This window comes from Streptomyces sp. NPDC036984 (assembly GCF_055607665.1).
On the sequence record NZ_JBVJRL010000018.1, the window covers coordinates 112838 to 170508 of the forward strand.

A 57671-nucleotide genomic window follows, 5' to 3' on the forward strand; every position below is an offset into this window, starting at 1 on the left:
CCTCGATGAGCCCCTCCACGACACCCTCGACGGTCGGCCGGGACAGTCCGGTGACCCGGGTGATCTCGGTGAGCGTCGCGCAGTCCGTGGCACGCAGCGCGTGCAGCACCACCGCGGAATTGATCCTTCGCAGCAGCGAGGGATCGCCGCCGGTCAGCTGGCCCACCGTCCGTCCTCCCAGCTCGCAGGCGTGTTGGCCGGATGGTACTCGGCCAGGCGCGACCCCGGCGAGTGCCGGGTCCGGCGCTGCCGTGCCGCCCGGTCGGCCGCCGTCGGTCAGCCCGGCGCCACGAACCCCGACTCGTAGGCCGCGATCACCGCCTGCGTACGATCGCGCGCGCCGAGCTTGGCCAGCACGGCGCTCACATGCGACTTCACCGTCTCGGCGCCCACGACCAGCCGGGCGGCGATCTCGGCGTTCGACAGCCCTCGCGCCATGAGCCGCAGCACCTCCGCCTCCCGCTCGGTCAGCCGGGCCCGCTCCAGCGCGACCCGCGCCGGCCGGCCGCCGTCGCCGTACCGGGCGGCGAGACGCCGTACGGAGGCCGGGAACAGCAGCGACTCGCCCTCCGCGACCAGCCGTACCGCGTGCACGATCTCGGCGGGACGGGCCCGCTTCAGCAGAAACCCGTCGGCGCCCGCGCGCAGTGCCTCGTACACGTACTCGTCGTCCTCGAAGGTGGTCACCACGAGGATCTTCGGCGGCTCGGCCACCGTGCGCAGCACCGCGCGCGTGGCCTCGATGCCGTCCATCAGGGGCATCCGTACGTCCATGGCGACCACGTCCGGCCGCAGTTGCCGGACGAGCGGGATCACCGCCGCGCCGTCGGCCGCCTCACCCGCCACCTCGATGTCGGGCTGCGCCTCCAGCACCGCCCGCAGGCCCGCGCGGACCAGGGGTTCGTCGTCGACGAGAAGTACGGTGACCGGCATCCGGCCAGCCTAGATCAACCGATCGGCAGCTCCGCGCGCACCTGCCAGTCGCCCTCGTCCGGGCCGCTCCACGCGGTGCCGCCGAGCAGCGCGGCCCGCTCGCGTATGCCCCGCAGGCCGCTGCCCCGGCCGGACCCGGACATCGCCCCGGGCAGCGCATTGCGGACCTCCAGGACGAGCATGCCGTCGGCGACCGCGATCCGGACCGTCACGGGCACGGCCCCCGCGTGCCGCAGCACATTGGTGAGCGCTTCCTGGAGGATGCGATACCCCTCGCGGGACACCGGGCCCGGCACGGCCTCGACCGGTCCCGTCACCTCGGCGTCGACCTTCGCCCCGGAGGCGCGCGCCGACTCCAGCAGCCGGTCGGCGTCGGCCAGCGTGGGCCGGGCGCTCACCGGCCGCTCGGTCTCCCGCAGGACGCCCAGCACCCGCTCCAGGTCCGCCAGGGCGGCCCGGCCGGTCTCCTCGATGGCGTCCAGCGCCCGGTCGGTGAACCCCGGGTCGCCCGCCGCTCGCGCGGCACCGGCCTGCACCACCGCCACCGTCAGGGCGTGCCCGATCGAGTCGTGCAACTCCCGCGCGATCCGCGTCCGTTCCAGCAGCTGCTCGGTGCGCTCCTCCAAGGCGGCCAGCCGCTCCGCCGCGGACGGCCCGAGGAGCCGGCGCGCACCGGCCGTGACCAGCACGCCGAGCCCGACGACCACCCCGTACAGCGCGAGCAGCGGCAGCGGCGCCAGCAGCGCCCAGGCGCGGTGCGGCGGCAGCCGGTCCAGCAGCGGGACCCCGGCGGGCGCCGCTCCCCCCGCGCAACGCGCCAGTTCGAAGCAGAGGATGGGCAGCCACACCGAGGCGAACGCGGCCGCGCCGCCGAGCAGCATGCGCAGCTCCAGCCACAGCACCGTGCGCAGCCGGTCCCGCCAGCTCGCCGCCGGCGCCTCGGAGATGCCCGGCTCCGGTTCGCCGGGGGTGAGCAGCAGCCGCGCCTGCACACCCTCGCCGCGCCGCACCACGGGCACGAGCCCGAGCGGGACGAGCAGCAGCGCCGGCACCCATGGAGTCGACGCGTCGATCAGGAGCCAGACGCTGACGATCAGCATCGGCACCCACAGGTGCAGCAGGCGGGTGTACGTCGTCCCGCGCAGCAGCGGGCGCAGAAGGCGGGCCATGACCTCATCGTCGCAGGCGGCACCGACAACGGACCTCCCCCGCACGGGGGAGACGGTCTCCACCGGCGGGGGAGGAACCAACGCCCCTGGGCGGCCAGGCTGTTGCCATGACCAGCATCGACGTACGGAACCTCACCAAGGAGTACGGCGGCCGGCGGGCCGTGGACCACCTCACCTTCCGGGTGAGCCCCGGCCGGGTCACCGGCTTCCTCGGCCCCAACGGCGCCGGCAAGTCCACCACCATGCGCCTCGTCCTCGGCCTCGACCGGCCCACCGCCGGCACCGCCACGATCGGCGGCCAGGCCTACGCCCGGCTCCGGGAACCCCTGCGCCGCGTCGGAGCCCTGCTCGACGCAGGCGCCGCGCACGGCTCCCGCACCGCCCGTGACCATCTGCTGGCCCTCGCCGCGAGCAACCGCATCCCGGCCGGCCGGGTCGACACCGTCCTTCAGGAGACCGGCCTCGCTCCCGTGGCGCGCCGCCGGGTGCGGACGTACTCCCTCGGCATGCGTCAGCGCCTCGGCATCGCCGCCGCCCTGCTCGGCGACCCCGAGGTCGTCCTGCTGGACGAGCCCGCCAACGGCCTCGACCCCGAGGGCATCGTGTGGATCCGCACCCTGCTGCGCCGGCTCGCGGCGGAGGGCCGTACGGTCCTGGTCTCCAGCCATCTCATGGGCGAGACCGCCGCCTTCGCCGACCACCTGCTGATCCTCGGCCGGGGCCGCCTGCTCGCCGACACACCGGTCCAGGAGTTCATCCACGCGCGCGTACGGCCCCACGTCCGCATCCGCACCACCGACCCCGCCGCCCTCGGCGACCTCCTCGCCCGGCACGGTCACGAGGCAGCCCGGGAAGCGGACGGCACCTGGACGGTGCGGCACGCACGCGTGGACGACCTCGGCCGCCTGATGTCCGAGGCGGGCGTCCCCGTCCTGGAACTCGCGGCCCGCGAAGCCACGCTGGAGGAGGCGTACCTCGATCTGACGGCGGCCGAGGCCGAGTTCACCGCACAGCCCCAGGAGGTCTGACCATGTCCTTCACACCCGTGTTCCGCGCCGAGTGGATCAAGATCCGTACCCTGCGCTCCCTGCTGGGCGCCCTCGCCGCGATCCTCGTCGCCACCACCGCGTTCTCGGTGCTCGCCGCGGCCGACGCCGACGACTCCGACCCGCTGTTCTCGGTGTTCTTCGGCATCAGCTTCGGGCAGGTCGCCGCGATCGCCTTCGGCACGACGGCCGTGTCGTCCGAGTTCCGGGGCGGTGCGCTGCGGCTGACCCTGTCCGCGGTGCCCGACCGGGGCCGCTGGTTCGCCGCGAAGGCCACGGCGATCGCCCTGCCGGCACTGGCCGTCGGGCTGCTCACCGGGCTCGTCACGCTCCTGGTGGGCCGGGCGGCTCTCGGCGCGTCCGCTCCCGGCTGGGCCGAGGGGCTGCGCGGCGCCCTCGGCTGCGGCCTGCACCTGACCCTGATGGCGTTGTTCGCGGCCGGAGTCGCGACCGTGCTGCGCAGCGGGGTCGCCACCCTCTCGGTCCTGATCCCGTTCCTGCTGATCGTGTCGTTCGTCATCGGCGACCTGTCCGGCGGGGTCGCCGACTTCCTCCCCGACCGGGCCGGCCAAGTGGCCCTGCACAGCAGCTGGGACGGCGCCCTCGGCCCGTGGAGCGGGCTCGCGGTGACCGCCCTGTGGGCGGCGGCGGCCCTGCTCGCGGGCGCGTGGAGCCTGCGGCGCAGGGACGCCTGACGGTGGCGAGGGCCGCCTGGCCGTGGCGAGGGGCCGCCTGACGGTGCGAGGGGCCGCCTGACGCACCGCCAATTGTCAGTGGGGCCCGCTTTACTGAATCGCATGGACATCGCGAAGTGCCTGACGCTCATCGACCTGCTGTGCGTCCGGGAGTTCCCGGCGGCGCACGGCAGGACGGAGCACGGCGAGAGCGGGCCCGGCTATCACATAGCCGCTTTACGGACCAGCGCGGAGTTCTGGGACGGCGACGGCAGCGAGCGGGACGAGACGGAGGCGCAGTACGAGGCCGACCGGGACGGTCTGGCGCAGCGGCTCGGCGAGCGCTGGGGGCAGCCGCAGCACATCAGTCTGTACAGCGTGTTCGACCGGACCATGGAGGGCGCGGACATCCCGGAGCCGTGGGCCGGGCTCAGCGGTCACGTCCCGGACGTCCAGCTGTGGCGGGTGCCGCGGGCGGGCCGCTGGGTCGCTCTCGGTGTGTCCCAGTGGGACAAGGAGCTGCCGTTTCAGCTGCTCGGGATAGTGACGGAGACCGACCCGCCGTGACCGTCGGCGCCTGCCGCCTCCCGCAGCCGGGCGAACTCCTCCGCCATCGTCGCCGTCGTCCAGTGCGCGTTCAGGCCGCTGGGGTTGGGCAGCACCCATACCCGGCTGTCCCCGATGACCCGTTCCTGTGGGCCGACCCGGGCCGTGCGGTCGCCGAACGCGGCGCGGTACGCGGTCACCCCGACCACGGCCAGCCACCTCGGCTTCAGCCGCGTCACCTTCGCGGTCAGCAGCCGACCGCCCTCGACGTACTCCTCGGCGGTCAGCTCGTCCGCCCGGGCGGACGCCCGCGCCACCACGTTGGTGATGCCGAGCCCGTAGGACAGCAGCTCATGCTGCTCGGACGGCTTCAGGAGGCGCGGGGTGAAGCCGGACAGGTGCAGCACCGGCCAGAAGCGGTTGCCGGGACGGGCGAAGTGGTGGCCGGTCGCCGCCGTCATGAGTCCGGGGTTGATGCCGCAGAACAGCACATGGAGGCCGTCCGCGACCACGTCCGGGACGAGACGGTCGCGGGCGGCCTCCAGTTCCGCCTTGGTGAAGCGCGGGGTGCGGGTCAGAGGATCGCTCCGGGGGTGTAGCCGGCGGCCTCCGGATGCTGCTTGACGATCTCCTCGATCCGGGCGACGACCACGCCGACCTGGTCGGCCGCGGCACCGGTGAAGGACAGCTTGTCGGCCATCAGCGCGGCCAGCTGCTCGCGGTCGAGCGGCAGCCGCTCGTCGGCGGCGAGCTTGTCGAGCAGGTCGTTGCGCTCGGCGCCCTGCTCGCGCATCGCGAGCGCGGTGGCCACGGCGTTCTCCTTGATCGCCTCGTGCGCGACCTCGCGGCCGACGCCGGCCCGCACGGCGCCCATGAGCACCTTTGTGGTGGCCAGGAACGGCAGGTAGCGGTCCAGCTCACGGGCGACGACGGCCGGGAAGGCGCCGAACTCGTCGAGGACGGTCAGGAAGGTCTCCAGCAGGCCGTCCAGGGCGAAGAAGGCGTCCGGCAGCGCGACCCGGCGCACCACCGAGCAGGACACGTCGCCCTCGTTCCACTGGTCGCCCGCCAGCTCGCCGGTCATCGAGGCGTAGCCGCGCAGGATGACCATGAGGCCGTTGACGCGCTCGCAGGAGCGGGTGTTCATCTTGTGCGGCATCGCCGAGGAGCCCACCTGGCCCGGCTTGAAGCCCTCGGTGACCAGCTCGTGCCCGGCCATCAGCCGGATCGTCTTCGCGAGCGAGGACGGCGCCGCGGCCAGCTGCACCAGCGCGGTCACCACCTCGTAGTCCAGCGAGCGCGGATAGACCTGGCCGACCGAGGTGAACGCCTGCGAGAAGCCCAGGTGCCCGGCGATGCGGTTCTCCAGCTCGGCGAGCTTGGCCGCGTCGCCGCCGAGCAGGTCCAGCATGTCCTGCGCGGTGCCGACCGGGCCCTTGATGCCGCGCAGCGGGTAGCGGCCCAGCAGCTCCTCGACCCGGCCGTGGGCCACGAGCAGCTCGTCGGCGGCGGTCGCGAAGCGCTTGCCCAGCGTGGTGGCCTGCGCGGCCACGTTGTGCGAGCGGCCGGCCATGACCAGCTCGGCGTACTCGCCGGCGAGCTTGCCGAGGCGCGCCAGCACGGCCACCGTACGGTCGCGCATCAGCTCCAGCGAGAGCCGGATCTGGAGCTGCTCGACGTTCTCCGTGAGGTCACGGGAGGTCATGCCCTTGTGCACGTGCTCGTGCCCGGCGAGGTCGTTGAACTCCTCGATCCGGGCCTTCACGTCGTGCCGGGTGACCTTCTCGCGCTCGGCGATCGAGGCCAGGTCGACGGTGTCGAGGACACGTTCGTAGTCGGCGAGCGCCTCGTCCGGCACCTCGATGCCGAGGTCCTTCTGGGCCCGCAGCACGGCGAGCCAGAGCTGCCGCTCCAGCTTCACCTTCTGCTCGGGGGACCAGAGCGTGGCGAGCTCGGCGGAGGCGTAGCGTCCGGCGAGGACGTTCGGAATGCGGGGCTTGGCGGGCGCAGAAGTCACGTGTCCAGATTCTACTGGCGGTTCGTGCAGGCCAACGCCATGGGTGGCTTCGGCCGAAGCTACGAGAGCTCCGTCACGTCGGCGCGCCGTGCGCGGCGGGCGGCTCGGCCGCTGCGCGGCGCGAAGCGGAGGATGCGCCGGCGAGCGTCGGCACCGCTCGGCGAGCGGCCGGGGCGGCGACGGCGCTCAGGGACCCGTCCCGCCCGGCGGGCGCCTTGTCGCACGGTGAGCAGTGCCGCGACTCCGCTGAAGAAGCCTCCGGTGCCCGAGACGCCGGCGATCACGAGCGTCAGCACGCTGGTGGCGGAGGTCGGGGTGGTGGTGCTCTGCTCGGTGGGGCCAGGGAGGGTGACACCGGCGTCGCCGCCGACGCCGCGCGCACCTCCGTCGCCGCCGGCATCCCCTTCCGAGCCGGTGCCCTCCACCACGGCCGGTGCGCCGGTGGAGGAGCCGAAACCGGTGGACCACGGCCCGGCCGACGCGTCCAGGGTGCGCCATCCCGCAACCAGCAGTGCGGCGACACAGATCGCGAACCCCGCCAGGGCGATGACGATCTGCCGGCGCAGCGCGGCCCGCGCCGGTGGCCGCTTCACAGGATTCGGTATCCGACTCACTCCCACACCTCCATGGCTGCCGAGGTCCGGTTCGGACCCGTGCCTCCATTGCGCCCCGGCCGCGCGCGGGCGTCACGGCACTGGAAGTCGGGACTTGACAGGCGAGGAGGCGGGGGAGGAGTCAGCGCGGGCGCGTTACGCCGGCCCCTCGTACGGCAGCAGTTCCGGGCGTTTTGGCGGGCGGCCGTCGCCGGACGAGCGTCCGGTCAGGCGGCGGCCTATCCAGGGCAGCAGGTGCTGCCGGGCGAACCGTGCGTCCGCGGCCCGGCGTGTCGCCCAGCCCGGCGGGAGTGTCGCCGGCATCGGCACATGCCACTCGGTGTCCTCCGGCTCGTACCCGAGCGTCTGCCACACCGCCTCGGCGACCCGGCGGTGCCCCTCCGCCGTCAGATGCAGCCGGTCCACGTCCCACAGCCGCGGGTCGGCCAGCGCGGGCGCCCCGTACAGGTCGACCACCACGGCGCCGTGCCGCGCGGCCAGCTCGTCCACGCAGGCGAACAGCTCCTCCATGCGCGGCCGGAACCGCTCCAGCACCGGGCCCTGGCGGCCGGGGCTGCGCATCAGCACCAACTGCCTGCAGGAGGGCGCGAGCCGCTCCACGGCCTCGGTGAGCAGGCCCCGGACCCGGCCCATGTCGCACTTGGGGCGCAGGGCGTCGTTGAGCCCGCCGACCAGGGTGACGACGTCGGCGTTCATGGCCGCCGCCACCTCCACCTGCTCGTCGACGATCTGCCCGATCAGCTTCCCGCGCACGGCGAGGTTGGCGTACCGGAACCCGGGCGTACGGGCCGCCATCCGGGCGGCGAGCAGGTCGGCCCAGCCCCGGTAGGAGCCGTCGGGCAGCAGGTCCGACATGCCCTCGGTGAAGGAGTCGCCGACCGCGACCAGGCTGCTGTACGGGGGAGATGAGGGGTTCGTCTGCATGGCGCCAGCGATGGTATCCCGGCGCCATACCCACCGGTCGGTCGGCCCCCGGGATCAGCCCGGTACGCCCCCCGGAGCGTCACCCCGGCGCCGGCTGCCCGAACAGCTGCCGCAGCACGTCCTCCATGGTCACCAGGCCCGCCAGCCGCCCGTCGTCGCCGAGCACGGCCGCGAGGTGCGTCCGGCTGCCCCGCATCGCGGTGAGCACGTCGTCCAGCGGGGTCCCCTCCCGCACGCGCGCGATGGGCCGCATGTCCCGCAACCGGAACGGCACGTCCCGCGGCGATGCGTCGAGCGCGTCCTTGACGTGCAGATACCCCACGATCCGGCGGCCCGCGTCGACCACCGGGAAGCGGGAGAAGCCCGACTCGGCCGACAGCCGCTCCAGCTGCTCCGGGGTGACGCCCACGCGCGCGTACACGACCCGCTGGAGCGGTACGACCACGTCCCGGACCGGCCGGCTGCCCAGCTCCAGGGCGTCGTGCAGCCGTTCCTGGGCCCGGTTGTCGATCAGGCCCGCCTCGCTGGCGTCCTTGACGATCTCGGCCAGCTCGGTGTCCGTGAAGGTCGCCGCGACCTCGCTCTTCGCCTCCACCCGGAGCACCTTCAGCAGCCCGTTCGCGAAGGCGTTGACGGCGAAGATCACCGGGCGCAGCCCCCGGGACAGCGCCACCAGTGGCGGACCGAGCAGCAGCGCGCTGCGCACCGGCTCCGCGAGCGCGATGTTCTTGGGCACCATCTCGCCGAGCAGCATGTGCAGATAGGTCGCGAGGGTCAGCGCGATCACGAAGGACACGGCGTGACCTGCGCTCACGGGCACGCCCAGGGCGTGGAAGACCGGCTCCAGCAGATGCGCGATCGCCGGCTCGGCGACCACACCCAGCACCAGCGTGCACAGCGTGATGCCGAGCTGGGCGGCGGCCAGCAGCGCGGACACGTGCTCCAGACCCCACAGCACGCTCCGGGCGCGCCGGTCGCCCTCCTGGGCGAGCGGCTCGACCTGCGAGCGGCGTACGGAGATCAGCGCGAACTCGGCGCCGACGAAGAAGGCGTTGACGACGAGGGTCGCCAGACCGATCAGCAGCTGTACGGCGGTCATCGCGTCCCCTCCCGTGTTCCGTGGATCCGGCCGGACCCGTCACCGCGCTCGTCGTCCAGCGGTGCGTGCAGCAGCACCCGGGCGGCCCGGCGGCCCGAGGCGTCGACCACGTCCAGCCGCCAGCCGGCGACGCCGGCACTGTCCCCCGTCGCGGGTATCCGGCCCAGCTCGGTGGCGACCAGGCCGGCCAGCGTCTCGTACGGCCCCTCCGGCACGCGCAGTCCCACGCGCGCGAGCTGGTCGGTGCGGGTGGCGCCGTCGGCCAGGTACAGCGCCCGGCCCTCCTCGTCGGCGCCCGCCGGGGCGAGGTCGGGCAGCTCGTGCGGGTCGTGCTCGTCCCGCACCTCGCCGACGACCTCCTCCACGATGTCCTCCAGGGTGGCCACGCCGGCCGTGCCGCCGTACTCGTCGATGACGACGGCCATGGTGCGCCTGCCGCCGAGGCGGTCCAGCAGCCGGTCCACGGTGAGGGACTCGGGCACCAGCAGCGGCTCCCGCATCACCTGGGCGACCGTGCGGTGGCGCCGCTCGTCCGCGGGGACGGCCAGCACGTCCTTGATGTGGGCGGTGCCGACGACGGAGTCCAGGCTGCCCCGGTAGACCGGGAACCGGGACAGGCCGGTGGCCCGGGTCGCGTTCGCCACGTCCTCGCAGGTCGCCTGGGTCTCCAGGGCGACGACCTGCACGCGCGGGGTCATCACGTTCTCCGCCGTGAGGTCGGCCAGGTTCAGCGTGCGGACGAACAGCTCGGCGGTGTCCGGCTCCAGGGCGCCCTCCTTGGCGGAGTGCCGGGCGAGGGCGGCCAGCTCCTGCGGCCCGCGCGCGGAGGCCAGCTCCTCGGCGGGCTCGATGCCCAGCCGGCGGACGAAGTGGTTGGCGGTGTTGTTCAGGTGGGTGATGAAGGGGCGGAAAGCCGCGCTGAACCAGCGCTGCGCGTTGCCCACGCGCTTGGCCACGGCCAGCGGTGAGGAGATCGCCCAGTTCTTCGGCACCAGCTCGCCGACGACCATCAGGAACACCGTGGACAGGGCGGTGCCCAGCACCAGCGCCACGGAACTCGCCGTGCCGCCGGACAGGCCCATCGCGCGGAACGGGCCGGCCAGCAGCTTGGCGATCGACGGCTCGGCGAGCATGCCGACCACCAGGTTGGTGACCGTGATGCCGAGCTGGGCGCCGGAGAGCTGGAAGGTCAGGTTCCGTGCGGCCTTCAGGGCGCCCGCGGCGCCGCGCTCGCCGCGCTCGGCCGCCCGCTCCAGCTCGCCGCGCTCGACGGTGGTCAGCGAGAACTCCGCCGCCACGAAGGCGCCGCAGGCGAGCGACAGCAGGATCGCCACCAGGAGGAGGAGCACTTCGGTCATCGGGTCACCCCCGTCCCATGATCGGACAGGGCAAGGGAGAACGCGCGGTGTCGCGGACTGGGAGGCTCGCCCATGGGCGGACGCTCACAACCTTTCATAGAGGACCGAGTGCTCCCTCAAGAGTAAAGGATGAGCAAAGAAGCCCTGCGCGACCCGATTCCGGGCTCGACGGCTCAGCCGGTGAGCGGCTTCACCCAGCGCCGCCAGTGCTCCTCCGGCCCGTAACCGGCCGCACCCCAGGCATGGTGCGCGGTCTCGTTGCGGACCAGCACCATCGCGTCCGCGCGCCGGCCGCCCAGCCGCAGGAACCGCTCCTCGGCGGCGGCCAGCAGCGCCGAGCCGATGCCCTGCCGCCGCCGCTCCGGGTGCACCGCGAGCCGGTACAGATGGCATCGCCAGCCGTCGAAGCCGGCGATCACCGTGCCCACCAGCTCACCGCCTCGCTCCGCCAGGATCAGCGCCTCGGGGTCGCGGTCGACCAGCCGCGCCACGCCGGCGCGGTCGTCGCTGATGCTCGTCCCCTCGGCGGCCGTCTTCCAGAAGGCGAGGACGCTGTCGAGGTCGTCCGGAACGGCGGCACGTACATGCAGGTCGGTCATGCACTCATCATGATCGCGAACGGCGTGGCAGCGCAGCGGTTTTCCTCACGCGGACTCCTCGCGCAGCCGTTCCATCACCGGCGCGAACGCCTCCATGAAGGGCTCCAGGACGGTCAGGTACGAAAAGCCGTACCGCTCACGCTGCGCCCGCACCTTCGCCACGACGTCCTCCAGCGGACCGGCCAGCACGATGGGCAGGGCCAGCGCCTGGTCCAGGGTGAGCCTGGGCTGCCGCTCCAGCAGCGGCTTCAGCACCGGCTCGGGGTCGTCGGTGACGGCCACGAGCTGGATCAGCAGGTTCATCTCGGCGGGCTGCGTCCGGTCCGCCGCCAGCGCGCGGTACCGCTCCACGCGCTCGTCCAGCTCCTCGGCGCCGAGCGGATCCAGCGTCCCGGGCGTCTTCCCCGGCCGGGCGCCGGTGAAGGCCGCGATGTCCGCGTGCGCGGCGGTCAGCCGCAGCATCCGGTCGCCGTTGGCGCCGATCAGCACCGGCACCCGGGACTGGGCGGGCCGCGGTTGGTGGTCTGCGGAGCCGAGCAGCCGCTCCAGCTCCGCGACGGTACGCTCCAGATGGTCCACCCGCTCGCGCGGCGAGCCGTACGGCAGCCCGGCCGCCTCGTGCTCCGCCTGCACATACCCGGTGCCGAGGCCGAGTTCGAGCCGGCCGCCGGTCAGCGCGTCCGTGGTCGCCACCTCGCGGGCCAGCAGCGCCGGGTTCCAGAACCCCGCGTTGAGCACGAACGTGCCGAGCCGCGGCCGTTCGGTCGCCTCCGCCGCCGCGACCAGCGCCGGGAACGGCGCGGCCATGCCGAGGTGGTCCGGGACGAGGATCACGTCGTACCCCAGCTCCTCCGCGCGACGGCACGTGGCGCGCCACTCGTCGGCGGGCGCCGGCGTGAGCAGATTGACTCCGAAGCGGAACGGACGCGGCATGAACTCTCCCCGATCACTGACGACTTGGATCCGGTCCGATTCCATCATGTCCGGGCCGCCATGATCACTCGTGGGCGATCGCAGCCAGCACGTTCATCCGCGACGCCCGCAGCGCCGGCAACAGCGCCGCCACCACGCCCACCACCGCGGAGCCGATCACCACCGCGACGATCGTGCCCCAGGGGATCGCGAGCGCCGTCAGCCCGCGCAGGGCCAGCACCTGCTGCATGCACACGCCCCACACCAACCCCAGCCCCAGCCCCAGGACCGCCCCGAACACCGCGATCACCACCGACTCCAGCCGGATCATCCGGCGCAGCTGCCGCCGCCCGAGCCCGATCGCCCGCAGCAGCCCTGTCTCCCGGGTCCGCTCCACCACCGACAGGGCCAGCGTGTTGACCACGCCGAGCACGGCGATGACGATCGCCAGTCCGAGCAACGCGTACACCAGATACAGCAGTACGGCGATCTGGTCGTGCACCAGATCCTTGTAGTCGGCCTGGTCACGCACCTGCACCTGGGGGAACGGTGCGAGCGCTCGCTCCAGGCGGGGCCGCAGGTCCGCCGGTTTCGTGCCGGACGCCGCGTTGACGTAGAGCACGGAGTCCTGGGCGTCCGGCACGTACTTCGCGAGCGTCGCGAGGCCGAAGCAGATGCCGCCCTGGGCGCCGAAACCCTGCGCGACGTCCTGGTCGGTGAGCGCTGCGACCGTCAGTTCGGCGTGCCGTCCGCCCGGGAACTCGACCGGGAGCGCGCTGCCGACACGCACGCCGTGGGTCTTCGCGAAGGCGGCGTCCAGGGCAAGGTGCCCGTCCGCCAGCGCGGCCGGCGAACCGCCCTGCACGTACGTGAGGTGCACGACGTCGTCGAGCCCGGGGCCGTACGCGGCGGCGGTCGTGCGGACCCGGTCGCCGTCCGGCAGCCGTACGGCGACCGGGGTGAGGCGCTGCGGCACGACGAGCCCTACACCGCGCGTACGGGCCACGCCGTCGTGCACCTCGGTGGTGAACGGGACGAAGTTGCTGTTCTGGACGATGAAGTCCGTACCGAGGGTCCTGTCGATCTGCCGGTCGAACGACGCGGACATCGAGGCGCTCGCCACGGACATCCCGACGACCAGCGCCAGGCCCACCATCAGCGCGGCGGCCGTCGCGCCGGTCCGGCGCGGATTGCGCAGGGCGTTGCGCTGGCTCATCCGGCCGACCGGGCCGAACAGCGCCGGGAAGGCCCCGCCCAGCACCCGGATCACCGGTCGCACCAGCAGCGGCCCGGCGGCCACGGTCGCGATCAGGGTCAGTACGACGCCCAGACCCAGCAGAGAGGCGGCCTGCCCGGCCCTCGTCGCCGCCGCGCACCCGGCGAGCGCCGCCGCTCCGGCCGCCCCGACCACGGCTCCGGCGATCGCCCGCACCTTCAACGGCTGGCCCACACCGGACACTTCGGCATCCGCGAGTGCGGCCATCGGCGAGACGGCCGCCGCCCGCCGCGCGGGCAGGTAGGCGGCCACGAAGGTGACGCCGAGGCCGACGACGTAGGCTGCGACCGGCGTCTCCCAGCCGATCACCATCTCCGTGGCCTTCAGGTTCATCCCGAACGCGCTCATCAGCCGGATCAGCGCGAACGCCAGCCCTATCCCGGCCGCCAGACCGAGCGTCGAGCCGACCAGCCCGAGCAGCAGCGCCTCCAGGAGCACCGAGCGCCGCACCTGCCGGCGGTCCGCGCCCAGTGCCCGCAGCAGGCCCAGCTCGCGGGTGCGCTGCGCGATCAGCATGGAGAACGTGTTGACGATCAGGAACACGCCCACCAGGAGGGCCACGCCGGCGAAACCGAGCATCACGTACTTGATCACGTCGAGGAACGTGCCGAGGTCGGCCGCGGCCGACTTGGCCTGTTCCCCGGCGGTCTCCAGGTCGTAGGCGCGGGTGCCGAGCGCCGCGCCGATCCGGCGCTTGAGTTCGGCGTCCGACACGCCCCGGGCCGCGTCCACCGAGATGCTGGTCGCCTTCGCGGACGAGCCGAGCAGTTCCCGGCCGGCCACATCCGGGTCCAGGTAGACCAGGGCCGAGCCCGGATTGGTCGTGGTGAAGGTGGCGATGCCGACGACCTGCACCCGAAAGGCACCCGGCTGCGCCTGCACGGTCAGCGTGTCGCCGATCCGCACATGCCTCTTGCCCGCCGTGTCGGCGTCCAGCAGCGCCTGCCCGGGGCCGTGCGGAGCGTGCCCGGAGGTGAGCTTCACCGGGCTGCGGTGGGTGGCGTACCAGGATCTCGCGAGGGTGGGGGCGCCGGTGGTCGGGCCGACGGACCTGTTGCGGCTGTCGACCACGACGGCGTTCTGCACCGACACCTCGGCGCGGGCCGCCGCGACCCCGTCGACCCCCGCCACCCGGTCCCGCAGCGCGGCCGGCACGGTCTGCACCGCGCCGCTCGTCCGTGCCGACCGCAGGTCCTGCTTGGGCTGGACCGTCACATCGGCGGCGGTGGAGGCGAACAGCCGGTCGAACGTGCGGGTGACGGTGTCGGAGAAGATCAGGCTGCCCGCGACGAACGCCACGGACAGGATCACTGCCAGCGCGGACAGCGCCAGCCGCCCCTTGTGCGCGAGGAAGCTCCTCAGGGTCGCCTTGAGCACCGGCTCAGTCCTCCTGGGCGGTGACGTCGTCGCCGAGCCGGCCTCGGACCACGCCGGACCGGGGGGTCCGGGGGTTTCCCCCGGGAAACACACGCATCCGCTCCAGCACGGCGTCCGCCGTCGGCCGCGGCATCTCGTCCACGATCCGCCCGTCGGCGAGGAAGAGCACCAGGTCGGAGTGGGCGGCGGCGCCCGGGTCGTGGGTGACCATGACGACGGTCTGCCCGAGGCCGTCGACGGCATCGCGCAGAAAGCCCAGCACCTCCAGGCCGGCCTGCGAGTCCAGGTTGCCGGTCGGCTCGTCGGCGAAGATCAGCTCGGGCCGGGAGGCCAGCGCCCGCGCGCACGCGACCCGCTGCTGCTGGCCGCCCGAGAGCTGGGCCGGCCGGTGCGTCAGCCGGTCCCGCAGCCCCAGCGCGTCGATGACCTGGTCCAGCCACCCCGGGTCCGGCTTCCGGCCCGCGATGTCCATCGGCAGGGTGATGTTCTCGGCCGCCGTCAGCGTCGGGATGAGGTTGAACGACTGGAAGACGAACCCCACCCGGTCCCGCCGCAGCCGGGTCAGCTCCCGCTCCCGCAGCCCCGTGATCTCGGTGCCGCCGAGCCACACCCGACCGGCCGAGACCGTGTCCAGGCCCGCGAGGCAGTGCATGAGCGTGGACTTCCCGGACCCCGAGGGGCCCATCACGGCGGTGAACCGGCCCCGCGCGATGTCCACGTCCACCGCGTCGAGGGCGAGCACGGCCGTCTCACCGGAGCCGTACGCCTTGGTCAGCCCGCGGGCGCGGGCCGCGATCGCGCCGTCCCGCGTCTGGCCGGGTGCATGCTGCGCAGCAGGTGTGGACAAGACCGCCTCCCGGTCGCCTGTACCGCCCGTCCCGGGGCGAGCGTAAGGGACACCCGGGGCCCGGCGCAGCGCCACCGCGCGCCCTTGCCGCCGCTAGCGTTCCGGCGCTAGCGTCGAGGCATGGCGAAGACCCAGCTGAACGTGCGCGTGGACGAGGGCACCGCCCGCGCCGCCCGCGAGCGCGCCCTGGAACGCGGCATCAGCGTCAACCGCTACATCGAAGAGCTGGTCAGACAGGACACCGGCGAATCGGGCCGCACGTTCGTCGAGGCCGCCGCCGACTTCATGAAGCAGTACGAGTCGGTGTTCGCCGAGGAGTTCGGCGAGCCCCGCGCGGCCGACGCCGGTGAAGGCCGCCGCTGATCCCGTGAAGACCGCGGAAGCCGCCCCCCGGAAACCGGTCCGGTGAACGATCTGAGCATCGACCTCGCCTGGCTGCTCATGCTCGCCGAACAGCGCACCCCGGGGGACCCGCAGGTCACCGACTGGGGCGCCCTGGTCGCCGCCGTCGCCCGGCACCGGGCCGAGATATTCGGCGTGCCCGTGTACGACACCCCGCAGGCCCGCGCCGCCTCCCTGCTCCAGCTGCTGATCCACGTACCGGCGCTGGAACGCTCCAACGCGCTGTTCGCCTCCGCGGTCGCCTACGCCTATCTGGTCGCCAGCGGAGTGAAGGCGGTCCCCACACCCGAACAGGTCAGGGACCTCGCCCGGCTGGTGAAGGACGGCGCGGCGAGCGTGGACGACATCGCCCGCGAACTGCGCCGCTGGAGCATCTGACCGCGGCGTCCGGTCAGCGCGCGTCCGGCTCGTCCGGTCGCCAGGCGACTCCCAGCGCACAGTACGACATCGGCAGCACCGGTCCCTTCTCCGGCAGCATCACCCGCCGGTGCGGCCCGAGGCGGAACCCGGCGTCGCGCAGCGCGGCGACCGGCTCCCGGGCCAGATGACAGCCGCCGCTGAGGACGGGCCACACGGTGCGGTCCAGGGCCTGCTGGGTCAGCGTCATCACCCGGCCGCCGCCCTGCCCGTGCTCGAAGAACCGCACCTCGCCGCCGGGCTTGAGCACCCGTCGTACCTCGCCGAGCGCCCGCGTCACATCCCGCACGCTGCACAGCACCAGCGACAGCACGGCCGCGTCGAACGCCTCGCTCTTGACCGGCAGGGCCTCCGCCGTACCCGGCACCACGTCGACCGGCACCTCGGAGCGCAGCGCTGCCTCCAGCGCCAACTGCCTGAGCAGCGGCTCCGGTTCGATCGCGACGACCTCCGCGACGGTCCCGGGATAGTGCCGGAAGTTCAGCCCGTTGCCCGCGCCGATCTCGATCACCCGCCCGGACAGCCCGGCGAGCAGCCGCTGCCGTATCGCAGCCATCCCGAGCCGGGCGTCGGCGCCCACGCTGACCCGGGCGTAGTAACGGGCGAACACCGGATGGCGGACGGGACTCCGCGCCACCTGGCCGGAGCGGGTGGACAGCAGCCGCATGGCAACCTCCCTGGACAGGACGGTCCTAGAGAGAGTGTCCCCCGCGCCTCGCCGCCGCACCCGCTCCGAACGGGCCGCACCCGCTCCGAACCGGCCGCACCCGGCCCGAACGGGCCGCACCCGCTCCGAACCGGCCGCACCCGGCCGTCCCCGCCCGATGCACCCCGCCCGGCGCGGACGCGGACGGTACCGGTTCGCTTCGACGCCGGTACGAGCCGTCCGCCGGTCCCCGCGGGACGGCCACCCACCCGGACGGGAACCGAGGGGTGAGCGGCGCTGTCGTACGCCCGCGCGGTGCTACGGCGCCTCGCGTACCCGGAACGCCTCCGCGTCCCAGGTGCCGTCCAGCCGAGGGGCGAGCCAGCCCGGTGCCGCCGAGCGGAAACGGGCGGGAGGCAGCGCCCCGGCGCCGGCGGGCAGCGCGCCGAGCAGCGGGGCGGCGGCGACCTCCGGCAGGTCGGCCACGTTGCAGCGGGCCGCCAGATCGGGCTCGGCGGGCCAGCTGCCGATCACGACTCCCGCCAGCTCCAGCTCCTGGCGCCGCAGTTCGCGAGCCGTCAGCTCGGTGACGTTGAGCGTGCCGAGCCCGGCCTGCGCGACGAGCAGCACCGGCGCGCGCAGCAGCCGGGCCACGTCGGCCAGGGTCCCGCCCGCCGCGTCGAACCGGACGAGCAGCCCGCCCGCGCCCTCCACCAGCACCAGATCGTGCTCGGTGGCCAGCTTGGCGGCCCGTTCGGCCACCTCCTGCGGGTGCACCGGCGCCATCCCGGCCCGGCGGGCCGCCGTGCCCGGCGCCAACGGCTCGGGAAAACGGGCGAGTTCGTCGGTCGTGACCGGGCCCGCGAGCCACGCGACCTCGTCCGCGTCCCCGCGCTCGTCCCGCAGTACGCCCGTCTGGGCGGCCTTCAGCACGGCGACCGAGCGCCCGGCGGCGAGCGCCGCGGCGGCGACGGCGGCGGTGGTGACGGTCTTGCCGACCTCCGTGCCCGTGCCCGTGATCACCAGTACCGGCATGTCATCCCTCCTGTGCCGCGGCGCACACGGCGCGCGCGATCCGTGCCACGTCCTCGTCCGAGGTGACGTACGGCGGCATCGTGTAGACCAGGTCGCGGAACGGGCGCAGCCACACGCCCGCCCGCACGGCGGCGTCGGTGGCCGCCTTCATGTCGACCTCGTGGTCGAGCTGGACCACCCCGATGGCCCCGAGGACCCGGACGTCCCGCACCCCGGGAATCTCTCGCGCCGGCGCCAGGCCCTCCCTGAGACCCGCCTCGATCCGCTTGACCTCCGCCGGCCAGTCCTGCCCCAGCAGCAGCTCGATGGAGGCGCAGGCGACGGCCGCCGCCAGCGGGTTGCCCATGAACGTCGGGCCGTGCGCGAGCACCGGCACCTCGCCCCGGGAGATCCCGTCGGCGACCCGCGCGGTGCACAAGGTGGCCGCCATCGTCAGATAGCCGCCGGTCAGCGCCTTGCCCACGCACATCACATCCGGGGTGACGGCCGCGTGGTCCGCCGCGAACAGCGCGCCGGTGCGGCCGAAGCCGGTGGCGATCTCGTCGAACACCAGCAGGACGTCGTGCGCGTCGCACGCCTCGCGCAGCACTCGCAGATAGCCGGGGGAGTGGAAGCGCATCCCGCCCGCGCCCTGCACCACCGGCTCCACGATCACCGCGGCCAGCTCGTCGGCGTGCCGCGCGATCAGCTCGCGCAGCTGCTCGGCGTACGACTCCTCGTACGCGGCGGGCGGTGCGTCCGCGAAGAGCTGGCGCGGCAGCACGCCGGTCCACAGCTCGTGCATCCCGCCCTCGGGGTCGCACACCGACATGGGGTTCCAGGTGTCCCCGTGGTAACCGCCGCGCCAGGTCAGCAGCCGCTGCTTGCCCGGCCGGCCGAGCGAACGCCAGTACTGGAGGCACATCTTCACCGCGACCTCGACCGACACGGACCCCGAGTCGGCCAGGAAGACGTGTTCCAGACCGTCCGGCGACATGTCGACAAGGAGTTTGGCGAGCCGGACGGCGGGCTCGTGGGTGAGCCCGCCGAACATGACATGGCTCATCCGCCCCAGCTGGTCGCGCGCGGCCTCGTTGAGGACCGGGTGGTTGTAGCCGTGGATGGCCGACCACCACGACGACATGCCGTCGATCAGCTCGCCGGAACCGTCCGCCAGCCGCAGCCGGACCCCGCTCGCCGCCTCCACGACGAGCGGTTCGGCACGCCCGGGCATCGGGCCGTACGGATGCCACACGTGCCGCCGGTCCAGCTCCAGCAGCTCCGGCACACCGAGGTCAGGCATTGGGCGCGAGGTCCGTACCGGCACCCCGGCGGCGGACGGCGACGAGGTCGGTCCGCGGCTCCTGCGCGGCCGGCACGGCCGCCGTACCGCACACGCCGCCACCGGCGTGCGACCCGCATCCGGCCTCCGCGTGCGACCCGCATCCGGCCTCCGCGTGCGACCCGCATCCGGCCTCCGCGTGCGACCCGCACCCGGCGCCCTCGTGGGATCCGCACCCGCCGCCCCCGGCGGCCGTCGCCCGGTGCTCCGGCAGGGTGACCTCGCCGGCGCCCTCCACCTCGAAGCCGGCGTCCGCGATCATCTCCAGGTCGGCCTTGCCGGCCTGGCCCTCGCTGGTCAGGTAGTCGCCGAGGAAGATGGAGTTGGCCAGGTGCAGAGCCAGCGGCTGCATCGTGCGCAGATGGACCTCGCGGCCGCCCGCGATACGGACCTCCACGTCCGGGCAGACGAACCGGACCATCGCCAGGATCCGCAGGCAGCGCTGCGGAGTGAGGTTCCACTCCTTGGCCAGCGGGGTGCCCTCGAACGGGATCAGGAAGTTCACCGGCACCGAGTCCGGGTCCAGCTCACGCAGCGAGTAGACGACGTCGACCAGGTCCTCGTCGGACTCGCCCATGCCCGCGATCAGACCCGAACACGCCGACAGACCGGCCGCGTGCGCCTTCTGCACCGTGTCCACCCGATCGGCGTACGTGTGGGTGGTCGTGATGTCCCCGTACGTTGACTCCGAGGTGTTGAGGTTGTGGTTGTAGGCGTCCGCGCCCGCCTCGCGCAGCCGCTCCGCCTGCCCCTCGGAGAGCAGGCCGAGGCAGGCGCACACCTCGACGCCCTCGTTCTGCTCCTTGATCGTCTTGATGGTCTGTGAGACCCGGTCCACGTCCCGGTCCGTCGGGCCGCGTCCGCTGGCCACCAGACACACCCGCTTGGCGCCGCCCGCGAGGCCCGCGGCGGCGGCCTCGGACGCCTCGTCCGGCTTGAGCCAGGTGTACTTGAGGATCTCCGCCTTGGAGCCGAGCCGCTGGGAGCAGTACGAGCAGTCTTCCGGGCAGAGCCCGGACTTGAGGTTGACCAGATAGTTGAGCTTCACCCGGCGCCCGAACCAGTGCCGGCGCACCTTGCCGGCCGCGGCCACCACGTCGAGCAGGTCGTCATCGGAGGTGGCCAGTACGGCGAGTGCTTCCTCGCGGGTCGGCAGCTCGCGCCGAAGCCCCTTGTCCACCAGCGTCTTCAGCAGGTCCATGAGGTCCGATCCTGTCCTACGGGACCGCTCCCGGCCAAGGAGAGTTTGCACAACGAAGCGGGATCACCGTGTGGGTATTGCCACACCATGGGCGGACGGCCGTGCCGCTAGGGTCTGTCCGCTACCTACAAAAGCACCGGAGGACCCATGGCGTTCGGCTGGATCGACGAGCAGGCCCATGCGCGCAGCCGGGCCGGACTTGTGCGGACTCTGCGCCCGCGCCCCGCCGACTCGCCGCTGCTGGACCTGGCGAGCAACGACTATCTGGGCCTGGCCCGTCACCCCGAGGTCACCGAGGGAGCCGCCCGGGCCGCCCGGGACTGGGGCGGCGGCTCCACCGGCTCCCGGCTGGTCACCGGCACCACCGAGCTGCACACCGAGCTGGAGCGGGCGCTGGCCGCGTTCTGCGGGTTCGAGGCGGCCCTGGTGTTCTCCTCCGGGTACGCCGCCAACCTGGCCGCGGTCACCGCGCTCGGTCCGCACGGCTCGCTGATCGTCTCCGACGCGGGCAACCACGCCTCCCTCATCGACGGCTGCCGGCTCGCCCGGGGCGAGAAGCAGGTCGTCGGGCACGCCGACCCCGAGGCCGTACGCAAGGCCCTGGCCACGCACGAGGGCGCGGCGATCGTCGTGTCCGACACGGTGTTCTCCGTCGACGGGGACCGGGCCCCGCTGGCCGCGCTGGCCGCGGCGTGCCGGGAGTACGGCGCGGGGTTGGTGGTGGACGACGCCCACGGACTCGGCGTGCTGGGCGACGGCGGCCGGGGCGCGCCGTACGCGGCCGGGCTCGCGGGCGCCGAGGACGTGGTCGTCACGGCCACCCTGTCCAAGTCGCTGGGCAGTCAGGGCGGGGTGGTGCTCGGCTCGGCGCGGGTGATCGACCACCTGGTCAACGCGGCCCGGACCTTCATCTTCGACACGGGCCTGGCACCGGCGGCGGCCGGTGCCGCGCTGGCGGCGCTGCGGCTGCTGGAGCGCGAGCCGGAGCGGGCGGCGCGGGCCCGCGAGGTCGCCGCCGAACTGCATGCACGGCTGACCGCCGCGGGTCTGGAAGCGGTGCGTCCGGACGCCGCGGTGGTCTCCGTGCGGGCTCCGTCCCCGGAGCAGGCGGTGCGCTGGGCGGCCGATTGCCGTACGGCGGGTCTGGCCGTGGGCTGCTTCCGTCCTCCCTCCGTGCCCGACGGCATCTCGCGGCTGAGGCTGACCGCCCGCGCGGACCTCTCCGGGGCGGAGATCGAACGCGCTGTACGAGTCATCGGCGAAACGCGACCATGAGTCGGCGTGACATGGCCGTGTGTCGCGCGAAAGTAACGAAAAACTGATCGATTTTGATCAGAGCGTGGTGATGAACCCCGCCCAGCTCTCGGTGGAGAAGAGCAGGGCGGGTCCGGCCGGGTTCTTCGAGTCGCGCACGGCGAGCGCGCCGGCCCCGGGGCCGGAGCACGGCCGGGCCGTCTCCACGCAGTTGTTGGCTCCCGTGCTGTAGCTGCTGCGCAGCCAGTGCACGTCGTGCAAGTCGGTACTGGCAGGGACGTTCCGAGGCAGAGCTGACATGGTGCCTCCTTACGCGCCGTCACCTATCCCGGCGATGTAGTCCAACGATTCCTGGGGGGAAAGGGCGTGGAACTGAAGGGTGCTGAAGGCCTCGGAGTAGGCCATGAGGTCTTCTTTCCGTTCCAGGTAGAGGCTACTCGTCAACTGGTCGAGAACAACCACATCTAGATCAGAAGTGCTCGGAAATGAGAAAATAACGAAAGGCCCGGTGAGGCCGACATGCGCTCCCGCCGCGAACGGCAGCACCTGGAGCCGTACCTGGGGCAGGCGGGCGGCCTCCATCAGCCGTTCCAGCTGCCGGGCCATCACCCCGGGCCCGCCGACCTCGCGGCGCAGCACCGCCTCGTCCAGCACGGCGCTCAGCACCGGCGGCGGATCCGAGCGCAGCACGTCCTGCCTGGCCAGACGCACCTCCACCAGCGTGTCCAGGCGGTCCTCGTCCAGGTCCTTCACGGCCGCCCGGGTGACCGCGCGGGCGTACTCGGCCGTCTGGAGCAGACCGGGTACGACCGTGGTCTCCAGGGTGCGCATGGCGCTCGCCTGCGATTCCAGACTGATGAAGTCGCGGTAGGTGGGCGGCAGCACCCCGCGATAGGCGTGCCACCAGCGGTGCCGGCCGCCCGTGTCCTCCGACCCCGCCAGCATCAGCAGCAGCTCGCGCAGATGGCTGTCCCGCACCTGGTAGGCGTCGAGCAGTAACCGCAGATCGGCTGGTTTCACGCCACTGGCGCCGGTCTCGATGCGGCTCACCTTCGACTGGTGCCAGCCGACCAGCCGGGCCGCCTCACCGCTTGTGAGCCCAGCGCCGGTACGCAGCGTGCGCAGTTCGGCGCCCAGTTTGCGGCGGCGCACCGCCGGACCGTTCTGCATGGGCTCCTCCTTACTCCTTCCGGGCCGCCCAAATACGGTTTCGCGTCGCAGAGTTCACCGCTTCGAGCGACAGATATATGCACATCTCGGTGGATCGCCCCCCGTGACCGGCCGTTGATGGCAGTCTGGCGAGCAAGCACCAGTCCGGGACCGTACTCGAACCATCCGCTGTATGTCGGACCGCGGTCCCGTGGGAAAGGGACGACGTCGCCATGGCAGACCACCTGGAAGCATCCGTCACTCTGCCGAGCGATCCCGCCTCGGTCTCCGCCGCCCGCTCCTACGTCGTGGGCACTCTCGCGGAGTGGGGCCTGCCGTCGGACACCGAGACCGCCGACACCGTCCGGCTCATCGTCTCCGAGCTCGCCACCAACGCCGTACAGCACACCTTCGGTCAGTCACCCACCTTCACGGTCGACATCGCGCTGCACCATGACGAGCACCTGCGCATCGGCGTCACGGACAGCCATCCCCGCTTCCCGAAGAGACTGCCCGCCGCCGTGCAGCAGGACAACGGCCGCGGCATGGTCATCATCCGCTGTCTCACCGCGGAGTGCGGCGGCAGGCTCCGCATCCGCCCCACCCGTGAGGGCGGCAAGACGGTCTCCATCGAACTCCCCTGGGCGATCCCGGCCGCACCGGTACCGGCGGCCGGACAGCAGGAGCCGTAGCCCTCCGGGCGCAGGCCGCGCCCGGGAAGCCGCAGCCCGGAAGCGAGGCGCTAACGGACCGAAGCCTGGTGCGCCCGCCCGAACGCCCCCCGCAGCAGCGCCCGGAAGGCGTCCGCCGCCGGATTCGTCTCCTCCGCGCGGTACGCCACCGAGATGGTCCGGCGCAGCCGTCCGCCCTCCAGCGGCCGTACCCCGACCGGTGTGGTCGCGGTCCGCGCCACCATCTCCGGTACGACGGCCACCCCCAGACCGGCGCTGACGAGCGCGCACACCACGGCGTACCCGGGGGTCGGCACCAGCAGCGCCGGGGTTGCGCCCGCCGCGGCGAGCAGGCCCTCGATCTCCCGCCGGGCCGGATGGTGCGGCGCCATGCTGATCAGCGGTTGCCCGGCCAGCTCCGCCAGCGGCAGCCGGGACGAGGCACTGCCGAGCGCGTGGCCCGGCGCGGTCACCAGCACCAGCTCCTCCACCAGGACCGGCTCCAGCCGCACCGAGGACGGTACGGGCACCGGCTCGGCCGGTTGGTAGGTGTGGGTGAGCGCCAGGTCCACCTCGCCGGCCGCCACCGCCGTGACCCCGGCCGGCGGGTCGTAGTCCGCGACCGACAGCCGTACGTCGGGATGCGCCCGGCGGAACGCGCTCAGCGCCGGCGGCAGCAGATGCACACCGGCGGTCGGGAAGGTGCCGAGCCGCAGCGCGCCGCCGGTGAGACCGGTCAGCCGCGCCAGCTCGTGCCGGGCCCGCTCCAGTTCGTCGAGCACCCTCCGGGCGTGGTCCACCAGCACCTCGCCGGCCTCCGTGAGCCGGGCCCCGCGATGGTGGCGCACCAGCAGCGCCGTGCCCGCCTCCCGCTCCAGCTTGGCCAGCTGCTGGGAGAGGGCCGGCGGCGTGTAACCGAGCCGGTCGGCGGCCCGGGTGATCGAGCCGGCCTCCGCCACCGCCACGAGCGCGGCGAGCCGGGTGGGGTCGTACATGAGCCCAGCCTAAAGCAGTGCTTAAGGCAGACCGTGATGATTCGAAATACCTGCTGAAGGCTCCTGCGAGGCAACCTGGACGGCATGGACGGACAGCTCATCGCCTTCGCCGGGATCGCCGCCGGTCTGGTCGCCATGCCGGGCGCCGACTTCGCCGTGGTCGTCCGCAACGCGCTCGTCTCGCGCCGCGCCGGCGCGGTCTGCGGGCTCGGCATCGCGGCCGGCCTGCTGGTGCACACCACCCTGGCGGTGGCCGGCGTCGCGGCCGTCCTGCTCGCCGTACCGGCGCTGTTCCGGGCGGTGCAACTGGTGGGCGGCGCCTATGTGCTCCAGCTCGGGGTGCGCACCCTGTGGGCGCTGCGGCGGCCCGCCCAGGCACCGCAGGAGGCCGCGGCCGGAGCCGCCCATCCGCTCCGGCAGGGTTTCGTCACCAACGTGCTCAATCCGAAGGCATCGCTGACCTTCCTGAGTCTGCTGCCGCAGTTCGTGCCCGCGGGAAGCCCCGCCCTGCCCCGGACCCTGCTGCTCGCGCTCATCGTGTGCACGGTGGCGCTGGTGTGGTTCCAGGTGGTCGCCCTGCTGGTGGACCGGCTCGGCAGGTGGCTGCGCCGGCCCCGGGCCGCCCGTGGGCTCCAGGCGGGCACCGGGGTGGCGCTGACGGCGCTCGGAGCGGCCCTGCTGCTCGAGCCGCTCCTGCCGTGACGTCGGGTCAGCTGACCCGGCCGTACCAGACGCTCTTCGTCCAGATCTTCTGCAGCTTCACCACGTCTCCGGTCTTCGGCGCGTGCCAGATCTTCCCGTGGCCGGCGTAGATGCCGACGTGGTAGACGCTGGAACCCGAGTGGAAGAAGACCAGGTCGCCCGCCTTGCGGTTCCTGGCGGAGATGTGGTGGGACTTGTTGTACTGCTGCGCAGCGGTGCGCGGCAGCTTCTTGCCCGCCTTCTTGAACGAGTAGAGCGTCAGCCCCGAGCAGTCGAACCTGCGCGGTCCGGTGGCTCCCCAGGCGTACGGGGCACCCTTCTTGGAGGCCGCGACCTGGAGAGCCTTCGTCGCCGTGGTCGCCGCCGAGGCGTCGGTGGCGAGACCGGGCACCGCGATCGAGCCGCCCACGGCGGCAAGGGTCAGAGCCGAGGCCGTGCCGGCCCGGGCCATCAGCGACGGGACACGATTGAGCGCAGTCATGCGCAACCCTTCGTCAGCCGCCTGTGAAGGATGACCTGTCGGATTCGGGCTGGCGAAGTTGCCCGGCCGCGTTGCCGCGGCTTCACCCCAAGGGCTGCTCGGAACCTCAAGCCCGTCCGTATCGAACAGACGAACATCCGTTCCAGCGACCCGCCTTGCTTGGGTCCTCCACTCCTGCCGATCCACTCCTGTCGACCGGTCATCCGGGCGGCGGCAGGACTCGGCGTCCGCCCGGACCGCCCCGCCGCGGTGGCGGGGGCTTGTCGTCAGACAGGGATCTTGGCTCACGACTGTCTGAAAATCCCAATGAAATCGGGGATTTGTGGCGTTACTCACCACTCACCCGTTCGGGTGGACACTGCTGTGTTCGAGTGCCCGTCAGGTCCCGGACGTAGCCCCGGACCTGGGACGAAGCGGTTTTCGGCGGCCAGTGAACCGGCGCGCTGCGCAACCGGGGAGGCCCGGAAAACGATCAGGAAGTACACCGGTCGGGGGTACGTCGTTCGGGCCGTTTCAAGTCCGGCCCGAACGGCACGTGTCGACGCGCGGGTGCGTCGGGCCGGACGGGGTGTCCGGCTCAGCCGACACCGTCCGGCGGGAGCGCGACGCGAGCGGCACGGCGCTCACCGTCCAGCACCCGCAACGCCCGTGCCAGCGTGTCCCCGTGCAGCTCCGTCTCACCCCGCTGGTGCATCAGGACGAGCGCGTCGCGCAGCTCTGCCGCCTTGCGCACCAGGGCCTGGGCCGCGCGCAGCCCGTGGTAGGTGTCCCCGGGCCGGGCCGGGTTGATACGGCCCAGCAGGTCGACCGTCTCCAGGTAGCGGTCGATCAACTCGCCCTCGGCGCGGGTCAGTGCGGGCAGGGGCGGCAGGTCCGGCAGCACGGGCGGCTCACCTCCCGTCCGATGCGCCGGGCGTGTCCCGGCGGCTGGGCACGATGCCATCCACCAGGCCGTAGGCGAGCGCTGCCCGGGCGTCCAGGATCAGGTCACGCTCCAGATCCTCGTGGATCTGCTCCGCCGTGCGCCCCGTGTGCCGGACGAGCATCTCCTCCAGCGTGGCGCGGACCCGGGCCAACTCCTCGGCCTGGATGACCAGGTCGCTGGGCTGGCCGCGCACCGGCTCGGGGAGTGCGGGCTGCTCGATCACCATCCGGGCGCCGGGCAGGGTGAACCGCTTGCCGGGTGCGCCGGCCGCGAGCAGCACGGCGGCCGAGGAGGCGGCCTGTCCGAGGCAGTAGGTGACGACGTCACAACTGACGTACTGCATCGTGTCGTAGATCGCGGCCATGGCGTCGAAGGAACCGCCGGGCGAGTTGACGTACAGCGTGATGTCCCGGTCCGGCGCCGCGTGTTCCAGGTACATGAGCTGCGCCGTCACGTCGTTCGCCGCCGCGTTGTCGACCGGTGTGCCGAGGAAGACGATCCGGTCCTCGAAGAGCTTCCCGTACGGGTCGAGGGTGCGCACGGCGGCCCCGGTGCGCTCGGTGAACTCGGGCAGGACATAGCGGGCGGACGGTCGGGACATGGACAGACGCCTCCTCATGACGCGGCCCCGGAGGGCTCGGCTTCTGTAAAAAATGTACAGGACGTACGTGAAGTTAGAATGGGGGTATGGCCTACGAGATTCCGGTGACGCAAGCCAGGGCTGAGCTCGCCGACCTGATCAACCGCGTGGTGTACGGCGGTGAGCGCGTCGTCGTGACCCGACACGGCAAGCCGCTGGTCGCGCTGGTCTCGGCCGCCGATCTGGAGCGGCTCGACGCGCTGGAGGAGCCGGCCGAGGAGCAGATCATCAGCTCCGTCTCCGGGGTGCGCGAAGTCGGTTCCGCTCCGCGTGAACAGCAGCGCTTCGGCATCGCGGCGGAGCACCGGCGGCCGGGCGCGTCCTGAGCCGCACCTCCTCCACGGGGGCCCATCGGCCGGTCATGAGCCGATCAAGGTCTGGTTAACGTCGTTGAAACTCCGGCGTTCTAGCCTGCCGATCCATGCCACCAGGGGTTTTTCTGCCCGGGATTGACGACGATCCGGGGATTTGTCTGTGTGTTACACCTATCCCGTCGTGAGTGGCTGCGGCAGCCGGACCCCGCACGGTCCGGAGCAAGGACTGTGAGGTGGGACGTGCAACTGACCCCGCACGAGCAAGAGAGGCTGCTGATCCATGTGGCAGCCGACGTGGCCGAGAAGCGCAGGGCCCGCGGGCTCAAGCTCAACCACCCGGAAGCGGTCGCCCTCATCACGTCGCACATCCTGGAGGGCGCGCGGGACGGCCGCAGCGTCGCCGAGCTGATGTCCTCCGGGCGCAAGCTGCTGAGCCGGGACGACGTCATGGACGGTGTCGCGGAGATGATCCACGACGTCCAGGTGGAGGCCACCTTCCCGGACGGCACCAAGCTGGTCACCGTTCACGAGCCGATCATCTGAAGGGGGCCGCGATGATTCCCGGAGAGATCCTGTTCGCGGACGGCCCCGTCGCCGTCAACGACGGTCGTGAGGTCACCCGTCTGACCGTCCTCAACGCCGCCGACCGGCCGGTCCAGGTCGGCTCCCACTACCACTTCGCCGAGGCCAACCCCGGCCTGGAGTTCGACCGTGCCGCCGCGCGCGGCAAGCGGCTCAACGTCGCCGCCGGCACCGCCGTCCGCTTCGAGCCCGGCATCCCCGCCGAGATCGAACTCGTGCCGCTGGCCGGCGCCCGGATCGTGCCCGGACTGCGCGGCGAGACGGGGGGCGCCCTCGATGCCTGAGATCTCCCGCGCCGCCTACGCCGACCTGTTCGGGCCCACCACCGGTGACCGGATCCGGCTCGCCGACACCGACCTGCTGATCGAGATCGAGGAGGACCGCTCCGGCGGCCCCGGCAGCTCCGGGGACGAGGCGGTCTTCGGCGGCGGCAAGGTCATCCGCGAGTCCATGGGCCAGTCCCGCGCCACCCGGGCCGAGGGCACGCCCGACACCGTCATCACCGGCGCCGTCATCGTCGACCACTGGGGCATCGTCAAGGCCGACGTCGGCATCCGCGACGGCCGGATCGCCGCGATCGGCAAGGCCGGCAACCCCGACACCATGGACGGCGTCCACCCCGACCTGGTCATCGGCCCCGAGACCGAGATCATCGCCGGCAACGGGCGCATCCTCACCGCCGGCGCCATCGACGCGCACGTCCACTTCATCTGCCCCCAGGTCGCCGACGAGGCACTGGCCTCCGGCATCACCACCCTGGTCGGCGGCGGCACCGGGCCCGCCGAGGGATCCAAGGCGACCACCGTCACCCCCGGCCCCTGGCATCTGGCCCGGATGCTGGAGGCGATGGAGGCCTACCCGGTCAACGTCGGCTTCCTCGGCAAGGGCAACACCGTCAGCCGCGAGGCGATGCTCTCCCAGATCCGCGGCGGCGCCGTCGGCCTGAAGCTGCACGAGGACTGGGGCTCCACGCCCGCCGTGATCGACGCCGCGCTCACGGTCGCCGACCGGACCGGCATCCAGGTCGCCATCCACACCGACACCCTGAACGAGGCGGGCTTCGTCGGCGACACCCTCGCCGCGATCGCGGGCCGGGGCATCCACTCGTACCACACCGAAGGCGCCGGCGGCGGCCACGCGCCCGACATCATGACCGTGGTCTCGCAGCCCAACGTACTGCCCAGCTCCACCAATCCGACCCGGCCGTTCACCGTCAACACGACCGAAGAACACCTCGACATGCTGATGGTGTGCCACCACCTCAACCCGGCCGTCCCCGAGGACCTGGCCTTCGCCGAGTCCCGGATCCGCCCGTCCACCATCGGCGCGGAGGACATCCTCCACGACCTCGGCGCGATCTCGATCATCTCCTCCGACTCCCAGGCCATGGGCCGCGTCGGCGAGGTCGTCCTGCGCACCTGGCAGACGGCCCATGTCATGAAGCGCCGGCGGGGCGCGCTGCCCGGCGACGGCCGCGCCGACAACCACCGGGTACGGCGCTATGTCGCCAAGTACACGATCAATCCGGCGCTCGCCCAGGGCCTCGCCACCGAGATCGGCTCCGTCGAGACCGGCAAGCTCGCCGACCTCGTGCTGTGGGAGCCGGCGTTCTTCGGCGTCAAGCCGCTCCTCGTCGTCAAGGGCGGACAGATCGCGTACGCGCAGATGGGCGACGCCAACGCCTCCATCCCCACCCCGCAGCCGATCCTGCCGCGCCCGATGTACGGCGCGATCGGCCGGGCCCCCGCCGCCAACTCCGTCAACTTCGTCGCGGACCTGGCGATCGAGGACGGGCTGCCGGAGCGGCTGGGGCTCGGCAAACGGTTCGTGGCGATCGCGTCCACGCGTGCGGTCACCAAGGCCGACATGCGCGAGAACGACGCCCGGCCGGACGTCCGGATCGACCCCGACAGCTTCGCCGTGCACATCGACGGCGAACTGGTCGAGGCCGCCCCGGCCGTCGAACTGCCGATGGCCCAGCGCTACTTCCTCTTCTGATGGCGCCGGTCATGTCCCGGGCCGCCCTGCTCGTCCTGGCCGACGGCCGGTTCCCCGCCGGAGGACACGCGCACTCCGGCGGGGCGGAGGCCGCCGTCAAGGCGGGCCGTGTCACCGACGCCGCGAGCCTGGAGGAGTTCTGCCGGGGCCGGCTGCACACCGCCGGGCTGGTCGCGGGGGCGCTCGCCGCTGCCGCCGTACTGGGCGTGGATCCGGCGGAGTTGGACGCGGCGGCGGACGCCCGCACCCCCTCCCCGGCGCTGCGGACCGCTGCGCGGCGCCTGGGCAGGCAGCTGCTGCGGGCCGCCCGTGCGAGCTGGCCGTCCGCGGAACTCGACGCCGTGGCACGGGAGTTCCCCAAAGGAGCCCATCAGCCGGTCGTGCTCGGGCTTGCCGCCCGGGCGGCCGGACTCGGGCCCGGGGACGCGGCCCACTGCGCGGTGTACGAGAGCGTGAGCGGGCCGGCCACGGCCACCGTCCGTCTGCTCAGCCTCGACCCGTTCGACGCGACGGGTGTCCTGGCCCGGCTGGCACCGGAGCTGGACCGCGTGGCGGATGCCGCGGTGGATGCGGCGCGGACAGTGGCCGCCGAGGGGGTCGACACCCTGCCCGCTGCGTCGGCACCGCTGCTGGAGGTCATGGCCGAGGCGCATGCCGGGTGGCCGGTGCGGTTGTTCGCGTCATGACGCAGCCCACCCGCCCACCCGACTCGATCGGCCGAACAGCGACCGGCCCACCTCGGACCCCGGACTCGTAACCCCACCCCTCCGACTCGCTCGACCGAAGAGCGGTGGTCCCGCCTCCGGCCCCCGGACCCGTAGCCCCACCCACCCGACCCGCTCGCACCAGCAGTGGCCCTCGCCGGCCCGAGGCCATTCGCACAAGGAGCCGCACATGCACCTCGACCACACCCATCCCGGTCCCGCCGCCGTCAGCGCGGACGCGCGCCGCCCCGACGGGGCCCGGCGGGCCCTGCGCATCGGTCTCGGTGGGCCCGTCGGATCCGGTAAGACCGCCACCGTCGCCGCCCTCTGCCGGGAGCTGCGCGAGGAGTTGTCCCTCGCGGTCGTCACCAACGACATCTACACCCGCGAGGACGCCGAGTTCCTGCTCCGGGAGGCCGTGCTGCCGCCCGAGCGGATCACCGCCGTGGAGACGGGCGCCTGCCCGCACACCGCGATCCGCGACGACATCTCCGCCAACCTCGAAGCCGTCGAGGACCTGGAGGACGCGGTCGGCCCGCTGGACCTGATCCTCGTCGAGTCCGGCGGTGACAACCTCACCGCCACCTTCTCCAGGGGGCTGGTGGACGCCCAGATCTTCGTGATCGACGTCGCCGGCGGAGACGACATCCCGCGCAAGGGCGGACCCGGCGTCACCACCGCCGACCTGCTCGTCGTCAACAAGACGGACCTCGCCCCGTACGTCGGCTCCGACCTCGCCCGGATGGCCGCCGACGCCAAGAGGCAGCGGGCCGAACTCCCGGTAGTCTTGCAGTCGTTGCGCGGGGAGTCCGGGGTCGCGGAGGTGGCCGCGTGGGTCCGCGGGCGGCTCGCCGCGTGGACGGCGTGACCGTCACCGGGGTCCGGGCGAGCGCCCGGATCGTCGCCCGCGCCGACGGCCGCGGCGGTACGGCCCTGCCCGTACTGGACGGTGAGGGCCCGCTGGCGCTGCGCCGCACCCGGTCGACCGGGTCCGGGGCCAGGGTCATGGTGGTCGGCGCGATGAGCGGACCGCTCGGCGGTGACCGCTTCACGCTGGCCGCACGGGTGGAGGAGGGCGCCCGGCTGCACGTCGGATCGGCCGCCGCCACCATCGCCCTGCCGGGCCAGGCCAAGGGCGAGGCCCGGTACGACGTCCGGCTCGACGTGGCCGACGGCGGCGAACTGCACTGGATGCCCGAGCAGTTGATCTCCGCCGACGGCAGCGACCTGTACGTCACGACCCGGGTCGAACTCGGTGCCGGCGCCCGGCTGGTCCTGCGCGAGGAGCAGGTGCTCGGCCGGGCCGGGGAGCAGCCCGGACGGCTTACCAGTCGACTGACCGTGCGGGTCGCCGGCCGGACCGTGCTGGACCAGGAACTGGCCTGCGGCCCCGGCGCACCGGGCGGCTGGGACGGTCCGGCGGTACTGGCCGGCCATCGGGCGGTGGGTCAACTGGTCGTCGTGCGGTCGGAGTTCGCGGAGTCCGCGGTCGAGGCGCAGATGCTGGGCGAGTGTGCGGCCCTGATACCGCTGGCCGGACCGGCGGTTCTGGTCAGCGCCGTCGCGCCGGACGCCCTGCGACTGCGACGGCTCTTGGACGAGGCGCTGACCAGGCTCAGCTGAAGCGCCCCTGAGACGCCGGCCGGCAGTTTTCGCGTCACGAACATGATCATCCGGTTATCGGATTGGTAAAGAAGACTGAAGGACCCTGTTCTCCGCGGGCTCACAGCCGAGAGGATCCCCGCCTGACCACTTGCAGCGAGGTTCGGGGAGGGGCCCACTTGAAGGAGAACAGACCCAAGAGCCGCCTTATGGCGCTCGGTTCGGCCGGAGTACTCGTCACCGCCACCCTGGTCGCCGGCGCGTTGGCGGCCCCCACGGCCGGCGCCGTCTCCCGGCCCGCACCGGACCGGGAGGCCAAGGGCGCCGAGATCGCCGCCGCCCGGGCCGCCAAGGCCGGCATCGACTGGCAGGACTGCCCCGCCGACTGGGGGCTGGAGAAGCCCATCCAGTGCGGCTGGGTCAGCGTGCCGATGGACTACGCCCACCCGTACGGCAAGCAGATCAAGCTGGCCGTCGACCGCATCGGCAACACCGGCAGCAAGACGGAGCGCCAGGGCGCCCTCGTCTACAACCCGGGCGGCCCCGGCGGCTCCGGACTGCGTTTCCCGCGCCGGATCACCACCAAGAACCCCGTCTGGGCCAACGTCGCCAAGGCATACGACTTCGTCGGCTTCGACCCACGCGGTGTCGGCCACTCAGCGCCCATCTCCTGCGTCGACCCGCAGGAGTTCGTCAAGGCCCCGAAGCTGGACCCGGTGCCGGACAGCGAGGCCGACAAGACCGCGCAGCGCAAGCTGGCCCGCGCGTACGCGGAGGGCTGCGCCAAGCGCAGCGGCGCCATGCTGCCGCACATGACCACGCCGAACACCGCCCGCGACCTCGACGTCGTCCGCGCCGCGCTGGGCGAGAAGAAGCTCAACTACCTCGGCGTCTCCTACGGCACCTACCTCGGCGCCGTCTACGGCACGCTCTTCCCGGGCCACCTGCGCCGCATGGTCGTCGACAGCGTGGTCAACCCCTCCCGCGAGAAGATCTGGTACCAGGCCAACCTGGACCAGGACGTCGCCTTCGAGCGTCGCTGGCAGGACTGGCAGGACTGGGTCGCCGCGAACGACGCCGCCTTCCACCTCGGCACCACCCGCGCCGCCGTCCAGGCCAAGTGGCTCGACCTGCGCACCACGGCGAAGAAGCACCCGATCGGCGGGGTCGTCGGCCCGGCCGAGCTGATCTCCTTCTTCCAGAGCGCGCCGTACTACGACTCCTCGTGGGTGCCGGTCGCGACGGTCTTCAGCAAGTACGTCGCCGGTGACACCCAGGCACTCGTCGACGCGGCCGCCCCGGACCTGTCCGACACCGCCGGCAACATCGCCGCCGAGAACGGCAACGCCGTCTACACGGCCGTCGAGTGCACCGACGCCAAGTGGCCCACCAGCTGGCGCAAGTGGGACCGGGACAACACCCGGCTGCACCGCGACCACCCCTTCCTGACCTGGTCGAACGCCTGGATGAACCTGCCCTGCGCCACCTGGCCCGGCAAGCAGCTCACCCCGCTCGACGTCCGGACGCACAAGAGCCTGCCGCCCGTGCTGATCGTCCAGTCCACCCGGGACGCCGCCACCCCGTACGACGGTGCCGTCGAACTGCACAAGCGCTTCAAGGGTTCCCGCCTGATCACCGAGAAGAACGCCGGCTCCCACGGCGTGACCAGCCTGGTCAACCCCTGCATCAACCAGCGCGTCGACGCCTACCTGCTGGGCGGCAAGCTGGACGGCACGGACGTGACCTGCGACCCGCACGCCACGCCCAAGCCGTAACCGCACCGCCACGGCGACGAGGGGCGGCCGCACTCCCGGCCGCCCCTCTCTCATGCCGTGCGCCAGGCGTCCACCACCGGACGGCCGAGCCGCCCGCTCGCCCCGATCGCACAGCCCTCTTCACACGGAACCCCGGACGCACGGACCGCCGCCGGCACGGTTCTGCCGCCGACGGCAGGGGGAGCTCAGCGGCGTGCCCGGGGGAACCTGCGCTCCTTCGCGCCCTGCGCCGCTTGCCGCCCCTTGACGACGGCCGCGTACTCGTCGACGTACTCCTGACCGGACAGCGCCAGGATCTCGTACATGATCTCGTCGGTGACCGCACGCAGCACGGCCTTCTCGTGCTCCATGCCGGCATAGCGGGAGAAGTCCAGCGGCCTGCCGAAGCGGATGGTCACCGGATGCATCCGGGGTACGACCTTGCCGGGCGGCTGCGCCTCGAACGTGCCGATCATCGCGCAGGGCACGACCGGGACCCCCGCCGTCAGCGCCATCACGGCGACCCCCACCTTGCCCTTGTACAGCCGGCCGTCGTGCGAACGCGTGCCCTCCGGATAGATGCCGAGCAGCTCCCCCTTGCGCAGCACCCCGAGCCCCTCCCGGATCGCGGCCTGCCCCGCATCCTTGCCGGAACGGTCCACCGGGATCTGCCCGGCGCTGCGGAAGAAGAACGCGGTGAGCCGGCCCTTCACCCCGGGGCCGGTGAAGTACTCCGCCTTGGCGAGGAAGGTGATGCGACGTTTCAGCATCGCCGGCATCAGGAAGTGGTCCGAGAAGGACAGGTGGTTGCCGGCGACGATCGCCGCGCCCGACGCGGGTACGTGCTCCAGGCCCTCGATCCGGGGCCGGAAGACCAGTCTGAGCAGCGGACCCAGGAACACGTACTTGAGCAGGTAGTAGAACACGGCTCGCTCCTCACGTTACCGGCTTCCCCGCGGGACTCGCGTTTCCCAGGTCAGGGTAAGGACCAGGGAACTGGGCTGATGTGCACCTGTGGTCATCTGTAGCCACGTTCAGCCGGTCTCATGCTGAGCCTTCGCCGAGTGCACTGACGGTTGGTCAGGCAAGGACGGCGTCGGGGAACGGCCGATGGTGGGGGACGGGGGCGACTGCGCGTGGGTAGCCGGAGAGCGGCGGCCGTTATTCGGGGCGGACCGAGGATCGCAACGGCCACCCGCACGCTGCCGCACCCGACGCCCGCTTCACGGCTGCCGCTTCTCCGCAGTGGCGATCCCGCAGCGTGGTCGCGGCTCTTCGGCCGACGGGGTCGAGCCGCCTACTGCTCGGGCGCGGGTTGCTCCCCGGAGCCTCGGACGATCAGGCGGGTCGGGACGGTGATCGTGCGGGCCCGGGAGCGGTCGCCGTCGAGGCGGGCCAGGGCGGTGGCGGCGGCAGAGCGGCCGATTTCCTCGGGATCCTGGGCCACGACAGTGAGGGCCGGTTCCAGCGCCTCGGCGAGCGATACGTCGTCGAAGGCGACGAGGGCCACGTCCTTGCGCTTGCTGCGGGCGAGTTCGGCGACGATTCCCAGCGCCATGATGTTGTTGCCGGCGAACAGGGCTGTCGGGGGATCGGCCAGGCCGAGCAGTTTCGCGGCCGCGGCCGCGGCCCCCTGCTGGTCGTGGGCGCTGGCGACGAGCGAGCGGTCGTAGGGGAGGTCCGCTTCCAGCAGGGCCTCGCGATATCCGGCGAAACGTTCGCGGCGGGTGTAGAGCTTTGTGGGCAGGTCGCCGAGGAAGCCGATGCGCCGGTGCCCGTGGGCGATGAGGTGGGCGACGCCGTCGTGGGCGCCTGCTCGGTTGGAGCTGACAATGCTGTCCGTGGCCAGGCCGACTCCGGGCCGGTCGAGGAAGACCACGGGCAGCCCCGCTGTGCGGTGAGGCTTGAGATGGGAGTGGTCGGCACCGACGGACGGCACGACGATCAGGATGCTCACACGCCGGGCGAGGAACTTGTCCGTCAGCGCGCGTTCCCGGTGGGCGTCGTCTGCGGAGGAGCCCATGAGCAGGGTCAGGCCGCGATCGCGGACCGTGTCCTCGATGGCGCGGGCCACGGCTCCGAAGAAGGGGTTGCCCAGGTCGGGAATGACCAGGCCGACGGTGGTGTCCGGGCCGCCGACGCGGATGTTGCGTGCCATGAGGTTCGGCTGGAAGCCGAGCTTGGCCACTGCGGCGAGCACCTGCTCCCTGGTCTCCGCCGAGACGGGGCCGTCCTCGTTGAGGACGCGGGAGACCGTCTTGGCGCTGACGCCCACTTCTCGGGCGACGTCGGCCAGGGTGGGGCGGCGGTTCGCTGCCATGGGGGAAACATCTCCTGTGCTCGTCGGTTCCGGCCGCGGCCTCGGCCGGAAGCTGCGAGAGCTGGGTTGTGTTGTCAGGTGGCCTGGACTCCGGCAGCCTTCGCGGCATCCGAATCCGCGACGACAGTACCTCCGGCCTCGTCCAGGGTGAGGGCGCCGGTCATGATGGCGACGACCTCCGCCATGGAGTAGTCCGACGGCTTGATCAGAGCGGCCCGCCGACCCAGTCGGTGGACGTGGATCCGGTCGGCGATCTCGAAGACATGGGGCATGTTGTGGCTGATCAGGACGACCGGCATACCCTTGTCGCGGACGCGGCGGATGAGGTCCAGCACCTGACCGGACTCCTTGACTCCGAGGGCGGCGGTGGGTTCGTCCATGACAACGACGCTGCGCGCCCAGGCGACGGAGCGGGCCACCGCCACGGCCTGCCGCTGCCCGCCGGAGAGCGTCTCCACCGCCTGCGACAGCGAACGCAGCCCGATCTTCAGGTCGGCCATGTGTCCGGCGGCCTCCTGACGCATGCGCTTCTTGTCGAGCATGCGGAAGACATTGCCCAGGACGCCCGGGCGGCGCAGCTCGCGCCCGAGGAACATGTTCGAGGCGATGTCCATGGAGGCCGCAACGGCGAGGTCCTGGTACACCGTCTCGATGCCATGGGCGCGTGCGCTCTGTGGGCCGGAGAAGGTGATGGGCTCTCCGTTCAGGCGTATCTCGCCCGCGTCCGGTACCAGAGCCCCGGTAAGGGCCTTGATGAGGCTGGTCTTGCCGGCTCCGTTGTCGCCGATGACGGCGAGCACCTCGCCGGGCAGCAGGTCGAAGTCGGCGCCGTCTATGGCGGTGACGTGGCCATAGCGCTTGACCAGACCGCGGGCCTGCAGGACAGGGGTGGGGGAAGTGGTGGCGGTCATCGGGCCCTCTTCCGGGAGATCTGGTCGACGGTCACCGCAAGGATCACCAGAACGCCGGTGATCAGGGTCTGGTAGATGGAGGCGACGCCCATCAGCTGCAGGCCGTTGCGGAAGACGCCGACGATGAGGACGCCGATGAAGGTGCCCAGGACCGATCCGCGTCCGCCGAAGAGACTGGTGCCGCCGAGGACCACGGCGGTGATGCTGTCGAGGTTCTCGGTCTGGCCCGCCTGCGGGTCACCGACTCCGGTGCGGGAGATGAGCAGCAGGGCTGCGATGCCGTACAGCAGGCCGGCCACGGTGTAGATGCCGATGGTCAGGCGGGAGGTGCGGATGCCGTTGAGCCGCGCCGCCTCCTGGCTGTTGCCCAGGGCGTAGACGTGCCGGCCCCAACCGGTGCTGCTCAGCGCGTACGCGAGAAGGAGGAACAGGGCGATGGTGACCAGGGACCCGTAGGTGATGTCGGTGTGGCCGAGCGGGAAGGTCTGCCCGAGAGCCGTCAGTGGCCCGGGCAGGCTGGTGACGGTCTGCTCCTCGGAGTAGATGTGGGTCAGCGCGAAGGCCACATTGAGCATGCCGAGGGTGACGATGAATGGGGGCAGCGGGATCTTCTGCGCCAGCAGCCCGTTGAGCAGGCCGAAGCCGCCGCAGACCGCCAGGCCCAGCGCGATGGCGAGGAGCGGGGGCAGGGTTCCCTCGGCCGCCATCTTGGCCATCATGATGCTGCCGAAGGCCATCACGGCACCGCACGACAGGTCGATGCCCGCGGTGAGGATGATCAGCGTCTGGCCGATGGCGAGGGTGCCGACGACCATGACCTGCTGCACGATCAGTGAAAAGTTGCCGCCCGTGAGGAACTGGTCGGTCGAGAGAGAGAAGAAGGCACAGGCCAACAGGAGGGCGACCAGCGGGCCGGTGGTCGGCGCCGTGAGCAGTCTGCGGGCCGTGGTCGGCGCTTTGAGCTCGGCGTACGGCGTTGTGGTCGTGGCTGTCATACGGAGTCCTTGTCGGAAGACAGATGTCCTTGTCCGTCCTCGTGGCAGAGCCGGAGGACAAGGAGACGAGGGGGGCGACCGTCCCTGGTCGGGGAGGAGGGGCCGGCCGCCCCGCTGAGGGGGAGAGGCGGAGTCGTACGGTCCTGGGGGCGGCTCAGCCCCAGCAGTTCTGCAGGCCGAACGCGGTGTCCTTGGAAGTGACCCCGGCCTGCGCCTTGGCGGTGATCAGGTTGACGCCCGTGTCGGTATAACCGGACGCCTTCTTGCCCTTCTTGGCGTACGTCACCACGGCCTTGACGCCCTCGGCCGCCATCTTCAGCGGGTACTGCTGAGAAGTCGCGGCGATCTTCCCGTCCTTGACCGCCTGGGTACCGGTGCAGCCGCCGTCGACCGAGACGATCAGGACGTCCTTCTCCCGGCCCTTGGCCTTCAGCGCGGTGTATGCGCCCAGGGCGGCCGGTTCGTTGATCGTGTAGACGAGGTTGATGTCGGGGTCTTTCTGGAGGCAGTTCTCCATCGCGGTCTGGCCCTTGGCCTGGTCGCCGCCGGTGTCCTGGGCGCAGGCGACGTCCTTGTCGGTGGCGCCGAAGCCCTTCAGGAACCCGTTGTGCCGCTGCACGCCGACGGAGACGCCCGGCGCGAGGTCGAGGGTGGCCATCTTCGCCGTCTTGCCCTTCATGGCGGCCTTCGCGTACTCGCCGATCAGCTCGCCGGCGTTGAGGTTGTCGGTGGCGAAGAGGGCGTCGACCGCGCTCTGCGGTTCGGTCGGGGTGTCCAGGGCGATGACCAGGACGCCCTTGGCGCGGGCCTTCTGGACCGCGGGCACGATCGCCTTGGAGTCGCTCGGGGTGATGAGGATGCCCTTCACCCCGGCGGCCACCATGTTCTCGATGGCGGTGACCTGACCGGCGTTGTCACCGTCGAACTTGCCTGCGGCGGTCATCAGTTGGACGCCGTCCGCCTTGGCGGCCTTCTCCGCGCCCTCCTTCATCTTCACGAAGAACGGGTTGGTGTCCGTCTTGGTGATCAGCCCGACCTTGACGTCGCCCGAGCCGGAGCTCGAGGAGCCTGATCCGGAGCCGGACCCGCAGGCCGTCAGAGTGAGGGCCGCGACGCCTGTGACCGCGGCGGCTCTGAGCAGGGAGGAGGACAGACGAGTGGTGCGAGGCATGATCGACTCCTGTGGGATAGCGAGCGGCACGGGTTCAGAGCAAGCCGCCCGGTGGTGTCATCGTTGACTTATGTCATCGTTGACACTGCCTGGCGAGGATGATGGACTCCGATTCCCGGCAACGTCAATGCCTTCCCCTCGTCACAAATCGGCAACGCCCGTGACCGCCGCCCCGCGTAGCTGATCAGCAGCTGCGCCGCGACGCGCCCTCCGTACCCGTACTCTCCGAGAGAAGAGCAGCCCATGAGACCGCGCCGGATCACCACTGGCAGTGGACCGCAGAGGAACTGGCGCGGGTGGATCTGTCTGCATCGGCCTGTGTGCACACCGGTTCTCTGGCGCTGGTCCGTGAGCCCGGCGGGGCGGTGGTGGAGGAATTCCTGGCGGCAGCCGCACCGCGCGCCACCATCTGGCACGCCGCAGGGGCGCGGCTCGTCGTGATCACGCTTACAGATGTTCGCCGAGAGCGGCTCGGTGAAGCTGGACCAGGCCCGCCTCTGGCACCTGAACTCCTACCGCGACTGACCCCGACCACGGAGGACATCACATCGTGAACAAGACCCTGCTCGCCGAGTTCACCGCCCGCGAAGGAGCGGAGGACGAGGTCGCCCGGCTGATCCTGGACTACGCCGAGAAGGTGCGTGAGGAGGACGGCAACCTCGCTTTCGACGTCTACACCAAGGCCTCCCACCCGCGCGCCTACCGGATCTTCGAGGTGTACCGGGACGAGGGCGCGTTCCAAGCCCACCTGAATGCCCCGTACGGCGGCCCGTTCAACGTGGCACTCGCCCCGCTGATCGAGGAGGATGCCTCGGTGCTGACCTTCCTCGATCCGGTGACCTGATGCCCCTGCTCCGGTGATCCGTCATCGACCGGGCCCCCTCCCGCGGGCCCGGCCCTGCCTGTGCGCCTGAGAGGGACACGAGCGACTGGCGGTCGCCGCCCCGGTCGGCGATGCTCGGCCACAAGCACAGGCTCGCCTCATGGATCCAAGCGGGCCACGACGGCGCGCAGGCGGGGACTGAAACGGCTCAACAAGCGGACGGCACGGGCGTCGGGGGTCACGGTGACCACGGCGCTGTTGCGGACTACCGCGCGCAGCACGGCCCCGGCGATCTTCTCCGGCGGGCAGCCCCGGCTCCCGAGGCGGCGGGCGGTGGCGGCGCGCAGCCGGGTCTGCTCATCGGGGGACGCGCCGGCGAAGTGCATCAGGGCCGGGAACGATGTGCGGACCATGCCCGGGCAGACCGCGCTCACTCCGATGCCGAACTCCGCGAACTCCGCGCGCAGACACTCGGTCAGCATGAGCGCGGCGGCCTTGCTGGTCGCGTACGCCGGGACCACCCGGGTCGGCTGGAACGCGGCGGCCGAGGCCACGGTCACGATGTGGCCGCCCTGCCCGCGCTCGGCCATGCCCCGGCCGACCAGGCGGCAGCCATGGATGACTCCCCACAAGTTCACGCCCAACGTGCGCCGCCAGTCCTCGACCGAGGTATCCAGGAACCTCCCCGACATGCCGATGCCGGCGTTGTTCACGAGCACGTCCACCACCCCGTGCGTCCTCGCGACACGGTGGGCGAGCCCGTCCATCGCCGCCTCGTCCGACACGTCGGCCACCTCCGCCCAGGCCGCCCGTGCGCCCAGCCCGCGCGCCAGAGCGGCGCTCTCCTCGGCTGCGGGGCCGTCCCGGTCCACGCACACCAGGCGAGCGCCGGCCGAGGCGAACCGGCAGACCGTGGCCCGCCCGATGCCGCTGCCCGCACCCGTGACCAGGACCAGCCGGTCCTCGAAGCGTTTCGCATAGCGATCCATGAGGACCACTATTCCCCCTATTGACAAGACTGTTCACCGTACATCAGGACTCTGGGGCGTCTAGGGGTATTGAGGTGTACTTGTCCTCCCTAGGCTGTGGGAATCCCGTGCCATCTCCCATGCGGCGGTGAGGAGTTCCCGGTTATGGCTGACGAGGAAATGCTCCGCGAGTACCTCAAGCGGGCCACCGCCGATCTGCTGCGCGTCCGGCGCCGGTTGGAGCAGGTCGAATCCGGCAGGCAGGAGCCGGTCGCCGTCATCGGTATGGCGTGCCGGTTTCCGGGGGGTGTGGGGTCGCCGGAGGAGTTGTGGGAGTTGGTGGTGTCGGGTGGGGATGCGATCGGGGAGTTTCCGGTCGACCGGGGTTGGGATGTGGAGGGGTTGTTCGATCCGGAGCCGGGTCGGGTGGGGCGGTCGTACACGCGGTGTGGTGGTTTCCTTTCGGGGGCGGCGGAGTTCGATGCGGCCTTCTTCGGGATTTCGCCGCGTGAGGCTTTGGCGATGGATCCGCAGCAGCGGTTGATGTTGGAGGTGTCCTGGGAGGCGTTGGAGCGGGCGGGGATCGATCCGGCGGCTCTGCGCGGCAGCCGTACCGGCGTCTTCGCCGGGACGATGTCGCACGACTACGCCTCCCGCCTGCTCTGCGTCCCGGACGAACTCCAGGGCTACCTCGGCAACGGGAACGCGGCCGCCGTGCTGTCCGGACGGCTCGCCTACACCTTCGGGTTCGAGGGCCCGGCGCTGACCGTCGACACCGCCTGCTCCTCCTCCCTCGTGGCGCTGCATCTGGCCTGCCAGTCCGTCCGGTCGGGCGAGTCCACGCTGGCGCTCGCCGGTGGCGTCACCGTGATGTCCACGCCCGCCATGTTCATGGAGTTCTCGCGTCAGCGGGGGCTGTCGCCGGACGGCCGGTGCAAGCCGTACGCGAGGGCGGCCGACGGCACCGGGATGTCCGAGGGTGTGGGCATGCTGCTGGTGGAGCGGCTGTCGGACGCCGAGCGCAACGGTCACCGGGTGCTGGCCGTGGTGCGCGGCAGCGCGGTCAACCAGGACGGTGCCTCGAACGGCCTCACGGCGCCCAACGGGCCCTCGCAGCAGCGGGTGATCCAACAGGCGCTGACCAACGCGGGACTGTCGACGGTGGACGTGGACGCGGTGGAGGGCCACGGGACGGGAACGACGCTGGGGGATCCGATCGAGGCGGAGGCGCTGCTGGCGACGTACGGCCAAGAACGGTCCCCGGAACGCCCGTTGTGGCTGGGCTCGGTCAAGTCGAACATCGGGCACGCGCAGGCGGCGGCGGGCGTGGGCGGAGTCATCAAGATGGTGATGGCGCTGCACCACGGCCTGCTGGCGCAGACCTTGCACGTCGACGAGCCGTCGCCGCACGTCGACTGGTCCGGCGGAGCCGTCCGGCTGCTGACGGAGGAGCGGCCGTGGCTCCGGAACGAGACGCGGGCCCGGCGTGCGGGTGTGTCGTCGTTCGGGGTGAGCGGGACGAACGCACACGTGATCCTGGAGGAGCCGCCCTCCCGCGACGATCCGCCGGCGCTCGATGAGATCGGACCGGCCGTCGTGCCATGGTTCCTCTCGGCACGTACGGAGTCGGCTCTGCGTGCGCAGGCGCGCCGGCTGAGTGAGCACGCCCGGCGTGCGGAGGCGGGTCCGGTCGAGATCGGCCGTGCCCTGGTGGCCGAGCGTGCGGTGTTCGAGCACCGCGCCGTCGTCCTCGCCGACGATCTCGACGGGCTGCGGCACGGGCTCGACGCCCTCGCCGCGGCCCGGCCCGCACCGGAGGCCGTCAGCGGCACCGCGACCGCCCACGGTCCGGTGGCGTTCCTGTTCCCGGGCCAGGGCACACAGCGGGCGGGCATGGGCCGCGAACTCCACCGGACGTTCCCGGCCTTCGCGCGCGCCTTCGACGAGGTGTGCGCGCACTTCGGCCCCCTCGGCGCGGCCGGTCACGCCCTCAGCGAGGTCGTGTTCGCCGCCCCCGGCTCTCCCGAGAGCGAGCTGATCGGCCGGACGGAATACGCCCAGCCCGCCCTGTTCGCACTCGGAGTCGCGCTCTACCGGTTGGTCGAGAGCTGGGGTGTGACGCCCGACTACGTCCTCGGGCACTCCGTCGGCGAGCTGGCCGCCGCGTACGTCGCAGGAATGCTGTCCCTCCCCGACGCGACCGGCCTCGTGTCCGCCCGCGGCCGGCTGATGCAGGCCATGCCCGGCACCGGGGCGATGGTCGCCGTCGAAGCCTCGGAGGAGGAAGTCCGGCCACTGCTGGAGGAGTTCGCGGACCGCGTCGACCTCGCCGCGGTCAACGGCCCGTGTGCGGTCGTCCTCTCCGGCGACGAGGACGCCGTCTCGGATCTCGCCGCGCGCTGGACGGCCCAGGGCCGCAGGACCCGACGGCTGCACACCAGCCACGCCTTCCACTCCCCGCACCTGGACGCCGTCCTGGACGACTTCCGCCGCGCCGCCGCACGGATCGCCTTCAGCCCGCCGGCCATCCCCGTCGTCTGCAACCTCACCGGCGCCCCGCTTCCCCCGGAGACCATGGGCACCCCGGACTACTGGGTGCGGCACGCCCGCGACACCGTACGGTTCGGCGACGGCCTTGCCTGGCTCCAGGGCGAGGGAGTCACCGCGTACCTCGAACTCGGCCCCGACGGCGCCCTCTGCGCCCTCGGCCAGGACGCTCTCACCGGGCCCGCGGTCATGCTGCCCGCCCTGCGTCCCGACAGGGCCGAGGACAGGTCGGTGCTCACCGCCGTGGCCGGGCTGTCCGTGCGCGGGGCACGGGTGGACTGGACCGCCGTACTGGGCACCGGGCCCGACCTGGCCCGGCCCCGGGTGGACCTGCCGACGTACGCCTTCCAGCGCGACCGGTACTGGCTCGACGCGGGCGAGCCGCAGGCCGCGGTGGCCATGAGCGACGACGGCCCGCTGTGGCAGGCGGTCGACCGAGCGGACCTGACCGAGGTGGCGGCGCTGCTGGAGGTCGACGAGGACGCGCCGCTGGGGCCCGTGGTGGCGGCTCTGGGCGAGTGGCGGCGGGCGTCCCGGGCACGAGAAGCGGTCGGGGCATGGCTGTACCGGGAGGAATGGCGCCCGCTGTCCCGGCCCGGCGGGACGACCGGGACCGGTACCTGGCTGCTGGTGGCACCCGAGCACGCCGAGGGCGCCGCCGCCGTGGCGGCGGGGCTGGAGCGGTCCGGCGCCCGCGTCCGCACCGTGGCCGTGGACGGGGCCCGCGCCGACCGGGACGCCCTCGGCCCGCGCCTGCGCGACGCGCTCGGCGACGAGGAGCCGATCGGGGTGCTCGCGCTGTGCGACGCCGTCGGACCGACGCTGACCCTGATCCAGGCGCTGGCCGACGTGCCGGCGCCGCTGTGGTGTGTGACGCGAGGCGCGGTGTCGGTGGGGGACGGGGACCTGCTGTCCGAACCGGATGCCGCACCGGTGTGGGGGCTGGGCCGGGTGGCCGGCCTGGAGGTGCCGGACCGGTGGGGCGGCCTGGTCGACCTGCCGCCCGTCGTCGACGAGCGGACGGTGGAGCGTCTGGTGGGCGTGCTCAACGACCCGGACGACGAAGGAGAGTTCGCTGTCCGCCCGTCCGCTGTGTTCGTACGGCGCCTGGTGCGAGCCTCCTTGCGGGAGGCGGCCGGCGGATGGCGGCCGCGCGGAACCGTGCTGATCACCGGCGGCACCGGCGAACTCGGCGGGCACGTCGCCCGGTGGCTGGCCCGGCGCGGCGCGGAGCACCTGCTGCTGATCAGCCGCAGCGGCCGGGAGGCCAAGGCGGCGGCGGAGCTCCGGGAGGAACTCGTCTCCGCGGGCGCCCGGGTGACCATCGAGGCATGCGACGTGGCCGACCGGGCGGCGCTCGCCGACCTGCTCGCCTCCGCCGTCCCCGCCGACTGCCCGCTCGGGGCGGTGGTGCACGCCGCCGGCGTCCTGGACGACGGCGTACTGGACACGCTGACGCAGGACCGCCTGGAGCGCGTCCTCGGGGCGAAGGCGGCCGGCGCGCGGAACCTGCACGAGCTCACCCGGGGCGCCGACCTCTCCGCCTTCCTCGTCTTCTCCTCCGCCGCCGCGACCTTCGGCTCCGGCGGCCAGGGCGCCTACGCGGCCGCCAACGCGTACCTGGAAGCGCTCGTCCGGCACCGGCGCGGCCTCGGGCTGCCGGGTACGGCGGTGGCGTGGGGCGCCTGGGCCGGCGACGGCATGGCCGGGCAGGCGGTGGCGGCGCACCTCGGTCGCCGTGGAGTGAGGCCGATGGACGCCGGATCGGCGCTGACGGCCCTCGCCCAGGTGCTGGACCAGGACGCGACCTGCCTGACCGTCGCCGACATCGACTGGGAACGCCTCGCCGAGACGGCCACCGGCGGCCCCGCCCGGCTGATCGCAGACCTCCCCGAAGCAGCCCGCGCCCTGCCGGCCGCCGGTCCGGCGCCGTCCGGGACGCTGCGCGCGCAACTCGCCCCCCTGGATCCGGCCGAGCGCGAACGCACGCTCCTCGAACTCGTCCGCACCCACGCGGCCGCCGTACTCGGCCACCGTTCCGCCGCCGCCATCCGGCCCGAACACGTCTTCCGCGACCTGGGTTTCGGCTCGCTCAGCGCTGTCGAGCTGCGCAACCACCTGAACGCGGCGACCGGGCTGCGGCTGCCCAGCACTCTGGTCTTCGACTACCCCAACCCGGCCGCCCTGGCCGCACACCTGGGCTCGCTGCTGCGCACCGACGCCGGCACCGCCCCGATCCCCTCGGCGTCGACCGCCCTCCGCGGGAGCGCCGACGAGCCGGTCGCCGTCATCGGTATGGCGTGCCGGTTTCCGGGGGGTGTGGGGTCGCCGGAGGAGTTGTGGGAGTTGGTGGTGTCGGGTGGGGATGCGATCGGGGAGTTTCCGGTCGACCGGGGTTGGGATGTGGAGGGGTTGTTCGATCCGGAGCCGGGTCGGGTGGGGCGGTCGTACACGCGGTGTGGTGGTTTCCTTTCGGGGGCGGCGGAGTTCGATGCGGCCTTCTTCGGGATTTCGCCGCGTGAGGCTTTGGCGATGGATCCGCAGCAGCGGTTGATGCTGGAGGTGTCCTGGGAGGCGTTGGAGCGGGCGGGGATCGATCCTGCGGCTCTGCGCGGCAGCCCTACCGGCGTCTTCGCCGGGATGTGCAGCCAGGACTACGCCGATCTCGTCCGGCGCGGCACGGCCGACCTGGAGGGGTACGCCCTCACCGGTCTGTCCAACAGCGTCACCTCGGGCCGGCTGTCCTACACCCTGGGGCTGGAAGGCCCCGCGGTGACGGTGGACACGGCGTGTTCGTCGTCGTTGGTGGCGTTGCACCTGGCCTGTCAGTCGCTGCGGTCCGGGGAGTCGGAGCTGGCGCTGGCCGGTGGGGTGACGGTGATGTCGACGCCGGGGGCGTTCGTGGAGTTCTCGCGGCAGCGGGGCCTGTCGCCGGACGGGCGGTGCAAGGCGTACGCGGCGGCGGCGGACGGGGTGGGGTGGTCGGAAGGTGTCGGCGTGCTGCTGGTGGAGCGGCTGTCGGACGCCGAGCGCAACGGTCACCGGGTGCTGGCGGTGGTGCGGGGGAGCGCGGTCAACCAGGACGGTGCGTCGAACGGCCTGACGGCCCCGAACGGGCCCTCACAGCAACGTGTCATCCGACAGGCGCTGGCCGCCGCGGGACTCTCGGCCGCTGAGGTGGACGCGGTCGAGGGGCACGGGACCGGAACGACGCTGGGTGATCCGATCGAGGCGGAGGCGCTGCTGGCGACGTACGGCCAGGAACGCGCACCGGAGCGGCCGTTGTGGCTGGGGTCGGTGAAGTCGCATCTCGGGCACACGCAGGCGGCGGCGGGCGTGGCCGGGGTGATCAAGATGGTCATGGCGCTGCGGCACGCGTCGCTGCCGAAAACCTTGCACGTGGACGAGCCGACGCCGCACGTGGACTGGTCCGGTGGTGCGGTACGGCTGTTGACGGAGCCGGTGCCGTGGGCGCGCGCTGATCACGTCCGGCGTGCGGGTGTGTCGGCGTTCGGGGTGAGCGGGACGAACGCGCACGTGATCCTGGAGGAGCCGCCGTCCCGGGACGATCCGCCGACGGCCGCGGACACGGCGACGGACACGGCCGCGGACACGGCGACGGACACGGCGACGGCGACGGCGACGGCCATGGCGGCCGGGCCAACCGTCGTGCCGTGGGTGGTCTCGGCGAAGACCGAGTCCGCGCTGCGTGCGCAGGCGCGCCGGCTGAGTGACCACGCCCGGCATACGGAGGCGGGTCCGGTCGAGATCGGCCGTGCCCTGGTGACCGAGCGTGCCGTGTTCGAGCACCGCGCCGTCGTCCTCGCCGACGATCTCGACGGGCTGCGGCACGGGCTCGACGCGCTCGCCGCCGATCTGCCGACGGCCGCGGTGGTGACCGGCCGCTCCGGCCCGGCGGCGGACGGGAAGATCGCGATGCTGTTCGGCGGCCAAGGGACCCAGTGGGACGGCATGGCCGCCGAACTCCTCGACACATCCACGGTGTTCGCCGCGCGCATGACCGACTGCGCCGAGGCGCTGCGCCCCTACCTGGACTGGGAGGTGCTCGGCGTCCTGCGCGGCGAGCCGGACGCCCCGCCGCTGGACCGCGTCGACGTGGTCCAGCCCGTGCTCTTCGCGGTGATGGTCTCCCTGGCGGCTCTCTGGCGTTCCTACGGAGTCCACCCCGACGCAGTCGCCGGGCACTCCCAGGGCGAGATCGCGGCGGCCTGCGTCGCCGGCGCCCTCTCCCTCGAGGACGCGGCCCGCGTCACCGCTCTGCGCAGCCAGGCACTCGCCGCGCTCGCCGGCCAGGGCGCCATGGCCTCGGTCGGCCTCCCGGCGGAGGAACTGGAACCCCGGCTCGCCGCCTGGGGCCCCAGCCTGGTGGTCGCCGCCGACAACGGGGCACGGTCGGCCGTGGTCTCCGGTGCGCCGGACGCCGTCGCCGCACTGGTCGAGGAACTGGCCGGGGACGGCGTCCCGGCCCGTCGGCTGAAGGTCGACTGGGCCTCGCACTCTCCGCAGGTCGAAGCCATCCGCGACCGCCTGCGCGACCTCCTCGCCCCCGTCACCCCGCGCCCCGCCGACATCCCGCTCTACTCCACCGTCACCGGCGAGCCCGTCGACGGCACCGAACTCGACGCCGCGTACTGGTACCGCAACCTGCGCCAGCCGGTGCGGTTCCGGGACGCCACCCGGGCGCTCGCCCGCGACGGCCACACCGTCTTCGTCGAGACCGGCCCGCACCCGGCGGTCGCCGTCGGCGTCCAGGAGACGCTCGACGAACTCGGCATCTCGGACAGCCTCGTCGTCGGCTCGCTGCGTCGTGGCGAGGGCGGCCTGCGACGATTCCTGGAGTCCGCCGCGGAGCTGTTCGTGTGCGGGGTACGAGTGGACTGGGCGAGCGTGCTGGGCGGCGGGCCCGCCGATGCCGCGCGCCGGGTGGAGCTGCCCACATACCCCTTCGAGCGGCAGCGGTTCTGGCTCGACGTGACCGAGCCGGTGCCGTCGACGGCGGACGCCGAGGCCGCCGACGGCCCGCTGTGGGAGGCGGTCGAGCGAGCGGACCCGGTGGCCGTGGCCGGATTGCTCGCCGTCGACCAGGACGCACCGCTGGGGTCGGTGGTGTCCGCCCTGGGCGAGTGGCGGCGGGCGGCCCGGGAGCGCGACCTCGTGGCCGGGTGGCGGTACCGGCCGGTGTGGAAGCCGCAGGCCCGGACCGTTGCGGCGCCGACCCCGCACGGGACGTGGCTGGTGGTCACCACGGCGGACGAGGCATGGCACGAGCCGGTGCCGGCCGAACTGGCGCGCCGCGGGATGCGGGTCGTCCACGTCGCCTGCGCCGACCGCGACGTGCTCGCCGAGGCCATGACGGCCCACGCGCCGCACGGTGTCCTCGTCCTGTGCGGGGGACCGCAGGCCGCCGGCCGGGCGCTGGCGCTGCTTCAGGGGGCCGAAGGCGTGGGGGCGCCGGTGTGGTGCGTGACGCGTGGTGCGGTGTCGGTGGGGGACGGAGACATGTTGTCGGATCCGGATGCGGCCGTGGTGTGGGGGCTGGGCCGGGTGGCCGGCCTGGAGGTGCCGGACCGGTGGGGCGGTCTGGTGGATCTTCCGTCGGTGGTGGACGAGCCGGTGGTGGAACGTCTGCTGGGGGTGCTGGCGGATCAGGACGGCGAGGGGGAGTTCGCCATCCGGGCGTCCGGGGTGTTCGTCCGGCGGCTGCTGCGTGCGCCGTCGCCGCGGACGGAGGCCGCCGAGTGGCGACCGCGCGGCACCGTCCTGATCACCGGTGAGGACGCCGACCCTGACCAGCCGGCCGCACACATGGCCCGGTGGCTGGCCGACCGAGGGGCCGAGCACCTGCTGCTCGTCAACGCCTCGGGTGACGGATTCGGAGGCGCCGAGGTGTCGGCTGCCTCGGGTGATGGGTTGGGAGGTGTCGACGTACCTGCCGCCTGCGACGACGAGTTGGGAGGTGCCGGCGTATCGGCCGCTTCCGGTGACGGGCTGGGAGATGCCGAAGTGCTGGCCGCCTCCGGCAACGGGTTGGGAGGTGTCGATGTACCTGCCGTCTCCGGCAGCCGGTTCGGAGGCGCCGGCGTACCGGCCGCCTCGGGAACCAGGGTCACGCGCGCGGCCTGTGACATCACCGACCCGGCAGCGCTCGCCGACCTGCTCGCCACCGCCGTTCCCGGCGACTGCCCGCTCGGCGCGGTCGTCCACGCCGCCGGCGCCCTCGACGACGGCACGCTCGACTCCCTGACACCGCAGCGGCTGGAGCAGGCGCTGGCGCTGAGGGCGATCGGCGCGCGGAACCTGCACGAGCTCACCCGGGGCGCCGACCTCTCCGCCTTCCTCGTCTTCTCCTCCGCCGCCGCGACCTTCGGCTCGGCCGGCCAGGGTGGTCACACCGCGGCCAACGTGTACGTCGAGGCGCTCGCCGTCCACCGGCGCGGCCTCGGACTGCCGGCCACGGCGGTTGCCTGGGGCCCCTGGGCAGGACACGGCGCCGCCGTCCGGCCGGACGCGGCGGCCGGGTTGCGCCGCCGGGGACTGGCCGAGCTGGCACCCGAACGCGCGCTCGCCGCCCTCGCCCAGGTACTGGCCCACGGCGAGAGCGGCCTGACCGTGGCCGACATCGACTGGCCGCGCTTCACCGCCCACACCGACGCCACCGGCAACCGCACGCCCGTGACCGGCGACCTCCCCGAGGTCCGGGCGCTCGCTGGCACCGCAGGCGACGTCCCGGTGCACGGCACAGCCCTGCGCGACCGGCTCACCGCGCTCGCGCCACAGGCCCGGACCGAGGTCGTACTCGAACTGGTCCGCGGCCACGCGGCCGCCGTACTGGGGCACCGGGACGCCGACGCCGTCCCGGCGGACCGGGCGTTCCGTGACTTCGGCTTCGACTCGCTCACCGCCGTCGAACTGCGCAACCGCCTGAACGTCGCCACCGGGCTGCGGCTGCCGACCACGGTGGTCTTCGACCACCCCAACCCGGCCGCTCTGACCGGGTTCCTCCGGGACGAGCTGTGCGGGACGGCCCCGGCGGCACCGGCCGCGGCCGTCGCCTCCCGAACCGACGACGAACCCATCGCGATCGTGGGAATGGGATGCCGCTTCCCGGGGGGCGTCGGATCCCCGGAGGAGTTGTGGGAGTTGGTGGTGTCGGGTGGGGATGCGATCGGGGAGTTCCCCGTCGACCGGGGTTGGGATGTGGAGGGGTTGTTCGATCCGGAGCCGGGTCGGGTGGGGCGGTCGTACACGCGGTGTGGTGGTTTCCTTTCGGGGGCGGCGGAGTTCGATGCGGCCTTCTTCGGGATTTCGCCGCGTGAGGCTTTGGCGATGGATCCGCAGCAGCGGTTGATGTTGGAGGTGTCCTGGGAGGCGTTGGAGCGGGCGGGGATCGATCCGGCGGCTCTGCGCGGCAGCCGTACCGGCGTCTTCGCGGGAGTGGCGAACCAGGACTACGCCGACCTCGTCCGGCAGGGCGGTGAGGACCTGGAGGGCTACGCGCTCACCGGTGTCTCCGGAAGCGTGCTCTCCGGGCGGCTGTCCTACACGTTCGGGTTCGAGGGCCCGGCGGTGACGGTGGACACGGCGTGTTCGTCGTCGTTGGTGGCGTTGCACCTGGCGTGCCAGTCGCTGCGGTCCGGGGAGTCGGAGCTGGCGCTGGCCGGTGGGGTGACGGTGATGTCGACGCCGGGGGCGTTCGTGGAGTTCTCGCGGCAGCGGGGCCTGTCGCCGGACGGGCGGTGCAAGGCGTACGCGGCGGCGGCGGACGGGGTGGGGTGGTCCGAGGGTGTCGGCGTGCTGTTGCTGGAGCGGCTCTCCGACGCGCGGCGGCTCGGGCATGCCGTCCTGGCGGTGGTCCGCGGCAGCGCGGTGAACCAGGACGGTGCGTCGAACGGCCTGACGGCCCCGAACGGGCCCTCACAGCAACGTGTCATCCGTCAGGCCCTCGCCAACGCGGGACTCTCGGCCGGGGACGTGGACGCGGTGGAGGGACACGGGACGGGCACCACGCTCGGAGATCCCATCGAGGCGCAGGCGCTGCTCGCCACGTACGGCCAGGACCGGCCGGGGGAGACTCCGCTGTGGCTGGCGTCGGTGAAGTCCAACCTCGGTCACGCACAGGCGGCGGCGGGGGCGGCCGGGGTGATCAAGATGGTGATGGCGTTGCGCCGGGAGGCGCTGCCGGCCAGTCTGCACATCGACGAGCCGGCACCGTACGTGGACTGGTCGGCGGGCGGGGTGCGGCTGCTGACGGAGCCGGTGCCGTGGCAACGCGGTGACCGCACCCGCCGTGCGGGTGTCTCGGCGTTCGGGGTGAGCGGGACGAACGCGCACCTGATCCTGGAGGAGCCGCCACACGACCTCGTGGAGGAGCCGCCACACGACATCCTGGAGGAGCCGCCACACGACGACCAACCGACCGGAACCGGAACCAGCACCGATACGGATACCGCCACTGGCACCGGAACCGATACCGCCCCTGACACTGGCACTGACACCGGAACCGACACCGGCACCGAGCCCGCACCGGCGCCGCTGCCCTGGCTTCTCTCGGCGAAGACCGAGCCCGCGCTGCGCGCACAGGCCCGACGGCTCGGCACGTACCTGGCCACTCATCCGGACGTCCGACTCGGCGACATGGCGCGCGCCCTGACCACCCGGCCGGTACTCGACCGGCGGGCAGCGCTGGTGACCGGGGACCGCGACGACCTCATGCGCATCCTGTCGGCCCTCGCCGACGGCACACCCGTGGCCGGGCTGATCGAGCCCCCGGCCCGCCCCACCCGCGGCAAGCTCGCCTTCCTCTTCTCCGGCCAGGGAACCCAACGGCCGGGCATGGGAAAGATGCTGTACGACGCCCATCCCGCCTTCGCCGGGGCGCTGGACGAGGTCCTGGCCGAGGTGGAACCCCTGCTCGACCGCCCTCTGCGCCCGCTGCTCCTCGACGCGGCCGCGCCGCTGGACCGCACCGGCGACGCCCAGCCGGCACTGTTCGCCCTCCAGGTCGCGCTCTTCCGGTTGCTGGAGCACATCGGAATCCGCCCGGACCACATCGCCGGCCACTCGATCGGCGAACTCGCCGCCGCACACGTCGCGGGAGTGCTCACACTCGCCGACGCGGCCCGGCTGGTCGCCGCCCGGGCCCGCCTGATGCAGGACCGGATGCCGTCGGGCGGAGCCATGGTGGCGGTCCGCGCGAGCGAAGCCGAAGTGGCCGAGACCCTCGAAGGCCGGGTGGAACGGCCGGCCGTCGCCGCGGTCAACGGGCCGCGCTCGGTCGTGCTCTCGGGCGCCGAGCAGGACGTGCTGGACGCCGCGGCCGCCCTCGCCGCCCGCGGCATCCACACCAAGCGCCTGACCACCGACCGCGCCTTCCACTCCCCCCTGACGGAACCGATCCTGGCGGAGTTCCGGCAGGCGGCCGCCGCAGTCGCCTACGCCGAGCCGACGATCCCCATGGTCTCCACCGTCACCGGCGACCTCGCCCCCGCCGCCACGCTCACGGACCACGAGTACTGGGTCCGCCAGGTGCGTCACACCGTCCGCTTCGGCGACGCCGTACGCCGCCTGCACGACCACGGCGTCCGTACCTTCCTGGAACTCGGCCCCGACGGCACCCTGTCCGCCCTCGCCGAGGAATGCCTGGACGACGGCACACCCGCGCTCCTCATCCCGGTGCTGCGCGCCGACACCCCAGAGCCGCAGGCGCTGCTCACCGCACTCGCCCGGCTCCACGTCCACCGCACCACGGTCGTCGACTGGACCGCCGCCATCGGTGCGGCGCCGGCCCGGGCCCGGCACCTCGACCTCCCCACCTACGCCTTCGACCACCGCCGCTACTGGCTGGACCCCGCGTCGACGGCGGCCCGGGACGTCTCGGCCGCCGGACTCTCCGCGGCCGCCCACCCCCTGATCGGCTCCGCGGTGGCCCTGGCCGGCTCCCCGCAGTCCCAGGAACTCCTGCTCACCGGCCGTATCTCGCTGCGCACCCACCCCTGGCTCGCCGACCACGCCGTGTTCGGCACCGTCCTCCTCCCCGGCACGGCACTCCTCGAACTGGCCGTGCGTGCAGGGGACGAGGCCGGCTGCACGGCCGTCGAGGAACTCACCCTCCAGGTACCGCTGGCCCTGCCGGAACGCGGCTCGGTGCTCCTCCAACTCGCGGTCGGTGCGCCCGAGCCGGTGCCGGACGGCGTGGAACGGCGCACCTTCGCCCTCTACGCGCGCAAGGACGACGGCCTCACCCCGCCCGCGGCGGTCACCGGAGCCGACTGGACCTGCCACGCCACCGGCGTCCTGACCCGCGGCCGGGACATCGTCGACACCTCCGCCGAGCCCTGGCCGCCCGCCGGCGCCACACCGGTGAACCTCGACCACTGGTACGAGACGCTGGCCGACGCGGGCCTCGGGTACGGGCCCGCGTTCCAGGGGCTGCGGGCCGTATGGCGGGACGGCGAGGAGCTGTACGCCGAGGTGTCCCTGCCCGACGGCCCGGCGGGCGACGCCGGCCGCTACGCCGTCCACCCGGCGCTGCTCGACGCGGCCCTCCACCCGGTCGTCCCGGGCTTCGCCGAATCCGGGACGACCGACGCCCATGGCTGGCTGCCGTTCTCGTGGAGCGGCGTCACGGTGGCGGCCTCCGGTGCGTCCGCGCTCCGCGTCCACCTCAGCCGCCGCTCTCCCGACACGATCGCGCTGGTGGCCACCGACTCCGCCGGGCGGACCGTCCTCGCGGCCGAGTCCCTGGCCTTCCGGCCTGTCACAGCCGGCCAGCTCCAGGCGGCCCGAACCGACTCTCACCACGCCCTGTTCCGGCTCGACTGGTCGCCGACGCAGCTCCCCGACGCGTCCCCGGCGCACGCGATCCGGGCGGTGATCGGCTCAGCGTCGGCTCACCTCGGCACCACCGGCGCAGAGGCGATCCCGTACGCCGACCTGGCGCAGCTCGCGGCCGACGGCGCGCCCGACGTGGTCGTCGTGCACTGCGAGCCCGGCAACGCCGTCGCCGATCCGGCCGAGGCCACCTCCGATCCGGCCGAGGCCACCCGGCAGGCCACCACCCGGGCGCTGGACCTGCTCCAGGGCTGGCTCGCCGAGGCCCGGTTCGCCGACTCCCGCCTGGCGTTCGTCACCCGGGGAGCGGTGGCCGCCACCGCGGGTGAGCCCGTCCCCGACCTCGCGCACGCCGCCGTCTGGGGCATGGTCCGGTCCGCGCAGACGGAGAACCCGGGCCGGTTCGTCCTCGTCGACCTCGACGACACCGACGCCAGCCGGCACGCCCTGGCCGCGGCCCTGCACTCCGGAGAGCCACAGACGGCCCTGCGCGACGGAGCCGCCCATACCCCGCTGCTGGCCAGGGTCCCGGCCGACGGGCGGACCGAACCCGTCCGCTTGGATCCGGAAGCCACCGTCCTGATCACCGGCGGCACCGGCTACCTCGGCCGCCTCGTCGCCCGCCACCTCGTCCAGAATCACGGCGTCCGGCACCTGCTGCTGACCAGCCGCAGTGGCCCTGCCGCGCACGGTGTCGGTGAACTCCTGGCCGAACTCGCCGAGTCGGAAGCGCAGGTCACGGTCGTCGCCTGCGACCTCGCCGACCGCGGGGCCGTCGCCGCACTGCTGGCCGGGATCCCGTCGCGGCACCCGCTCCGTGCCGTGATCCACACCGCGGGCGTCGTAGACGACGGGGTCCTCACCTCGCTGACCCCCCACCGCCTGGACGCCGTCCTGAGCGCGAAGGCGTACGGCGCCGCGCACCTGCACGAGCTCACCCGTGACACCGAACTCGACGCGTTCGTCGTGTTCTCCTCCGCCGCCGCCTCCTTCGGCAGCCCCGGACAGGGCAACTACACGGCCGCGAACGCCTTCCTCGACGCCCTGATGCACCACCGCCACGCCCTCGGCATGCCCGGCCAGTCCCTCGCCTGGGGGCGCTGGGCCGAAGCCGGCGGCATGGCCGAGCACCTCGCCGCGGCCGACCTCGCCCGGATGGCCCGCGGCGGCCTGCTCCCGCTCACCAACGCGCACGGGCTCGCCCTTCTCGACGCGGCCCTCGGCTACGACGAACCGGTGCTGCTCGCCACCCCGCTCGACCCGGGAGCCCTCCACCGGCAGGCGACCTCCGGCACACTGCCGCCCGTCCTACGAGGGCTGGTCCGCACCCCCGCACGCCGGGCCGCCGACCACGGCGTCACCACCGACGCCCCCGCCGAGCTGCGGAAGCGGCTGGCCGCTACCCCCACGTCCGCCGAGCGAACCGCCGTCCTGGCGGAGCTGGTCCGCACCCACGCCGCCGCCGTCCTCGGCCACGATGCGACCGACACGGTCCCGCTCGACGGCGAGTTCCGTGAGCTGGGCTTCGACTCGCTGACCGCCGTCGAGCTCCGCAACCGCCTCAACGCCCTGACCGGCCTCCGCCTGGCCACCACGCTCGTCTTCGACCACCCCACGCCGGAGGCGCTGGCCGACCACCTGGGCGCACTGCTCGCCGCCGACGTCGCTGCAGAGGCGCAGGCAGCGGCAACAACAACGGAGACGAACGACGTCCGGGAGAGCACCGGCACCGTGCCGTCCGCCGACACGGTGGAAGCACTCTTCTGGATCGGCCACGACGCCGGGCGCGTCGAGGAGTCCATGGCCCTGCTCTCGGCGGCCTCCGCCTTCCGGCCGGCCTTCGCCGATCCCACGGCAGTGCCCGCACCGCCGTTCGTCCGGATCGCGCAGGGCGACACCTGCCTCCCGCTGATCTGCCTGCCCACGGTCGCCGCCGTGTCCAGTGTCTACCAGTACGCGCGCTTCGCCGCCGCCCTCGACGGGCTGCGCGACGTCTGGTACCTGCCCGCGCCCGGCTTCATCGACGGTGAACCCCTCCCCGCCGACGTCGATACCGCCACCAGGCTGTTCACCGAGGCCGTCCTCCGCCACACCGACGGCGCGCCCTTGGCCCTCGCCGGACACTCCGCTGGCGGCTGGTTCGCCTATGCCGTCACGAACCGCCTCGAACAGCTGGGCGTCCCGCCGCAGGCCGTGATCGCCATGGATGCCTACCTCCCCGACGAGGGGATGAAGCCCGTCGCGGCCGCCCTCACCAACGAGATCTTCGACCGGGTCACCGAATTCGTGGACCTCGACTACGCCCGCCTGGTCGCCATGGGCGGCTACTTCCGTATCTTCGCCGGCTGGCGGCCGCCCGACCTCACGACACCCGCGCTCTTCCTCCGCGCTCGCGACAGTGAGAAGCCGCCCCCTGTGTGGGGAACGCCGCACACCGTCCGCGACGTCGACGGCAACCACTTCACGATGCTCGAACAGTACGCGGACGCCACCGCACAGCACGTGCACGCGTGGCTGACCGAACTCGCCGACCGGCCCCGCTGACCTTCCCGTTCCCCACCATCGCGTTCGCGCCTTCCCGTCCTCGGTCCCTTCCCGTCCTCGGTCCCTTCCCGTCCTCGGTCCCTTCCCGTCCTCGGTCCCTTCCCGTCCTCGGTCCCTTCCCGTCCTCGGTCCCTTCCCGTGCTCGGTCCCTTCCCGTGCTCGGTCCCTTCCCGTGCTCGGTCCCTTCCCGTGCTCGGTCCCTTTCCGGGCTCGGCACCACCCCAGACTCGGCCCCATCCCAGACTTGGAGACACCGATGGCTACGCCCAGCGAGAAGCTCGTCGAGGCGCTGCGGGCATCCCTGAAGGCCAACGAGACTCTGCGGCGGCGCAACCAACAGCTCACGGCGGCCGCCGA

47 protein-coding genes and 1 pseudogene (2 of these 48 running past the window's edge) are annotated in these 57671 nt (G+C 72.8%); 19 read left to right on the top strand and 29 right to left on the bottom strand.

Annotation, left to right across the window (positions count from 1 at the left end):
- The 3 genes from ACZ7DL_RS28640 to ACZ7DL_RS28650 all read right to left on the bottom strand — a co-directional run.
- Positions 1 to 166, bottom strand: partial view of an ROK family transcriptional regulator gene (locus ACZ7DL_RS28640; protein ID WP_470778407.1) — the start only. It extends 992 nt beyond the left edge of the window; only the first 166 of its 1158 coding nucleotides appear in the window; it begins with the start codon at positions 164 to 166; its stop codon lies off the left edge, out of view.
- A 110-nt stretch (positions 167 to 276) separates the two neighbouring features.
- Entirely contained in the window at positions 277 to 933 is a 657-nt protein-coding gene (locus tag ACZ7DL_RS28645) for a response regulator (protein ID WP_470778409.1), read from the bottom strand.
- 14 nt (positions 934 to 947) lie between these two features.
- A complete protein-coding gene (locus ACZ7DL_RS28650) occupies positions 948 to 2102 on the bottom strand; it encodes a sensor histidine kinase (protein WP_470778411.1) in 1155 nt (384 codons plus the stop codon).
- Between the two features lie 107 nt (positions 2103 to 2209).
- On the opposite strand from ACZ7DL_RS28650, the gene ACZ7DL_RS28655 reads away from it, so the two are divergent.
- From ACZ7DL_RS28655 to ACZ7DL_RS28665, 3 genes are all read left to right on the top strand, one after another.
- A complete protein-coding gene (locus ACZ7DL_RS28655) occupies positions 2210 to 3130 on the top strand; it encodes an ATP-binding cassette domain-containing protein (RefSeq protein WP_470778413.1) in 921 nt (306 codons plus the stop codon).
- A gap of 2 nt (positions 3131 to 3132) precedes the next feature.
- On the top strand, positions 3133 to 3843 hold the full coding sequence (locus ACZ7DL_RS28660) for an ABC transporter permease (protein ID WP_470778415.1): 711 nt from the start codon (positions 3133 to 3135) through the stop codon (positions 3841 to 3843).
- 102 nt (positions 3844 to 3945) lie between these two features.
- Positions 3946 to 4389: a hypothetical protein gene (locus ACZ7DL_RS28665; protein ID WP_470778417.1), complete on the top strand. Its 444-nt coding sequence runs from the start codon at positions 3946 to 3948 to the stop codon at positions 4387 to 4389.
- Here ACZ7DL_RS28665 and mug read toward each other — a convergent pair.
- The 10 genes from mug to ACZ7DL_RS28715 all read right to left on the bottom strand — a co-directional run bounded on the left by mug (position 4350) and on the right by ACZ7DL_RS28715 (position 15391).
- Positions 4350 to 4880, bottom strand: coding sequence for a G/U mismatch-specific DNA glycosylase (gene mug, locus ACZ7DL_RS28670; protein ID WP_470778418.1), 531 nt, complete (start codon positions 4878 to 4880; stop codon positions 4350 to 4352). The genes ACZ7DL_RS28665 and mug overlap by 40 nt on opposite strands.
- Positions 4881 to 4942: 62 nt before the next feature.
- On the bottom strand, positions 4943 to 6385 hold the full coding sequence (purB, locus tag ACZ7DL_RS28675) for an adenylosuccinate lyase (RefSeq protein ID WP_470778420.1): 1443 nt from the start codon (positions 6383 to 6385) through the stop codon (positions 4943 to 4945).
- Positions 6386 to 6444: 59 nt separating this feature from the next.
- Positions 6445 to 6999 (bottom strand): hypothetical protein, encoded by a 555-nt coding sequence (locus tag ACZ7DL_RS28680; protein WP_470778422.1) that lies wholly within the window; start codon positions 6997 to 6999, stop codon positions 6445 to 6447.
- Positions 7000 to 7134: 135 nt separating this feature from the next.
- Positions 7135 to 7923 (bottom strand): SGNH/GDSL hydrolase family protein, encoded by a 789-nt coding sequence (locus ACZ7DL_RS28685; RefSeq protein ID WP_470778423.1) that lies wholly within the window; start codon positions 7921 to 7923, stop codon positions 7135 to 7137.
- Positions 7924 to 8002: 79 nt separating this feature from the next.
- The gene (locus ACZ7DL_RS28690) at positions 8003 to 9022 is read right to left on the bottom strand and encodes a hemolysin family protein (protein WP_470778424.1); all 1020 of its coding nucleotides are present in this window, start codon (positions 9020 to 9022) and stop codon (positions 8003 to 8005) included.
- On the bottom strand, positions 9019 to 10380 hold the full coding sequence (locus ACZ7DL_RS28695; protein ID WP_470778426.1) for a hemolysin family protein: 1362 nt from the start codon (positions 10378 to 10380) through the stop codon (positions 9019 to 9021). The genes ACZ7DL_RS28690 and ACZ7DL_RS28695 overlap by 4 nt, the downstream gene beginning before the upstream one ends.
- A 173-nt stretch (positions 10381 to 10553) precedes the next feature.
- Positions 10554 to 10979 (bottom strand): GNAT family N-acetyltransferase, encoded by a 426-nt coding sequence (locus ACZ7DL_RS28700; protein WP_470778428.1) that lies wholly within the window; start codon positions 10977 to 10979, stop codon positions 10554 to 10556.
- Positions 10980 to 11024: 45 nt separating this feature from the next.
- A complete protein-coding gene (locus ACZ7DL_RS28705) occupies positions 11025 to 11912 on the bottom strand; it encodes an LLM class F420-dependent oxidoreductase (protein ID WP_470778429.1) in 888 nt (295 codons plus the stop codon).
- A gap of 64 nt (positions 11913 to 11976) precedes the next feature.
- Positions 11977 to 14544: an ABC transporter permease gene (locus tag ACZ7DL_RS28710; protein WP_470778430.1), complete on the bottom strand. Its 2568-nt coding sequence runs from the start codon at positions 14542 to 14544 to the stop codon at positions 11977 to 11979.
- 4 nt (positions 14545 to 14548) lie between these two features.
- The gene (locus ACZ7DL_RS28715; RefSeq protein WP_470778431.1) at positions 14549 to 15391 is read right to left on the bottom strand and encodes an ABC transporter ATP-binding protein; all 843 of its coding nucleotides are present in this window, start codon (positions 15389 to 15391) and stop codon (positions 14549 to 14551) included.
- A gap of 120 nt (positions 15392 to 15511) precedes the next feature.
- Here ACZ7DL_RS28715 and ACZ7DL_RS28720 point away from each other — a divergent pair, with 120 nt between their 5' ends.
- On the top strand, positions 15512 to 15754 hold the full coding sequence (locus ACZ7DL_RS28720; protein ID WP_470778433.1) for a toxin-antitoxin system HicB family antitoxin: 243 nt from the start codon (positions 15512 to 15514) through the stop codon (positions 15752 to 15754).
- Positions 15755 to 15796: 42 nt separating this feature from the next.
- Entirely contained in the window at positions 15797 to 16171 is a 375-nt protein-coding gene (locus tag ACZ7DL_RS28725) for a fic family toxin-antitoxin system, toxin component (RefSeq protein ID WP_470778435.1), read from the top strand.
- A 13-nt stretch (positions 16172 to 16184) separates the two neighbouring features.
- Here ACZ7DL_RS28725 and ACZ7DL_RS28730 read toward each other — a convergent pair whose 3' ends face one another.
- The 4 genes from ACZ7DL_RS28730 to bioB all read right to left on the bottom strand — a co-directional run bounded on the left by ACZ7DL_RS28730 (position 16185) and on the right by bioB (position 20413).
- A complete protein-coding gene (locus tag ACZ7DL_RS28730) occupies positions 16185 to 16877 on the bottom strand; it encodes a class I SAM-dependent methyltransferase (RefSeq protein ID WP_470778437.1) in 693 nt (230 codons plus the stop codon).
- Between the two features lie 297 nt (positions 16878 to 17174).
- Complete coding sequence (bioD, locus tag ACZ7DL_RS28735; RefSeq protein WP_470778438.1) at positions 17175 to 17891, bottom strand: dethiobiotin synthase; 717 nt, start codon at positions 17889 to 17891, stop codon at positions 17175 to 17177.
- A gap of 1 nt (position 17892) precedes the next feature.
- The gene (locus ACZ7DL_RS28740; protein ID WP_470778440.1) at positions 17893 to 19173 is read right to left on the bottom strand and encodes an adenosylmethionine--8-amino-7-oxononanoate transaminase; all 1281 of its coding nucleotides are present in this window, start codon (positions 19171 to 19173) and stop codon (positions 17893 to 17895) included.
- Positions 19166 to 20413, bottom strand: coding sequence for a biotin synthase BioB (bioB, locus tag ACZ7DL_RS28745; RefSeq protein ID WP_470778442.1), 1248 nt, complete (start codon positions 20411 to 20413; stop codon positions 19166 to 19168). The genes ACZ7DL_RS28740 and bioB overlap by 8 nt, the downstream gene beginning before the upstream one ends.
- A 147-nt stretch (positions 20414 to 20560) precedes the next feature.
- Here bioB and ACZ7DL_RS28750 point away from each other — a divergent pair, with 147 nt between their 5' ends.
- Entirely contained in the window at positions 20561 to 21688 is a 1128-nt protein-coding gene (locus tag ACZ7DL_RS28750; protein WP_470778443.1) for an 8-amino-7-oxononanoate synthase, read from the top strand.
- A gap of 57 nt (positions 21689 to 21745) precedes the next feature.
- On the opposite strand, the gene ACZ7DL_RS28755 is transcribed toward ACZ7DL_RS28750, so the two are convergent.
- Together ACZ7DL_RS28755 and ACZ7DL_RS28760 are read right to left on the bottom strand one after the other, a co-directional pair.
- Positions 21746 to 21967, bottom strand: coding sequence for a DUF397 domain-containing protein (locus ACZ7DL_RS28755; protein ID WP_470778444.1), 222 nt, complete (start codon positions 21965 to 21967; stop codon positions 21746 to 21748).
- A gap of 9 nt (positions 21968 to 21976) precedes the next feature.
- Positions 21977 to 22837: a helix-turn-helix domain-containing protein gene (locus ACZ7DL_RS28760; protein ID WP_470778446.1), complete on the bottom strand. Its 861-nt coding sequence runs from the start codon at positions 22835 to 22837 to the stop codon at positions 21977 to 21979.
- A gap of 212 nt (positions 22838 to 23049) precedes the next feature.
- On the opposite strand from ACZ7DL_RS28760, the gene ACZ7DL_RS28765 reads away from it, so the two are divergent.
- Entirely contained in the window at positions 23050 to 23508 is a 459-nt protein-coding gene (locus tag ACZ7DL_RS28765) for an ATP-binding protein (RefSeq protein WP_470778447.1), read from the top strand.
- Positions 23509 to 23558: 50 nt separating this feature from the next.
- Here ACZ7DL_RS28765 and ACZ7DL_RS28770 read toward each other — a convergent pair whose 3' ends face one another.
- Positions 23559 to 24482: a LysR family transcriptional regulator gene (locus ACZ7DL_RS28770; protein WP_470778451.1), complete on the bottom strand. Its 924-nt coding sequence runs from the start codon at positions 24480 to 24482 to the stop codon at positions 23559 to 23561.
- A gap of 84 nt (positions 24483 to 24566) precedes the next feature.
- Between ACZ7DL_RS28770 and ACZ7DL_RS28775 the strand changes: the two genes are divergently transcribed.
- Positions 24567 to 25184 carry a LysE family translocator gene (locus ACZ7DL_RS28775; protein WP_470778452.1) on the top strand — a complete coding sequence of 206 codons (618 nt, stop codon included), beginning with the start codon at positions 24567 to 24569 and terminating at the stop codon, positions 25182 to 25184.
- Positions 25185 to 25191: 7 nt separating this feature from the next.
- Here ACZ7DL_RS28775 and ACZ7DL_RS28780 read toward each other — a convergent pair whose 3' ends face one another.
- The 3 genes from ACZ7DL_RS28780 to ACZ7DL_RS28790 all read right to left on the bottom strand — a co-directional run bounded on the left by ACZ7DL_RS28780 (position 25192) and on the right by ACZ7DL_RS28790 (position 27191).
- Entirely contained in the window at positions 25192 to 25665 is a 474-nt protein-coding gene (locus ACZ7DL_RS28780) for a C40 family peptidase (RefSeq protein ID WP_470778454.1), read from the bottom strand.
- Positions 25666 to 26242: 577 nt separating this feature from the next.
- Positions 26243 to 26548, bottom strand: a complete 306-nt coding sequence (locus tag ACZ7DL_RS28785) for a hypothetical protein (protein WP_470778456.1) — start codon at positions 26546 to 26548, stop codon at positions 26243 to 26245.
- A gap of 7 nt (positions 26549 to 26555) precedes the next feature.
- Positions 26556 to 27191: an ATP-dependent Clp protease proteolytic subunit gene (locus ACZ7DL_RS28790; protein WP_470778457.1), complete on the bottom strand. Its 636-nt coding sequence runs from the start codon at positions 27189 to 27191 to the stop codon at positions 26556 to 26558.
- Positions 27192 to 27277: 86 nt separating this feature from the next.
- Here ACZ7DL_RS28790 and ACZ7DL_RS28795 point away from each other — a divergent pair, with 86 nt between their 5' ends.
- The 8 genes from ACZ7DL_RS28795 to ACZ7DL_RS28830 all read left to right on the top strand — a co-directional run bounded on the left by ACZ7DL_RS28795 (position 27278) and on the right by ACZ7DL_RS28830 (position 34205).
- Positions 27278 to 27556 carry a type II toxin-antitoxin system Phd/YefM family antitoxin gene (locus ACZ7DL_RS28795; protein ID WP_470778459.1) on the top strand — a complete coding sequence of 93 codons (279 nt, stop codon included), beginning with the start codon at positions 27278 to 27280 and terminating at the stop codon, positions 27554 to 27556.
- 228 nt (positions 27557 to 27784) lie between these two features.
- Positions 27785 to 28087, top strand: a complete 303-nt coding sequence (locus ACZ7DL_RS28800) for an urease subunit gamma (protein WP_360746432.1) — start codon at positions 27785 to 27787, stop codon at positions 28085 to 28087.
- A gap of 11 nt (positions 28088 to 28098) precedes the next feature.
- The gene (locus ACZ7DL_RS28805) at positions 28099 to 28410 is read left to right on the top strand and encodes an urease subunit beta (protein WP_470778460.1); all 312 of its coding nucleotides are present in this window, start codon (positions 28099 to 28101) and stop codon (positions 28408 to 28410) included.
- Positions 28403 to 30124 (top strand): urease subunit alpha, encoded by a 1722-nt coding sequence (locus ACZ7DL_RS28810; RefSeq protein ID WP_470778461.1) that lies wholly within the window; start codon positions 28403 to 28405, stop codon positions 30122 to 30124. Before ACZ7DL_RS28805 ends, ACZ7DL_RS28810 begins: the two co-directional genes overlap by 8 nt.
- Before the next feature lie 11 nt (positions 30125 to 30135).
- Positions 30136 to 30810 (top strand): urease accessory protein UreF, encoded by a 675-nt coding sequence (locus ACZ7DL_RS28815; RefSeq protein ID WP_470778483.1) that lies wholly within the window; start codon positions 30136 to 30138, stop codon positions 30808 to 30810.
- 208 nt (positions 30811 to 31018) lie between these two features.
- Positions 31019 to 31696, top strand: coding sequence for an urease accessory protein UreG (ureG, locus tag ACZ7DL_RS28820; RefSeq protein ID WP_470778462.1), 678 nt, complete (start codon positions 31019 to 31021; stop codon positions 31694 to 31696).
- Positions 31693 to 32451: an urease accessory protein UreD gene (locus tag ACZ7DL_RS28825; protein ID WP_470778486.1), complete on the top strand. Its 759-nt coding sequence runs from the start codon at positions 31693 to 31695 to the stop codon at positions 32449 to 32451. Before ureG ends, ACZ7DL_RS28825 begins: the two co-directional genes overlap by 4 nt.
- A 188-nt stretch (positions 32452 to 32639) precedes the next feature.
- Complete coding sequence (locus tag ACZ7DL_RS28830; RefSeq protein WP_470778487.1) at positions 32640 to 34205, top strand: alpha/beta hydrolase; 1566 nt, start codon at positions 32640 to 32642, stop codon at positions 34203 to 34205.
- Positions 34206 to 34390: 185 nt separating this feature from the next.
- Here the strand turns inward: ACZ7DL_RS28830 and ACZ7DL_RS28835 are convergent, their stop codons facing one another.
- The 5 genes from ACZ7DL_RS28835 to ACZ7DL_RS28855 all read right to left on the bottom strand — a co-directional run bounded on the left by ACZ7DL_RS28835 (position 34391) and on the right by ACZ7DL_RS28855 (position 39581).
- Complete coding sequence (locus tag ACZ7DL_RS28835; protein ID WP_470778463.1) at positions 34391 to 35110, bottom strand: lysophospholipid acyltransferase family protein; 720 nt, start codon at positions 35108 to 35110, stop codon at positions 34391 to 34393.
- 371 nt (positions 35111 to 35481) lie between these two features.
- Entirely contained in the window at positions 35482 to 36504 is a 1023-nt protein-coding gene (locus ACZ7DL_RS28840; protein ID WP_470778465.1) for a LacI family DNA-binding transcriptional regulator, read from the bottom strand.
- A gap of 74 nt (positions 36505 to 36578) precedes the next feature.
- Positions 36579 to 37415, bottom strand: coding sequence for an ATP-binding cassette domain-containing protein (locus ACZ7DL_RS28845; RefSeq protein WP_470778467.1), 837 nt, complete (start codon positions 37413 to 37415; stop codon positions 36579 to 36581).
- A complete protein-coding gene (locus ACZ7DL_RS28850; RefSeq protein WP_470778469.1) occupies positions 37412 to 38410 on the bottom strand; it encodes an ABC transporter permease in 999 nt (332 codons plus the stop codon). Before ACZ7DL_RS28850 ends, ACZ7DL_RS28845 begins: the two co-directional genes overlap by 4 nt.
- A gap of 154 nt (positions 38411 to 38564) precedes the next feature.
- The gene (locus tag ACZ7DL_RS28855; RefSeq protein ID WP_470778471.1) at positions 38565 to 39581 is read right to left on the bottom strand and encodes a substrate-binding domain-containing protein; all 1017 of its coding nucleotides are present in this window, start codon (positions 39579 to 39581) and stop codon (positions 38565 to 38567) included.
- 550 nt (positions 39582 to 40131) lie between these two features.
- On the opposite strand from ACZ7DL_RS28855, the gene ACZ7DL_RS28860 reads away from it, so the two are divergent.
- Entirely contained in the window at positions 40132 to 40425 is a 294-nt protein-coding gene (locus tag ACZ7DL_RS28860; protein ID WP_470778474.1) for a putative quinol monooxygenase, read from the top strand.
- A gap of 137 nt (positions 40426 to 40562) precedes the next feature.
- On the opposite strand, the pseudogene ACZ7DL_RS28865 reads toward ACZ7DL_RS28860, so the two are convergent.
- Positions 40563 to 41387 (bottom strand): annotated as a pseudogene (locus ACZ7DL_RS28865) (SDR family NAD(P)-dependent oxidoreductase); the annotation flags it as partial.
- A gap of 150 nt (positions 41388 to 41537) precedes the next feature.
- Here ACZ7DL_RS28865 and ACZ7DL_RS28870 point away from each other — a divergent pair.
- Entirely contained in the window at positions 41538 to 57314 is a 15777-nt protein-coding gene (locus tag ACZ7DL_RS28870) for a type I polyketide synthase (protein ID WP_470778475.1), read from the top strand.
- 256 nt (positions 57315 to 57570) lie between these two features.
- Positions 57571 to 57671: part of a type I polyketide synthase coding region (locus tag ACZ7DL_RS28875; RefSeq protein WP_470778476.1), annotated on the top strand (this coding region is incomplete at its 3' end). 4046 nt of the annotated region lie beyond the right edge of the window; the window shows 101 of its 4147 annotated nt.

Excerpts from the sequence above, each read along its gene's own strand:
- ACZ7DL_RS28700 (WP_470778428.1), bottom strand. The coding sequence starts at position 10,979 with ATGACCGACCTGCATGTACGTGCCGCCGTTCCGGACGACCTCGACAGC.
- ACZ7DL_RS28760 (WP_470778446.1), bottom strand. The coding sequence starts at position 22,837 with ATGCAGAACGGTCCGGCGGTGCGCCGCCGCAAACTGGGCGCCGAACTG.
- ACZ7DL_RS28870 (WP_470778475.1), top strand. The coding sequence starts at position 41,538 with ATGGCTGACGAGGAAATGCTCCGCGAGTACCTCAAGCGGGCCACCGCC.
- ACZ7DL_RS28730 (WP_470778437.1), bottom strand. The coding sequence starts at position 16,877 with ATGCGGCTGCTGTCCACCCGCTCCGGCCAGGTGGCGCGGAGTCCCGTC.
- ACZ7DL_RS28655 (WP_470778413.1), top strand. The coding sequence starts at position 2,210 with ATGACCAGCATCGACGTACGGAACCTCACCAAGGAGTACGGCGGCCGG.
- ACZ7DL_RS28830 (WP_470778487.1), top strand. The coding sequence starts at position 32,640 with ATGGCGCTCGGTTCGGCCGGAGTACTCGTCACCGCCACCCTGGTCGCC.
- ACZ7DL_RS28810 (WP_470778461.1), top strand. The coding sequence starts at position 28,403 with ATGCCTGAGATCTCCCGCGCCGCCTACGCCGACCTGTTCGGGCCCACC.
- ACZ7DL_RS28815 (WP_470778483.1), top strand. The coding sequence starts at position 30,136 with ATGTCCCGGGCCGCCCTGCTCGTCCTGGCCGACGGCCGGTTCCCCGCC.
- ACZ7DL_RS28695 (WP_470778426.1), bottom strand. The coding sequence starts at position 10,380 with ATGACCGAAGTGCTCCTCCTCCTGGTGGCGATCCTGCTGTCGCTCGCC.
- ACZ7DL_RS28650 (WP_470778411.1), bottom strand. The coding sequence starts at position 2,102 with ATGGCCCGCCTTCTGCGCCCGCTGCTGCGCGGGACGACGTACACCCGC.
- ACZ7DL_RS28770 (WP_470778451.1), bottom strand. The coding sequence starts at position 24,482 with ATGTACGACCCCACCCGGCTCGCCGCGCTCGTGGCGGTGGCGGAGGCC.
- bioD (WP_470778438.1), bottom strand. The coding sequence starts at position 17,891 with ATGCCGGTACTGGTGATCACGGGCACGGGCACGGAGGTCGGCAAGACC.
- ACZ7DL_RS28775 (WP_470778452.1), top strand. The coding sequence starts at position 24,567 with ATGGACGGACAGCTCATCGCCTTCGCCGGGATCGCCGCCGGTCTGGTC.
- ACZ7DL_RS28840 (WP_470778465.1), bottom strand. The coding sequence starts at position 36,504 with ATGGCAGCGAACCGCCGCCCCACCCTGGCCGACGTCGCCCGAGAAGTG.
- ACZ7DL_RS28740 (WP_470778440.1), bottom strand. The coding sequence starts at position 19,173 with ATGCCTGACCTCGGTGTGCCGGAGCTGCTGGAGCTGGACCGGCGGCAC.
- ACZ7DL_RS28690 (WP_470778424.1), bottom strand. The coding sequence starts at position 9,022 with ATGACCGCCGTACAGCTGCTGATCGGTCTGGCGACCCTCGTCGTCAAC.
- ACZ7DL_RS28850 (WP_470778469.1), bottom strand. The coding sequence starts at position 38,410 with ATGACAGCCACGACCACAACGCCGTACGCCGAGCTCAAAGCGCCGACC.
- ACZ7DL_RS28720 (WP_470778433.1), top strand. The coding sequence starts at position 15,512 with ATGGCGAAGACCCAGCTGAACGTGCGCGTGGACGAGGGCACCGCCCGC.
- ACZ7DL_RS28855 (WP_470778471.1), bottom strand. The coding sequence starts at position 39,581 with ATGCCTCGCACCACTCGTCTGTCCTCCTCCCTGCTCAGAGCCGCCGCG.
- ACZ7DL_RS28795 (WP_470778459.1), top strand. The coding sequence starts at position 27,278 with ATGGCCTACGAGATTCCGGTGACGCAAGCCAGGGCTGAGCTCGCCGAC.
- ACZ7DL_RS28765 (WP_470778447.1), top strand. The coding sequence starts at position 23,050 with ATGGCAGACCACCTGGAAGCATCCGTCACTCTGCCGAGCGATCCCGCC.
- ACZ7DL_RS28790 (WP_470778457.1), bottom strand. The coding sequence starts at position 27,191 with ATGTCCCGACCGTCCGCCCGCTATGTCCTGCCCGAGTTCACCGAGCGC.
- ACZ7DL_RS28665 (WP_470778417.1), top strand. The coding sequence starts at position 3,946 with ATGGACATCGCGAAGTGCCTGACGCTCATCGACCTGCTGTGCGTCCGG.
- ACZ7DL_RS28780 (WP_470778454.1), bottom strand. The coding sequence starts at position 25,665 with ATGACTGCGCTCAATCGTGTCCCGTCGCTGATGGCCCGGGCCGGCACG.
- ACZ7DL_RS28755 (WP_470778444.1), bottom strand. The coding sequence starts at position 21,967 with ATGTCAGCTCTGCCTCGGAACGTCCCTGCCAGTACCGACTTGCACGAC.
- bioB (WP_470778442.1), bottom strand. The coding sequence starts at position 20,413 with ATGGACCTGCTGAAGACGCTGGTGGACAAGGGGCTTCGGCGCGAGCTG.
- ACZ7DL_RS28645 (WP_470778409.1), bottom strand. The coding sequence starts at position 933 with ATGCCGGTCACCGTACTTCTCGTCGACGACGAACCCCTGGTCCGCGCG.
- ACZ7DL_RS28845 (WP_470778467.1), bottom strand. The coding sequence starts at position 37,415 with ATGACCGCCACCACTTCCCCCACCCCTGTCCTGCAGGCCCGCGGTCTG.
- ureG (WP_470778462.1), top strand. The coding sequence starts at position 31,019 with ATGCACCTCGACCACACCCATCCCGGTCCCGCCGCCGTCAGCGCGGAC.
- ACZ7DL_RS28705 (WP_470778429.1), bottom strand. The coding sequence starts at position 11,912 with ATGCCGCGTCCGTTCCGCTTCGGAGTCAATCTGCTCACGCCGGCGCCC.
- ACZ7DL_RS28660 (WP_470778415.1), top strand. The coding sequence starts at position 3,133 with ATGTCCTTCACACCCGTGTTCCGCGCCGAGTGGATCAAGATCCGTACC.
- ACZ7DL_RS28750 (WP_470778443.1), top strand. The coding sequence starts at position 20,561 with ATGGCGTTCGGCTGGATCGACGAGCAGGCCCATGCGCGCAGCCGGGCC.
- ACZ7DL_RS28805 (WP_470778460.1), top strand. The coding sequence starts at position 28,099 with ATGATTCCCGGAGAGATCCTGTTCGCGGACGGCCCCGTCGCCGTCAAC.
- ACZ7DL_RS28685 (WP_470778423.1), bottom strand. The coding sequence starts at position 7,923 with ATGCAGACGAACCCCTCATCTCCCCCGTACAGCAGCCTGGTCGCGGTC.